Annotated in this window: 45 protein-coding genes and 1 other RNA gene (1 of these 46 only partly in view); 22 read left to right on the top strand and 24 right to left on the bottom strand. The window is 58.4% G+C overall.

Features of this window, described 5'->3' with window-relative positions:
* From BN1139_RS16075 to BN1139_RS16050, 8 genes are all read right to left on the bottom strand, one after another.
* The coding region (locus BN1139_RS16075) for an IS5 family transposase (protein ID WP_041980720.1) at window positions 1-776 on the bottom strand (776 nt) is incomplete at its 3' end.
* Window positions 777-869: 93 nt separating this feature from the next.
* On the bottom strand, window positions 870-1055 hold the full coding sequence (locus BN1139_RS21885; RefSeq protein WP_005353004.1) for a polysaccharide biosynthesis protein: 186 nt from the start codon (window positions 1053-1055) through the stop codon (window positions 870-872).
* On the bottom strand, window positions 1045-1356 hold the full coding sequence (locus BN1139_RS21880) for a Rossmann-fold NAD(P)-binding domain-containing protein (RefSeq protein ID WP_237700568.1): 312 nt from the start codon (window positions 1354-1356) through the stop codon (window positions 1045-1047). Before BN1139_RS21880 ends, BN1139_RS21885 begins: the two co-directional genes overlap by 11 nt.
* 225 nt (window positions 1357-1581) lie before the next feature.
* The gene (fliB, locus tag BN1139_RS21100; protein ID WP_005353000.1) at window positions 1582-2772 is read right to left on the bottom strand and encodes a flagellin lysine-N-methylase; all 1191 of its coding nucleotides are present in this window, start codon (window positions 2770-2772) and stop codon (window positions 1582-1584) included.
* A 121-nt stretch (window positions 2773-2893) separates the two neighbouring features.
* A complete protein-coding gene (locus BN1139_RS16065) occupies window positions 2894-3715 on the bottom strand; it encodes a cobalamin-binding protein (protein ID WP_005352999.1) in 822 nt (273 codons plus the stop codon).
* Window positions 3708-4670, bottom strand: a complete 963-nt coding sequence (locus BN1139_RS16060; RefSeq protein ID WP_005352997.1) for a cobalamin biosynthesis protein CobD/CbiB — start codon at window positions 4668-4670, stop codon at window positions 3708-3710. Before BN1139_RS16060 ends, BN1139_RS16065 begins: the two co-directional genes overlap by 8 nt.
* A complete protein-coding gene (gene mtnN / locus BN1139_RS16055) occupies window positions 4667-5359 on the bottom strand; it encodes a 5'-methylthioadenosine/S-adenosylhomocysteine nucleosidase (RefSeq protein WP_005352995.1) in 693 nt (230 codons plus the stop codon). Before mtnN ends, BN1139_RS16060 begins: the two co-directional genes overlap by 4 nt.
* Window positions 5360-5527: 168 nt before the next feature.
* On the bottom strand, window positions 5528-6460 hold the full coding sequence (locus BN1139_RS16050) for a ZIP family metal transporter (RefSeq protein WP_005352994.1): 933 nt from the start codon (window positions 6458-6460) through the stop codon (window positions 5528-5530).
* Window positions 6461-6474: 14 nt separating this feature from the next.
* On the opposite strand from BN1139_RS16050, the gene BN1139_RS21475 reads away from it, so the two are divergent.
* Both BN1139_RS21475 and BN1139_RS16045 read left to right on the top strand, forming a co-directional pair.
* Entirely contained in the window at window positions 6475-6642 is a 168-nt protein-coding gene (locus BN1139_RS21475) for a hypothetical protein (protein WP_155396134.1), read from the top strand.
* Between the two features lie 157 nt (window positions 6643-6799).
* Window positions 6800-8431 (top strand): methyl-accepting chemotaxis protein, encoded by a 1632-nt coding sequence (locus BN1139_RS16045; protein WP_005352993.1) that lies wholly within the window; start codon window positions 6800-6802, stop codon window positions 8429-8431.
* Between the two features lie 416 nt (window positions 8432-8847).
* Here the strand turns inward: BN1139_RS16045 and suhB are convergent, their stop codons facing one another.
* Complete coding sequence (gene suhB / locus BN1139_RS16040; RefSeq protein WP_005352992.1) at window positions 8848-9651, bottom strand: inositol-1-monophosphatase; 804 nt, start codon at window positions 9649-9651, stop codon at window positions 8848-8850.
* A 199-nt stretch (window positions 9652-9850) separates the two neighbouring features.
* Here suhB and BN1139_RS16035 point away from each other — a divergent pair, with 199 nt between their 5' ends.
* The 3 genes from BN1139_RS16035 to emrD all read left to right on the top strand — a co-directional run bounded on the left by BN1139_RS16035 (window position 9851) and on the right by emrD (window position 12596).
* Window positions 9851-10306 (top strand): hypothetical protein, encoded by a 456-nt coding sequence (locus tag BN1139_RS16035; protein ID WP_005352991.1) that lies wholly within the window; start codon window positions 9851-9853, stop codon window positions 10304-10306.
* Between the two features lie 168 nt (window positions 10307-10474).
* Window positions 10475-11137 carry a glutathione S-transferase family protein gene (locus tag BN1139_RS16030; RefSeq protein WP_005352990.1) on the top strand — a complete coding sequence of 221 codons (663 nt, stop codon included), beginning with the start codon at window positions 10475-10477 and terminating at the stop codon, window positions 11135-11137.
* 262 nt (window positions 11138-11399) lie between these two features.
* Entirely contained in the window at window positions 11400-12596 is a 1197-nt protein-coding gene (gene emrD, locus BN1139_RS16025; RefSeq protein WP_005352988.1) for a multidrug efflux MFS transporter EmrD, read from the top strand.
* Window positions 12597-12791: 195 nt separating this feature from the next.
* Here the strand turns inward: emrD and ssrS are convergent.
* Together ssrS and zapA are read right to left on the bottom strand one after the other, a co-directional pair.
* A non-coding RNA gene (ssrS, locus tag BN1139_RS21095) (6S RNA) lies at window positions 12792-12973 on the bottom strand.
* A gap of 16 nt (window positions 12974-12989) precedes the next feature.
* Complete coding sequence (gene zapA / locus BN1139_RS16020; RefSeq protein ID WP_005333910.1) at window positions 12990-13322, bottom strand: cell division protein ZapA; 333 nt, start codon at window positions 13320-13322, stop codon at window positions 12990-12992.
* Window positions 13323-13495: 173 nt separating this feature from the next.
* Here zapA and BN1139_RS16015 point away from each other — a divergent pair, with 173 nt between their 5' ends.
* The 3 genes from BN1139_RS16015 to BN1139_RS16005 all read left to right on the top strand — a co-directional run bounded on the left by BN1139_RS16015 (window position 13496) and on the right by BN1139_RS16005 (window position 16857).
* Complete coding sequence (locus BN1139_RS16015) at window positions 13496-14065, top strand: UPF0149 family protein (RefSeq protein WP_005352986.1); 570 nt, start codon at window positions 13496-13498, stop codon at window positions 14063-14065.
* Window positions 14066-14242: 177 nt separating this feature from the next.
* Entirely contained in the window at window positions 14243-15466 is a 1224-nt protein-coding gene (gene ubiH / locus BN1139_RS16010; protein ID WP_005352984.1) for a 2-octaprenyl-6-methoxyphenyl hydroxylase, read from the top strand.
* 122 nt (window positions 15467-15588) lie between these two features.
* Window positions 15589-16857 carry an FAD-dependent 2-octaprenylphenol hydroxylase gene (locus tag BN1139_RS16005; RefSeq protein ID WP_005352982.1) on the top strand — a complete coding sequence of 423 codons (1269 nt, stop codon included), beginning with the start codon at window positions 15589-15591 and terminating at the stop codon, window positions 16855-16857.
* Between the two features lie 212 nt (window positions 16858-17069).
* Here the strand turns inward: BN1139_RS16005 and BN1139_RS21470 are convergent, their stop codons facing one another.
* The gene (locus BN1139_RS21470; protein ID WP_041915404.1) at window positions 17070-17297 is read right to left on the bottom strand and encodes a hypothetical protein; all 228 of its coding nucleotides are present in this window, start codon (window positions 17295-17297) and stop codon (window positions 17070-17072) included.
* Here BN1139_RS21470 and gcvT point away from each other — a divergent pair.
* From gcvT to gcvP, 3 genes are all read left to right on the top strand, one after another.
* Complete coding sequence (gene gcvT / locus BN1139_RS16000) at window positions 17274-18371, top strand: glycine cleavage system aminomethyltransferase GcvT (RefSeq protein ID WP_005352980.1); 1098 nt, start codon at window positions 17274-17276, stop codon at window positions 18369-18371. The genes BN1139_RS21470 and gcvT overlap by 24 nt on opposite strands.
* 84 nt (window positions 18372-18455) lie before the next feature.
* Window positions 18456-18845, top strand: a complete 390-nt coding sequence (gene gcvH / locus BN1139_RS15995; protein ID WP_005333898.1) for a glycine cleavage system protein GcvH — start codon at window positions 18456-18458, stop codon at window positions 18843-18845.
* A 299-nt stretch (window positions 18846-19144) separates the two neighbouring features.
* Window positions 19145-22021, top strand: coding sequence for an aminomethyl-transferring glycine dehydrogenase (gcvP, locus tag BN1139_RS15990; protein WP_013723619.1), 2877 nt, complete (start codon window positions 19145-19147; stop codon window positions 22019-22021).
* A 91-nt stretch (window positions 22022-22112) separates the two neighbouring features.
* Here gcvP and BN1139_RS15985 read toward each other — a convergent pair whose 3' ends face one another.
* Together BN1139_RS15985 and BN1139_RS15980 are read right to left on the bottom strand one after the other, a co-directional pair.
* Window positions 22113-23666 carry a methyl-accepting chemotaxis protein gene (locus BN1139_RS15985; protein WP_013723620.1) on the bottom strand — a complete coding sequence of 518 codons (1554 nt, stop codon included), beginning with the start codon at window positions 23664-23666 and terminating at the stop codon, window positions 22113-22115.
* Between the two features lie 325 nt (window positions 23667-23991).
* A complete protein-coding gene (locus tag BN1139_RS15980; RefSeq protein ID WP_013723621.1) occupies window positions 23992-25062 on the bottom strand; it encodes a permease in 1071 nt (356 codons plus the stop codon).
* A 106-nt stretch (window positions 25063-25168) separates the two neighbouring features.
* Between BN1139_RS15980 and BN1139_RS15975 the strand changes: the two genes are divergently transcribed.
* Window positions 25169-25495, top strand: a complete 327-nt coding sequence (locus BN1139_RS15975) for an ArsR/SmtB family transcription factor (protein ID WP_005344826.1) — start codon at window positions 25169-25171, stop codon at window positions 25493-25495.
* Window positions 25496-25583: 88 nt separating this feature from the next.
* Here the strand turns inward: BN1139_RS15975 and BN1139_RS15970 are convergent, their stop codons facing one another.
* Window positions 25584-26966, bottom strand: a complete 1383-nt coding sequence (locus BN1139_RS15970; protein ID WP_041980716.1) for an amino acid permease — start codon at window positions 26964-26966, stop codon at window positions 25584-25586.
* A 43-nt stretch (window positions 26967-27009) separates the two neighbouring features.
* Complete coding sequence (locus BN1139_RS21465) at window positions 27010-27261, bottom strand: hypothetical protein (RefSeq protein WP_143231931.1); 252 nt, start codon at window positions 27259-27261, stop codon at window positions 27010-27012.
* 50 nt (window positions 27262-27311) lie between these two features.
* Between BN1139_RS21465 and BN1139_RS15965 the strand changes: the two genes are divergently transcribed.
* Window positions 27312-27650: a hypothetical protein gene (locus BN1139_RS15965; protein WP_237700562.1), complete on the top strand. Its 339-nt coding sequence runs from the start codon at window positions 27312-27314 to the stop codon at window positions 27648-27650.
* A gap of 228 nt (window positions 27651-27878) precedes the next feature.
* On the opposite strand, the gene ppsR is transcribed toward BN1139_RS15965, so the two are convergent.
* On the bottom strand, window positions 27879-28691 hold the full coding sequence (gene ppsR / locus BN1139_RS15960) for a posphoenolpyruvate synthetase regulatory kinase/phosphorylase PpsR (RefSeq protein WP_013723624.1): 813 nt from the start codon (window positions 28689-28691) through the stop codon (window positions 27879-27881).
* Between the two features lie 347 nt (window positions 28692-29038).
* On the opposite strand from ppsR, the gene ppsA reads away from it, so the two are divergent.
* Together ppsA and BN1139_RS15950 are read left to right on the top strand one after the other, a co-directional pair.
* On the top strand, window positions 29039-31411 hold the full coding sequence (ppsA, locus tag BN1139_RS15955; RefSeq protein WP_013723625.1) for a phosphoenolpyruvate synthase: 2373 nt from the start codon (window positions 29039-29041) through the stop codon (window positions 31409-31411).
* A 284-nt stretch (window positions 31412-31695) separates the two neighbouring features.
* The gene (locus tag BN1139_RS15950) at window positions 31696-32673 is read left to right on the top strand and encodes an AraC family transcriptional regulator (RefSeq protein WP_013723626.1); all 978 of its coding nucleotides are present in this window, start codon (window positions 31696-31698) and stop codon (window positions 32671-32673) included.
* A gap of 86 nt (window positions 32674-32759) precedes the next feature.
* On the opposite strand, the gene BN1139_RS15945 is transcribed toward BN1139_RS15950, so the two are convergent.
* The 3 genes from BN1139_RS15945 to asp form a co-directional block, all read right to left on the bottom strand.
* Entirely contained in the window at window positions 32760-35141 is a 2382-nt protein-coding gene (locus tag BN1139_RS15945; RefSeq protein WP_005352956.1) for a beta-glucosidase family protein, read from the bottom strand.
* 414 nt (window positions 35142-35555) lie between these two features.
* The gene (locus tag BN1139_RS15940; RefSeq protein ID WP_005352955.1) at window positions 35556-36014 is read right to left on the bottom strand and encodes a serine protease chaperone; all 459 of its coding nucleotides are present in this window, start codon (window positions 36012-36014) and stop codon (window positions 35556-35558) included.
* An 18-nt stretch (window positions 36015-36032) separates the two neighbouring features.
* A complete protein-coding gene (asp, locus tag BN1139_RS15935) occupies window positions 36033-37907 on the bottom strand; it encodes a serine protease Asp (RefSeq protein WP_005352954.1) in 1875 nt (624 codons plus the stop codon).
* A gap of 522 nt (window positions 37908-38429) precedes the next feature.
* Between asp and BN1139_RS15930 the strand changes: the two genes are divergently transcribed.
* Complete coding sequence (locus tag BN1139_RS15930) at window positions 38430-39296, top strand: MetQ/NlpA family ABC transporter substrate-binding protein (RefSeq protein WP_005352952.1); 867 nt, start codon at window positions 38430-38432, stop codon at window positions 39294-39296.
* Window positions 39297-39381: 85 nt separating this feature from the next.
* Here BN1139_RS15930 and BN1139_RS15925 read toward each other — a convergent pair whose 3' ends face one another.
* Both BN1139_RS15925 and BN1139_RS15920 read right to left on the bottom strand, forming a co-directional pair.
* Window positions 39382-41232 carry a DUF3413 domain-containing protein gene (locus BN1139_RS15925; protein WP_005352950.1) on the bottom strand — a complete coding sequence of 617 codons (1851 nt, stop codon included), beginning with the start codon at window positions 41230-41232 and terminating at the stop codon, window positions 39382-39384.
* Window positions 41233-41279: 47 nt separating this feature from the next.
* Window positions 41280-41507 carry a YejL family protein gene (locus tag BN1139_RS15920; RefSeq protein WP_005333874.1) on the bottom strand — a complete coding sequence of 76 codons (228 nt, stop codon included), beginning with the start codon at window positions 41505-41507 and terminating at the stop codon, window positions 41280-41282.
* A gap of 73 nt (window positions 41508-41580) precedes the next feature.
* Here BN1139_RS15920 and yejK point away from each other — a divergent pair, with 73 nt between their 5' ends.
* The 5 genes from yejK to BN1139_RS15895 all read left to right on the top strand — a co-directional run bounded on the left by yejK (window position 41581) and on the right by BN1139_RS15895 (window position 48056).
* Entirely contained in the window at window positions 41581-42630 is a 1050-nt protein-coding gene (gene yejK / locus BN1139_RS15915; RefSeq protein WP_005333872.1) for a nucleoid-associated protein YejK, read from the top strand.
* A 408-nt stretch (window positions 42631-43038) separates the two neighbouring features.
* Window positions 43039-44220 (top strand): maltose/maltodextrin ABC transporter substrate-binding protein MalE, encoded by a 1182-nt coding sequence (malE, locus tag BN1139_RS15910; protein WP_005333871.1) that lies wholly within the window; start codon window positions 43039-43041, stop codon window positions 44218-44220.
* A gap of 75 nt (window positions 44221-44295) precedes the next feature.
* Window positions 44296-45948: a maltose ABC transporter permease MalF gene (gene malF, locus BN1139_RS15905; protein WP_005333870.1), complete on the top strand. Its 1653-nt coding sequence runs from the start codon at window positions 44296-44298 to the stop codon at window positions 45946-45948.
* A gap of 12 nt (window positions 45949-45960) precedes the next feature.
* Complete coding sequence (malG, locus tag BN1139_RS15900) at window positions 45961-46851, top strand: maltose ABC transporter permease MalG (protein WP_005333868.1); 891 nt, start codon at window positions 45961-45963, stop codon at window positions 46849-46851.
* 68 nt (window positions 46852-46919) lie between these two features.
* Window positions 46920-48056: an ABC transporter ATP-binding protein gene (locus BN1139_RS15895; RefSeq protein ID WP_005352947.1), complete on the top strand. Its 1137-nt coding sequence runs from the start codon at window positions 46920-46922 to the stop codon at window positions 48054-48056.
* 112 nt (window positions 48057-48168) lie between these two features.
* On the opposite strand, the gene ppk2 is transcribed toward BN1139_RS15895, so the two are convergent.
* Complete coding sequence (ppk2, locus tag BN1139_RS15890) at window positions 48169-48984, bottom strand: polyphosphate kinase 2 (RefSeq protein ID WP_005352945.1); 816 nt, start codon at window positions 48982-48984, stop codon at window positions 48169-48171.
* A gap of 128 nt (window positions 48985-49112) precedes the next feature.
* On the opposite strand from ppk2, the gene BN1139_RS15885 reads away from it, so the two are divergent.
* Window positions 49113-49913 carry an alpha/beta fold hydrolase gene (locus tag BN1139_RS15885; protein WP_005352943.1) on the top strand — a complete coding sequence of 267 codons (801 nt, stop codon included), beginning with the start codon at window positions 49113-49115 and terminating at the stop codon, window positions 49911-49913.
* 111 nt (window positions 49914-50024) lie between these two features.
* On the opposite strand, the gene BN1139_RS15880 is transcribed toward BN1139_RS15885, so the two are convergent.
* Window positions 50025-50620, bottom strand: partial view of a MipA/OmpV family protein gene (locus BN1139_RS15880; RefSeq protein WP_005352937.1) — the 3' portion only. The gene runs 211 nt beyond the window's last position; the window shows 596 of its 807 coding nt (coding positions 212-807); its start codon lies off the right edge, out of view; it ends in the stop codon at window positions 50025-50027.

Raw genomic sequence — 50620 nt, 5'->3', positions numbered from 1 at the left:
GCCGTCTCGGCCAGTGAGCGGCGATGATACCCGGACTGCTGCTTCCAGTGAGTCAGTCCCTCCTTGCGCATCACCAGAACCGCTTCATTACGTGGATGCCCCTCTTCCCATAAACCGGCATTCTTGCGCGGCGGAATACAAGCCTTGGCTCCTTTGCGCTTTATCAGTTCATGGCAGGTCTTGGTGTCATATGCGCCATCGGCATACACGGTCCCAAGGGCTCGGCGTAGCGGATTGAACAGGGTCGGCAACACCTCGGCATCATGAACATTTTCCAACGAAGCCTCGGCTGCCACGATGTCGTAGGTCGCCGGGTCTACCGCCAGATGCAATTTGCGCCAGACCTGGCGCTTGTCATGGCCATGCTTTCTGACCTTCCATTCACCCTCGCCAAACACTTTCAAGCCGGTGGAATCGATAACCAAATCGGTAACCTTGCTCTTGGGTGGCTGGCGGTATGCCACCTTCACGGTACTGGCGCGCTTGCTGACACAGCTGTAGTCGGGGGCACACAACGGCACATTCATCAGCTTAAACAGCGAGTCGAGCAGGCCCTGTGTCGCCCGCAGGGAGAGGTTGAAAATGCCCTTGAGCATGAGAAAGGTACAGATAGTCTGGTCGGTGTAGAGGGCGCTTCGTCCCCGTCGGCCATGATGTTCTTGATGGAACCAGTTATAAACGACATTCTCATCAACCCAGAACGTTAGCGAATCGCGTTTGACCAGGGAACGGTTGTACTGTGACCAGTTGGATATGGCGTGAAGCGACTTGCCCATGATGCTGATTTGAAGAGGGATTTGGTGATCAGATCGCCGTCTCCACCATAAGTTCAATTCAGGTCACTCTGATTTGGGAAACAACGCCACACGCTAGTTGAAGCCATGCAGCAAGGACCCATCGGAGAAGGTCACGTTGGCAAAGCGCGCGGTTGAAATGGCAATCTGTTCACTGTGACGCATAAGGAACATCTCCATAATGCGCTTGGAAGCCCCCATCATGTTGACCGGATTGGCTGCTTTGTCAGTCGAGACACAGAAATACTTTTTAACCCCCATATCGATGGATATGCTGGATGGTTTTATCCGTGTTGAACACATTGACGTCAATCATACGCATCAACGTGAAGGGGTCTTTTTCGCTGCGTACATGCTTGAGCGCAGAAAGATTGAGCTCGTAGTCATAGACGCCGTCGGCTTTGATAAAAGCGTCATATTCAATAGAGCCAATATCCAGGGCGAAAGTCTGGAAATCACCATCGATATAACCAAACGAGCTGCGAATATCCCGCACCAGCTCGACCATGTTATTCTCGCTGATATCAACAACATGCAATTTGCGTGGATTTCTTTTGAAAATTTCCTTTGTTACTGCTTGGCCAATAGAACCTGCACTACCGAGTATTAAGAATCGTGAATTGGCAACAACATCATTTAAGATATGTTGACATCTGGTAACGTCTTACTCAAAAAATCGATGTTGAGCGACCTAGTAGTGCAAGAGAAGATATCATTTGACCTCCTGAGTAAATGCGTAGTCCGTTCCTGTCTGCGCTAGCATCAGTGTTTTCTTTATTGTTCTCCATCATTTTGGGGGAGATGTATTAAGTAATGCATAAAGAGATATATCGTTATTACAGCCATGCTGACTTAGACCTATAGCTATCGCTTTTTCAAATTCTTTGTTATGCATTCTGATACAGTGATAACTATAAAATAAATCTGTGACATCTTGTAACGTAAGTGGATTTGCCATTGCTATCAAACAGAGATAACTACGTAATAAAAAATAATCCGCAATCAACAATTGATAGCATTGTTGGGGCGTAATATCAGGATCAAATGGAAAATTGTGGTGGTAGACATAGTAAACAAGATAGTTTTGCATTATGTGTGGATGAGCATTCAAAAAAGGCTCAACCTTTTGATGCCAAACATCATGTATTTTCGCAAGAGGTGTAATATCACCATCATCAGAAAATAATTCTGTTATTTTCTGCAAACAGTAATTAATAATTACTCTACCTCGACGGTTTTTTCTCTGGCTACTTAGTGATTGCAATTGCGTTAATTGGTGCAAGGCCCACCATTGTAGTTTATCTAGGTAAGGGATTTGCAAGAATGCATTGTGCAATTCACCATTGTTTATCAAACTATTTATTTGTGCTAGAAATTGCTGATTTGATAGGCTGTCTTCGCTACGGTGTAACATTAACCCAATGATCCACAATTTTTCTTCAATACTTATTCCTTGTGTCAAAATAATTTCGATTGACAAAAGGTGGTTGTTTTCTACTTGCTCGGATATCAATTGTGTCTTGTAGAATCCCTTGAACGGTTGAGCCTCCATGACCATGGCATCAGGATTTAGCAACACTTGACGGCATACTTCTGGACAGGATAGTGTCAGGCTCAATTTCAGATTATCGCCAAAACGGGTTTCAACCCGTGGATAGCTACGGCAGGTATTGCTTAACGCATCGACGCCTGCCTCCTTATGAATTTGGCACCAGCCATCAGATAGAAACGGGCAATATCCTTCCTCATTTAAGATAATTTGACCCCAGTTATGATCATCTTTCTTCACTTTCTGAATATGCTTCATCGTTTCTGTACGAAGCCATAAGTCTGGATGACTTGAATAGGAGCGATAGGTTTTTTTATCAATACTTATATTCCACCCTCTACAACAAGTGTCTTCACACTTATCGCCAATACACTGGAAATTTTTAACAAAAACCGGAACAAATTGATGAGCAGGGGGGGATTTTATCATTTTATAAGTCCATTTTGAGCTAAGGTTACCCACTGTAACTTAGCAAGTTTAGTACCATGATGAATATGGAGTCTGTTTTTCCTATGGCTGTTACTGTGAAACAGTGGTACCTGATGTTGCGTCAGTAATGGATCATACGACACATCGATTCTACAGCGTTCAAGGTTCTGGAGGTAAACCGGTGCAGCTCATCCGAGTTGATCAAATCGAGTCGCTGATGCTGCACCGCGTCGAGATTAGGCCACTTCAGCCAGTGACGCAGGGCGTCAGGATCTTGACTCCCTGCCAGGATCAGCGATGGGTTGGCTCTGATCACCTGTTCCATGTCCACTTGAGGGTAAGGGGTCTTGGCATTCGCCATGATGTTGATCCCGCCGCAGAGTTCGATGGCCTGAGCCGGCCAGGCGTTGCCGCTCACGCTGGTGAGCGGCGGGTACCAGAGCTGGTAGAACACCTTGACGCCGGTTGGTTGGCCATAGCGCTGTTGCAGGGAATGCAGGCGTGCCAGATAGCGATCGGCGGCTTCGTTGGCACTCTTTTCCACTCCCAGCAATTTGCCGAGAGCCCGCATCTCGGTGGCTAGCGAGGCAAAATCGGTAGGCTCAGAGTAGAAAACCGGGATCCCGATCTGTGCCAGTGGGGCCAGCATCCGTGATTGAGCCGAGCGCCAGCCGAGGATGAGATCCGGCTTTTGCGCCAGCACTGCCTCGACGTTGATGCTGCGATAATTCGCTACCTTGGGCTTGGTTTTGACCTCGGGGGGATAGTCTGAGGCATCGTCGATGGCAACCAGCTTGTCGCCGGCGCCAATCTCGTAGAGCAATTCGGTCAGGTGAGGAACAACACTCACCACCCGGGTTGGCGTGGCGGCCTGTAGGACACCGGGCAACCAGGCAACCAGCACGCAGGGCAGCCAGACAGCCAAGCGCAACCATCTAACCATGAAATAACCCCGCCACAGTGACAAGCAGCGCCAGTATCAACCAGCCCCAGCTGCACCCTTGCAGAATGTTGAGCACCTTGCGCGGGATCTCGCTATCTGGTTCAGCACCCGTGCCGATGACTGGCCAGCGCTGGAGAGCCCCCTGATAGTAGCGAGGGCCACCAAGACGGATCCGGCACTTGTCTACCAGCAGAGTGAGCAGCATCCCCATGGCGGGATAGGGCCAGAGCGCGCCACTTCGCAGCAGCTGTGCGGCCTGTTTGAGACGGCTTGCCAGCAGTGGCAGCCCCAGCAGCAAAATGACGGAGGCATTGAGCCCCTGATAGAGCGCGCTGGCGGCGCGACCAAAGTGGTCGAAGGCGGGATCTTTGCGACTCCAGCTCTGATTCATCAGCTGCACCAGCCGCCAGAGCAGGGCGCCCTGTACGCCAGCCAGAGCAAATCCCAGCAGCGGGCCAGCCCATTGGCCGACCAGACGCAGGGCGCAGCTCTCCGTCACCGCTTTGGCGAGCCCCATGGCAGAGAGTTTACCGGTTTCGCGTTTGAGCCAGGGGGCAGACTGCAATCTTGCCAGCGGCAGGGTCTCCTGGGTGGCGAGCGAGCGGGTGGCATGGGCGAGTTCGCGCAGTGGACGGGATTCGAGCATCAACAGCAGAAACAGCAGGTCGAAGATCGGCTCGCTCAGGGCCAGATTGCGCAGCGACCAGAGCCCGGCGGCGCAGGGGAGCCAGACTACCAGCATCGCCAGCAGGCCGGCCTGCATTTGCTGGCCGGGTGAACCATCGGGTCTGTGTACCTTGTGCCCCAGCCGGGTCAGCAGGGGCGTGACGGCCGAAAGACGCAGATGGGATGGCCACGGGATCACCGCCTCCAGCAGGGCAGCCCCCACCAGAATGGCCGCCGTCGTCGAGAGAAGGGCGTCGGCCATCAAATCAAACGAGCCGTTCTCGATCACAGCTTGCCGAGCATCTTGATAATCACTTCGGCGGAGTGCTTGCCGGCCACTTCGATGAAGGCATCGAAGGATTCAACCTGTTCCTTGCCAGCGATATCGGACATGGCGCGTACCACCAGATAGGGCACCTTGAACATGTGGCACACCTGACCGATCGCGGCACCTTCCATCTCGACCGCCAGCATCTGCGGGAAGTCGGCGCGAGCCTTGGCGATGGCGTCCGGTTTGCACATGAACTGATCGCCGGTACAGATAAGGCCAACCTTGGTCTGGTGCTTGCCCTGCTCGGCGATGCAATCCTGAGCGACCGCGATGAGCTTCTCGTCGCAGGGAAAGGCGGCGGGTTGCTGCGCCATCTGGCCTATCTCGTAACCAAAGGCGGTCACGTCGACATCGTGGAAACGCATCTCGCTGGCGATCACCACATCACCGATGTGCAGGTCCTGGGCAAAGCCGCCCGCAGAGCCGGTATTGATGACGCAGTCGGGGGCAAATTTTTCCAGCAGCAGGCTGGTGGCCACGCTGGCGGCAACCTTACCGATACCGGAGCGGGTCAGGATCACCTCTTTGCCTGCCAGCATCCCTTGATAGAACTCGCAGCCGCCCAGTTGCAGGGTGGTGGGGTTGCTCATCTGGCTGCGCAGCAGGGCTACTTCTTGCTCCATGGCGCCGATAATACCTACTTCCATTGCTGACCTCGTCTTGATAGCCGTGTGGCTGAATTTAAGTTGCTGTAGATCATAACAAAAGATGTCGTCGGCGCCGAGAGGCACAAGCGAAAGGAGAGATGAAACGCGGCGCTCCACATGGAAGCGCCGCAGGTGACAAAAAGCATTGATGAGGCGGGGCGAGGGCCTTTAGCCGAGCGCGGTATCGAGGGTCATCATCAGGGCAAAGCCTGCCATCAGGCCAAGGGTGGCATAGGTCTGATGACCGTTGCGGTGAGTCTCAGGGATCACCTCGTGCGAGACCACAAACAGCATGGCGCCGGCGGCGAGCCCAAGTCCGATGGGGTAGGCGATGGCAAGGCCGCTGGAGAGTCCCACCCCGAGCAGGGCTCCAACCGGTTCGAGCAGGCCGCTGGCGATGGCAACCAGCACAGCCACCGAGGGGCGAAAACCGGCGGCGCACATGGCCAGCGCCACCGCCAGTCCTTCTGGAATATCCTGCAGTGCGATGGCGGTGGTGAGCGGCAGCCCCACCGACATATCCCCCTGCGAGAAGCTGACCCCGATGGCCATCCCCTCCGGCAGGTTGTGCAGGGCGATGGCAAAGACGAACAGCCAGACCCGGGAGCAGCTCTCGTGGCCGGGGCCGCAGGGGCCGGTTTTGTCATGTTCGTGCGGGGTGAACTGATCCAGTCCCAGCATCAACAGCACCCCGAGGGTCATGCCGACCACCACCACAGCTGCGGCGCTAAAGCCGTTGCCGGTGATCCCCTTGGCGGCCTCCAGCCCCGGCAACAGTAGGGAGAAGGCACTGGCCGCCAGCATCATGCCGGCGGCAAAGCCCAGCATGGTGTCCTCTACCTTTTGCGGCACCGAGCGCAGAAACAGGGCGGGCAGGGCGCCGATGGCGGTGGCGGCAAACCCGGCGGCACCACCGATCAGGCCATAGTGCACGCCGCTGGTCACCTCGCCGGTAGCGAGCATGATGAGACTCTGCAACAGCAGCAACAAGACGGCAGCCAGTGCGATAAAGAGGCCTATGGCGGTGAGCGGGCGGCTTTGTATCTGGCTGCGCAGTTGCTGTGACCAGGATAACGGGGGAAGAGCTGAGAGATGGTCCATGGCATGGCCTCAAGGTGAGCAAAGCGGATAATGGCATTACATCCACTTGGCCGCCCCTTGTCCATGCCTGCAAGGCGATTGCCACTATCGAGAAAATGGCGTCAGGTGAATATGAATATTTTTGTGATCCGGCTCGGATTGTTGGTTTTGTTAAGTTGCTTTTAATTTTTAAAGAAAAGTGAGGGTGTGGTCGCTTTGTGCTAGAGTGCGCGCCTTTGCGGAACCCTATCTTCCCGGTGTTCTGCATTCTTTCCCGTCAGGAAGGTCTGGGGATTTGCTCATAGGGACGTGATCGCCACACTCCATTCGCCTGTCAGCAGTAGAGGATAACCCACCACTATGTTTTACAAGAATCTCTCCATCGGCAAAAAGATTGCCGTGGTTTTTGCGGTCATTGCCGCAGTCAACGTTGTCTTCGGTGTTTTTCTCTCCAGCGAATTGCGCGGTGTGCGTGATCGGGTGCTGAACTTTACCGACTCTACGCTGCCGAGTGTCCTGTCGGTTGAAACCCTGCTCTATGATGTCTCCTATGTCCGTCGTGCCCAGTTCGCCTTGCTGATGGTGAAGGATGCCGCTGATCTGCAAGCTCGCCGCAGCCGGATCCAGCAGAATATCCAGAAAGTAGACAACGCATTTCACGCCTATGAGGCGACCGTCGGTGCTGATCATGAGCGTCAGGTGTTTAATCAGGCCAAACAACAGTGGCTCAGTTACCAACGTGCAGTGAACGAGTTTGATCAACTGCTGGTACAAGGACAACAAGAGCAAGCCAAGGCACAGTTATTTGCCTCGAATGCTGCTTTTGGTTCTTTGGAGCGGGCAGTTAATGCTCTGATCGATGTGAACCTCGGTTTTGTGAAGGAAAACCGCAGCAGCTTGCTTGGCAGCGTCAGCATGGTGACCACCTTCGCCATGGTGAGCATTGGTGCTCTGCTGGTGTTCATGGTGGTGATGAGCTGGTTCCTGACCCGCCAGATCTGCCTGCCGCTGCAAGCCGTAGTGGCTCAGGCCAACGCCATTGCTGCCGGCGATCTGACTCATCAGCTGGAGCGTCAGCATATCGGTCGCGACGAGCTGGGCATGCTGGCCAAAGCTTCCCTCAAGATGCAGGACAACCTGCGTGGTCTGATTGAAGAGGTAGTGGCTGCGGTTACCCAGCTGGGTGCAGCGATTGACGAAGTGAGTGCGGTTTCCGAACAGTCTGCCAAGGGTATTCAGAGCCAGCAGCAAGAGATTTCGCTGGTGGCGACGGCCATGACCCAGATGAAGGCGACCGTTGCTGATGTGGCGGGCAATACAGAGCATACCTCTGAGTCTGCCAGTGCAGCTAATACCTTGGCCCGCAAAGGCAACCAGGATGTGCAGCGTTCGCTGGTGGCGATCACCCGTGTGGCTGAAGAGATTGAGCAGGCTGGCACGCTGGTGGCCGAACTGGAGCGTGAATCCGCCCAGATCAACGTAGTGGTCGATGTCATTCGCAGCATTGCCGATCAGACCAATCTGCTGGCTCTCAATGCCGCCATCGAGGCTGCTCGTGCTGGTGAACAGGGCCGAGGTTTTGCGGTGGTTGCCGATGAGGTGCGCACTCTGGCGGGCCGCACCCAGGCCTCTACCGGCGAGATCGTCGCCATCATCGAAACCCTGCAGTCTCGCGCCAATCAGGCGAAAGAGGTGACCGGGCTGAGCTGTGACATGATCCGACAGTGCGTCACCCAAAGCGAGCAGACCGGCACCGGTATCCAGCAGATTGAAGAGGCGGTGGCGCAGATCGCCGATATGGCGATCCAGATTGCCAGCGCCTGCGGCGAGCAGGATGCGGTCTCTGACGAGCTGGGCCGCAACGTCGAGCGGATCAACGAGTCCGCCAACGAGGTGGCTCTGGGCGCCGATCATACTGCCCGCGCCTGTCTGGAGCTGAGCCAGCTGGCGGTGGGTCTGAAGCAGACCATCGGTCGCTTCCGCCTTGCCTGATAAAGGGGCTGGCGTACGCCGACTTCTTCATTCATAAAAGTCGGGGCGCTTTACATGCCCTCACGACACCCGGCCATGTGCCGGGTGTTTTTGTATCTGGCGATGGGTACGAGGCCAGATGGTTGGGGTTCTTCGCAAGGGGATGAAGGTCAGAGCAACAAACCGGGGGCAGATGATTATCCCGGCCTGTGCGCGGTGATATTCAAGAAGGTTGGTTAAGGCGTATTTGCTAACGAGAGAAGGGCGACGAACGGTTTTGGGGATGGGGAACGGGGCGAGCGGTTGGGGTGTGCGCTACGGGGAAGAAGAGCATAAGCAGTTGGTTGGAATGCCCGAACAGGGTATATCGCAGCAATAAAAAAACCGGCTTGCGCCGGTTTTTTTATCTTGGTGAATGCTGGGGATGGGGAGCTGGCTTATTTGGCCAGAGACTCCGGCAGCTCTTCACGGATCTTGCCCAGCATCTCTTTCAGGACGCGCGGGTTGGCAACCACGATGTTGCCGGAGTTTTCGTAGTTGTGACCACCTACGAAGTCGGTGACGATGGCACCAGCTTCTTTGGCCAGCAGTTCACCGGCAGCGGTGTCCCAGGGTTTCAGGCCGATTTCCCAGAAACCGTCTACGCGACCGGCAGCCACATAGGCCAGATCCAGTGCGGCAGAGCCGGAGCGACGGATGTCGGCACATTCGATGAACATGCTCTGGAACATCTTCAGGTAGGACTCGATGTGGTGCTTTTGTTTGTAGGGGAAACCGGTAGCCAGTACGGTGCCAGCCAGCTCTTTGGCTTTGCCGACACGGATACGGTAGCCGTTCAGCTGGGCGCCGCTACCACGGGTAGCAGTAAACAGCTCGTCACGGATGGGATCGTAAACAACGGCTTGTTCGGTTTTGCCTTTCACGCGCAGGGCGATGGAAACGGCAAAGTGCGGAATGCCTTTGACAAGGTTGGTCGTGCCATCCAGTGGGTCAATGATCCATTGGTAGTCCGGATTGGTACCGGCAATCTCACCAGACTCTTCAGCAACAATGCTGTGCTCAGGGTAAGATTTTTTGATGGTGTGAATGATGGCCGCTTCGGCTTCACGGTCAACGTTGGTCACGAAGTCATTGCTGCCTTTTTGGATAGCCTCAATGTTCTCAGGCTGGGAGAAGGCTTTTACTACAACTTGACCGGCGTTGCGCGCAGCGCGCACGGCGATATTCAGCATCGGATGCATAGGTTCACCACTGGATGTTAAAGAACGGGGGATAAAAGGACGCGGTATGATACCAGTATTTTGTGCGATGGCAACTGTTATCCCCCTACGACCAATTGATTACCACTGCCAGATTTGACGGCTCCAATATAGACCAGATCTGCGCTAGTCTTATCCCAGCAGCCGGATACAGGCTGTCATGAGCATAGGGATGTGAACCATGAATTTGTCATTAGTGAGTCAGAACGTGTCAGCGGCCAGCGAGGGACTGTTGGCCATCTTGCGGTCATCACCCGAGTATGGTGATCACTTTGCCCACATCACCGTGACCCCCCTGGCCCAGTGGCAACCGGCCAAGACGGAGGCGGCGATCCTGCTGATCGACGGCGATGCGCCCTGGCAGGATGCCGGATTTGCCCGGGGAGAGGATGAGACGATCGGTTTGCCGGTCTTGCCGCTGTTGATCCGCAAGGGAGACAAGGAGCTGACGGTCTGCGGGCCGGATGTGCGTGACCCCCGTTTCTATTTTGTCTCAAACGGCATCGTGCTGGATGAGTCGGAGCTGGCCGAGCCTGCCTGCAGCCGGGTGCTGTTGCGCAAGCTGGAGTCCTACTTCCCGCTGCTTTCCCGCCTGATCATGCTGCGCCAGCGCAAGCCGGTTGCCGTGATCAACTAATATCTACCATCGCCAGAGCGCACTAGCGGCGTACCGTGGCCTTGTTTGGCCTACGGTGCGCCGCTTTTTAATGGTCTGGAGCCGGTCACTTGTTGCAAGATGAGGCGGCTATGGTGTTGCACCCTGTTCCAACCGTGCAATCTGGCTATGACCAACAAGGAGTGAATCATGATCGACTTTTACACCGCCGCGACCCCCAATGGTTTCAAAGTGGCGATCGCCCTCGAAGAGCTGGGTTTGCCCTATCGGGTCATTCCTCTCGATCTTTCGGCGCTGGATCAGAAGAAGCCCGAGTTTCTCGCCATCAACCCAAATGGCCGTATTCCGGCTATCGTCGATCTGGATAACGACGATTTCGCCGTATTCGAGTCGGGGGCCATCCTCATCTATCTGGCGGAGAAAGCAGGCAAGTTGCTACCCGCTGATCCCAAACGCCGCTCTCAGGCCATCCAGTGGCTGATGTTCCAGATGGGCGGGGTAGGACCCATGATGGGGCAGGCCAACGTCTTCTACCGCTATTTCCCCGAGAAGATCCCCGCCGCCATCGAACGCTACCAGAAGGAGGGGCGCCGCCTGTTCGAGGTGCTCGACAGCCATCTGGCCCATCACGAATATCTGGCGGACGAGTACAGCATCGCCGACATTGCCACCTGGCCCTGGGTGCGTATTTATGACTGGAGCGGTATCTCCATCGAGGGATTGCCCCATCTGCAAGCCTGGATGGTGCGGATGGCCGAGAAGCCGGCCTGCCAGAAGGGGATCACCATACCGCCGCGCAAGGAGCAGCCGGATGAGCTGATCAAGCAGGCACAACAGATGGTAACACGTTGATTTTTAACTGCCGACGGGGCGTGCTGCCCCGTAATATTAGAAAAACTAAGGCAAGCCGATTATAAAGATTCGTTCGTTTTTTGTGAGCTGAATCACTATGATGCCCTCATACCACCAAGCGTCCTGTGCGGTGGCTTGGCGGGCTCCCCGCCTACTGTTTCCAACACTGTTTTTGATTGCATCACAGCCTCTGTGATCAGATTCCTCTGGGACATTTTGTGCCAGAGGGGCGGCAGCATTTTTTCGATTTTTTGGGACTGATATGGATCGGCACAGTTTTTATCCGTTGTTTTTACTGACCATTCTGATGGTCGCTGTGGGCCAGATGACCCAGACCCTTTATGTTCCCTCCATTCCCATGATGGCGGGGGACTTCAATGTGGCCTCGGGCCAGTTGCAGGCGGTGATGGCCTGTTACCTGATCCCCTATGGCCTCTCCCAGTTTGTCTATGGGCCGTTGTCGGATCGTATTGGCCGTCGCCCGGTGCTGATCGTCGGCATGATGGTGTTTCTGGTGGGCACCCTGATCATTCAGGTCATCCCCCATTTTGCCGCCCTGCTGGTGGGTAGCTTTATTCAGGGGCTGGGTACCGGTGCCGGTGGCGCCATGAGCCGTACCGTGATGCGCGATCGCTACAACGGCGCCGAGCTCAACCGCGCTAACAGTCTGGTGAGCATGGGGGTGATCTTCTCCCCGCTGCTGGCGCCGGTGTTGGGTGGCTGGTTGACCGAGCTGTTCAACTGGCGCGCCGGTTACTGGTTCCTGTTCGGTTTTGGTGCCCTAGCCACTCTGGCGATCATGGCTTGGTTTGGTGAGACTCTGCCTGTTGCAGCCCGTCAGCCGCTGCGCGTCGGTGCTGCCTATCGCCATGTGCTGGGCAACCCCAAGTTTCAGGGCAACCTGCTCTGCCTGATGGCGACCTTTGCGGGATTGGCGGTATTTGAAGCGGCGGCCGGTGTGCTGCTGGGCGATGTGCTGAAGCTGAGCGCCCGTACCGTGAGCGTGCTGTTCGTGTTGCCGCTGCCCGGCTATCTGTTCGGTGCCTGGCTCTCTGCCAAGCTGAGCTTCCGTTTGACTCAGGGCAAACTGATGCGTCTTGGCATCGCCTTTCTGGCGCTTGGCTCTCTCATCATTCTGGTACCGGGGCTGTTCGGGGTGGTGAGTGCCGCCTCGCTGGTTGGTGGTGCGGCCGTCTACTTCATCGGTAGCGGCATTCTCTACCCGACCGCAACCTCCTGTGCCATCGAGCCCTTCCCGGGGCAGGCCGGCACCGCGGGTGCCATTCTCGGCGGGATGCAGAATCTGGGGGCGGGCGTGGTGACCCTGCTGGCGGCCGGTTTCCCGATGACCGGTCAGGTGACGCTGGGGGCCATCATGACCCTGATGGTGCTGATCGTGGCGCTGAGTTTTGTCTGGCTGCGCCACCACGGCTCGCCGCACGAGCAGATGGCCATCTAAATTTGCTTGCCAGTTGCAAAACAAAGCCCGCCTGTTTGGCGGGCTTTGTCGTTATGGCAGTGTCCGTTTCACACCTTGTCCCATCGGGTTCTCCATTTATTGGGGGGAAAGGTGTAAACCATATTCAGGACGGGACAGTTCGTTGATCATCAGGCAAAGAAAAAGCCCGTCATGCTGGTGACGGGCTTTTGCTGTTGGTACCCCGAGATGCCGTTGCCGGTTTGGGCCCTTGAACCGTCGGTTCAAGGCGGGGATCGGATCTGACCGCAGGCTTCTCGGTCGTGCCGAGCATGCGCAATAGCCAGAAGGCAGATCCCCTGTTTGGTATGAATATCGGCTCGGGGACTTGAACCGGCTGACAAACATCCCAGGGAATTTTAAAACGGTTTGCGATTAGGGCTGTTGCCCCTCTTCGCTGGAATCACCATATTGTCCGTGCTCGATCAGGGCCGCTTCGATGGTGCGTTGCAGCATCTTGATCCGCTTGTCCATGGTCTCAGAGTATTGGTGGTTCTTCTCTTTTTCAAGGCAGAGCTCATGACAGAAATTGAGCGCCGCCATGATAGCCAATTGCTCGTTGCTGGAGACTTTGGAGCGTTGACGCAGGTCGATCAACTTGTCGGTCAGCTGCTCGGCGGCCTGGCGCAGGGCATCCTGCTGTCCCAAGGGACAGGATACCTTGTAGGGACGTCCCAAAATGACGATTTCTACGGCCTCTGTGCTCATGCCTTCCTCAATACGGCGGAGCTGATTTCCGCCTTTATCCACGTGGACAACTGGGCGGGACTATATAGCGCAGATGCATAAGTTTCAAGGCCTTGCTGGCTCTGCAAGAGGGAGAATGCTAGGATCCTGACCATTAATTCTGCAAATTTGACTGAACTTTGAGCGGATCCTCGATGAGCAAAACGAACCCCCTTAAATATGCGGCAGTGGCCGACATCATGGAACAACATGAGCTGATGGCCAGCGCAGTAGAGGCCCATGGTGTGATGTGCGGTCTGGTGTGCGGCGGTGTGGCACTGGACGACAAGAGTTGGCTGCCCCATTTCAACGATCTGGTGAACGACGGTTTCGGCCTGCCGGCCCCGGTGCGCCAGGTGATGACCGATCTTTATCACAATGTGGTCGAGAGCCTGATGGCCCAGAAGGGCGTCGAGCTGCTGCTGCCAAGTGATGATGCTCCCCTCGACGAGCGAATCGATTCGCTGGTGGACTGGTCACAGGCATTTCTGGCCGGTTTCGGCGTGGTGCAGCAGGAGTTGTCGCGCGCGTCGGAAGAGCTGCAGGAGATGATCCAGGATATCGCCAGCATCACTCAGGTCTCCGCCGAGTTCGATCAGGAAGATGACAAGAACGAAGCCTCTTTCCTGGTGCTCTACGAACACGTCAAACTGGGGGTCATGATGGCCTTCGAAGAGTTTGGCAAGCGCCCCGATACCCCGAGCGCGCCGCCGACCCTTCATTGAGGTGCGGGTCAACGAGACCCTTACTGAATCTGCAAGAGCGCCTGATGGCGCTCTTTTTTATTCCCTTGTGGTGGCTAACCCTGTGAGGCATAACCGGTTTTTTGCCGGTGACCTCGCATTCGGCCAGCGGCTTTGTGATAGCATGAGGCCACCTTTTTCACTTCTTCCTCTCTGCTTATGTCTCAATCTGATGTGCGACAGGTCGATGTCACCCTGGTCGGCGGTGGCATGAGCGGCGCCGTGCTGGCCCTCTCGCTGGCAGCCCTGCTTCGATCCGATGGCTCCCCCCTCGAGATCCTGCTGCTGGAGGCAAGCGTCCCCGAACAGCACACCCATTCAGGGTTCGACGCCCGCGCCATTGCGCTCTCGGCCGGTACCTGTGATGCGCTGTTGCGACGCGGACTCTGGCCGCTGTTTGCCCCCCATTGCGCCACCATTACCCAGATTCATGTCTCGGATCGGGGCCACTTCGGTCAGGCTCGCCTGTCGGCTGCCGAATACGGTCTGCCCGCGCTGGGCCAGGTGATCGAGCTTGCAGCTGCCGGTTATGAGCTGCAACGGGCGATGGCGGCTTCTCCCAATATCCGGGTCTGCTGTCCGGCTCGGGTGAGCGAGATTGTGCCCGATGAGGAGAAGGTGACCCTCACCCTCGAGAGCGGTGAACAGATTGAGACCCGCCTGCTGGTGGCGGCAGACGGCGGCAACTCCTTTGTGCGTCAGCACTTCAAGTTGCCGGTGACCCGCCACGACTTTGAGCAGCACGCCATCATCGCCACGGTCAAAACGGCGCAAGACCCTGAGGGACGCGCCTTCGAGCGTTTTACCGAAGGGGGGCCGCTGGCCCTGCTGCCGATGCAGGAGGGGCTCTCCTCGCTGGTGTGGAGCGTCGGGCAGCATGAGGTGGATGAGCTGATGGCCCTCGATGAGGCGGCGTTTCTTGCCCGCTTGCAGCAGGCCTTTGGCTGGCGGCTCGGCCGCTTCGAGCGATGCGGCGTGCGTCACGTCTATCCGCTCATTCTGACCGCCTGTGACTACCCGCTGGCCCAGCGCACCGTGCTGGTCGGTAATGCCGCCCACGCCCTGCACCCGATTGCCGGACAGGGCTTCAACCTCGGGATGCGGGATCTCGACCTGCTTACCGGCGCCGTAGCCAAGGCGTTGGCAGAGGGGGAGGATATCGGCAGCTTCAAGGTACTGAGTGGCTACTGGCAGCAGCGCAAGCGCGATCAGGAGCAGACCGTCTGGCTCACCTCTTCGCTGGCCCAGCTCTTCTCCAATGGTCACGATCCGCTGGTGGCGGGGCGCAATCTGGCGCTCACCCTGATGGGGCGATTCCCGTGCCTCAAGGCGCCGCTTGCCTCGCGCACCCTGGGCTTTGTCGCTGATGTGTGCGGCAACTAGCCAGCACTTGTTGAGTGGAACCTGTTGACCGCCATTCGTTGATCAAAACCTATTGAATAAAGAGGTGATGCCTGCGGGCGTCCCCTCGCTGGCAAGCCGGTCAGCCCTGAAAGGATGAGATGATGCAGATGCAAAATGTGGATGTGGTGATTGTCGGTGGCGGCATGGTGGGGCTGGGGCTCGCTGCGGCCTTGAAACATAGCGCCCTCAAGGTGCTGGTGGTGGAGGGGCAACTGCCCGATCCGCAGCTGGGGGAGGTGGCCGATAACCGGGTCAGCGCCCTGAGTCTGGCCAGCCAGCAGATCCTGCGCCATGTTGGCGCCTGGGACGGCATTGAAGCGCGCCGCCTGCAGGCCTACGAGAAGATGGCGGTGTGGGAGCAGGACAGTTTTGGCCATATCGACTTCGATGCCGCCAGCCTGCGTCAGGCCAACCTCGGCCACATCGTCGAGAATCGGGTGATCCAGCTGGCGCTGCTTGAGGCGATTGAAGGTGCCAGCAATATCCAGTTGCTGACCCCCGCCAGAGCCAAGAGCCTGCAGAGCGGCCCGGCGGGCGCCCTGCTGCTCCTTGAAGATGGTCAGGCCATCTCGGCCAAACTGGTGGTGGCTGCCGATGGCGCCCACTCCTGGGTGCGCCGTCAGGCTGATATCCCGCTCACCAGCTGGGATTACGGTCACCACGCGCTGGTGGCGACGGTGCGCTGCGCCGAACCCCATGAAGCTGTTGCTCGCCAGATCTTCACCCCGGATGGCCCGCTCGCCTTTTTGCCGCTGTGGCAAGAGAACCTCTGTTCCATCGTCTGGTCGCTGCCTGCGGCCCGCGCCGAGGCGCTCTGCACCTGCGATGACGAGCAGTTCAATCGCCAGCTTACCGCCGCCTTCGATGCCCGGCTCGGTCTGTGCAAGGTGGAGGGGCCGCGCAGCGCGATTCCTCTTACCGCCCGCTATGCCCGCGACTTTGCTCGCGAGCGGCTGGTGCTGGTGGGAGATGCCGCCCACACCATCCACCCGCTGGCGGGGCAGGGGGTCAACCTTGGCCTGCTGGATGCTGCTGCGCTGGCGGAGCAGATCTTGCAAAATCATGCCGCGGGCGAGGATATCGGCCTGCTCGCCAACCTGCGCAGCTACGAGCGCTGGCGCAAGAGCGAGGCGGCTCGCATGCTGGCGGCGATGGAAGGGCTCAAGCGGCTGTTCAGCGGGGCCAACCCGCTCAAGAAGCTGGTGCGGGGCGTGGGATTGCGGGCGGCCAATCTGCTGACGCCCTTCAAGGAGGGGGTGATCCGCGCCGCCATGGGGCTGGAGGGAGAGTTGCCCGCATTGGCCCGTCCTGACTGGGCTGTTGCTGCGACCAAGGGCAGTGCCATGCAGGCAAAGGGTGAAAAAAACTAATATTACTCGCGTTTTTTGACAACAAAAGTAATCCGACAAGGCTGATGACCCGTTTTGGGTGTCAGCCTTTAATTTTGCTCTGGAGCGAAACGTTTTTCTGCAAATTGTGACGAAACGGTAAAAATCAAAATTTAATCTCGCCTGAGTCGGCTTATGGCTGTTTTTATCACTGCATTTATCTTAGTGTCTGGAGTCAGTTTTACGGGAGGGGATTAGTTTTTTTTGAGCGGCACGCTCGCCTGCTTGTCATATAATCCGCTCCGTTCAAGGAATCCCTCTTGCCTGGCAAGGGCAGGAGCGAGCACACACTTTTGGATCCGGTCGCTTTTTGTTGCACGCAGTGCAGTCAGAGCGGTGGCGCGGGTCGCAAGGGTGGTCGCCAAAGCGAAAAGGCTTTTTGCTAAGGAAAGAATGCGATGATCCAGACTACTGTACTGCATCCCAAACACCTGGAAGCCGGCGCCAAGATGGTGGACTTCCACGGTTGGGAAATGCCCATCAACTATGGCTCCCAGCTGGAAGAGCACCACGCGGTGCGCAGCGATGCCGGTATGTTCGATGTCTCCCACATGACCATCGTCGATTTGACCGGCGAACGGGTCAAAGCCTTTCTGCAACACCTGCTGGCCAACGACGTGGCCAAACTCACTGCCCCCGGCAAGGCCCTCTACAGCGGCATGCTCAATCCGGAAGGCGGCGTGATCGATGACCTCATCACCTATTATCTTGGCGATACGTTTTACCGACTGGTGGTCAACTCCGCTACCCGCGAGAAGGATCTGGCCTGGATCCGCCATCACGCCATCGATTTCGATATCACAGTGACCGAGCGTCCCGAGCTTGCGATGATCGCGGTGCAGGGCCCCAACGCCAAGGTCAAGGCTGCTGCTGTGCTGAGCGCCGCTCAGCGTACCGCCGTGGTGGGGATGAAACCCTTCTTCGGCGTGCAGGCTGGCGATCTCTTTATCGCCACTACCGGCTACACCGGCGAAGATGGTTATGAAATCGTGGTGCCGCAAGAGAAAGCCTGCGAGCTGTGGCAAGCGCTGCTGGATAACGGCGTGGCCCCGTGTGGTCTCGGTGCTCGCGATACCCTGCGCCTCGAAGCGGGCATGAACCTCTATGGTCAGGATATGGACGAGTCAATCTCTCCGCTCGCCGCCAACATGGCCTGGACCATCGCCTGGGAGCCGAGCGATCGCAACTTCATCGGCCGCGACGTGCTGGAAGCACAGAAAGCGGCGGGCAATCAGCCCAAGCTGGTGGGTCTGGTGATGGAAGAGAAAGGGGTGCTGCGTGCCGGTATGCCCGTTACCTTCACCGCGGCAAACGGTGAGAAGCGGGAAGGTGTGATCACCTCCGGCTCTTTCTCCCCCACCCTGGGCTACAGTATTGCCCTGGCGCGGGTGCCCCGCGATATCGGTGAATTGGCCGAGGTGGAGATCCGCAAGAAGCTGGTCACCGTGAAGGTCACCAAGCCCGCTTTCGTCCGTAACGGCCAGAAGCTGGTTTAATACCGTTTTGGGGGAGGGCTGTGCCTCCCCCATCCCTTTTCATATTCGTTTTTAAACGCGACTCAAAGATCAAAGGAAGCACAAATGAGCCATATCCCGAGCGAACTGAAATATGCCACTTCCCACGAGTGGATCCGTGTTGAAGCCAACGGCGAGGCCGTGGTCGGTATCACCGAGCACGCCCAGGAGCTGCTGGGTGACATGGTGTTTGTCGAGCTGCCGGAAGTGGGCAAGCAGGTCAGTGCCGGTGACGACTGCGCCGTGGCCGAGTCGGTCAAGGCGGCCTCCGACATCTACAGCCCGGTGAGCGGCGAGATCATCGCCGTCAACGAAGAGCTGGAAGGGAGCCCCGAGCTGGTCAACTCCGACCCCTACAGCGCTGGCTGGCTGTTCCGCATCAAGCTCGATGACGAGAGCGAGTTGGCCAACCTGCTGGATGCCGAAGGCTACCAGAACGTGGTGGACGAAGAGTAATGCCCCCGGGCCCTGCCAATACAGCAGGGCCCCTTTGTATGACCGCCAGCCGGGCAAGCACCGGCCGGTGGAAGGGTGAAGTCGCCCGCGCCTGCCGTTTGCCAGCCTGGGAGCCTAGGGGGCAAACGGGCCGGTTCGCAACAAGGCGATCCCCTCTCGATGCTGCCGCAGCATCCGGTGCCGCACCCTGTCTGCGGGATCCAGAACATGAGTGGAGTCGGTATCAGCCGACGATCAGGAACATCAGGTCTTGGTTATCAGGATGTCATGCCAGGACTTATTTATCAGGAAATAGGGAAATGACCCAGTCACTGTTTGAACTCGAACAAAAACACGATTTTGTCCGCCGCCATATCGGCCCGGGCGAGGAAGAGCTGCGCCAGCTGCTGGCGACCGTCGGGGCCGAGAGTCTGGACGATCTGATTGCCCAGACCGTGCCCGCCGCCATTCGCCTGCCGGGCCCACTCGGCATCGGTGCCGGCATGACCGAGGTTGAGGCGCTGGCCAAGCTCAGGGGCTATGCCGCCCAGAACAAGATCGCCAAGAGCTATATCGGCATGGGTTATCACGATACCCATGTGCCCCACGTCATTTTGCGCAACGTGCTGGAAAACCCGGGCTGGTATACCGCCTACACCCCCTACCAGCCCGAGCTGGCGCAGGGCCGTCTCGAAGCCCTGCTCAACTTCCAGCAGCTGACGCTGGATCTGACCGGCATGGATCTGGCCAGTGCCTCCCTGCTGGATGAAGCGACCGCCGCCGCCGAGGCGATGGCGCTGGCCAAGCGGATGGCCAAGTCCAAATCCAACCTCTTCTTCGTGGCCGATGACGTGCACCCGCAGGTGATCGACGTGGTCAAGGAGCGCGCGGTTCACTTTGGTTTTGACGTGGCGGTTGGCGCCGCGAGTGATGCGGTGAGCGAAGAGGTGTTTGGTGCCCTGTTCCAGTACCCCACCACCACAGGTGAGGTGAAAGATCTGCGAGCCCTCATCGCCGCCGTACAGGCCCAGAAGGGGCTGGCCTGCGTCAGCGCCGATCTGCTCTCTCTGCTGCTGCTCAAATCCCCGGGCGAGCTGGGCGCCGACGTGGTGTTGGGCTCCGCCCAGCGCTTTGGCGTGCCCATGGGTTACGGTGGTCCCCATGCCGCCTTCTTCGCCACCCGCGATGCCTACAAGCGCTCCATGCCGGGCCGCATCATCGGTGTCTCCAAGGATGCCCGCGGCAAGGCCGCGCTGCGTATGGCGATGCAGACTCGCGAGCAGCATATCCGCCGCGAGAAAGCCAACTCCAACATCTGTACCGCTCAGGTGTTGCTGGCCAACATGGCGAGCTTCTATGCCGTCTACCACGGCCCGGTAGGGCTGAAAACCATCGCCTCCCGCGTGCACCGTCTCACTACCATTCTGGCGCTTGGCCTCAAGGCCAAGGGTGTGGCCCTCAAGCATGCCAGCTGGTTCGATACCCTGACCGTGCAAACTGCTGACAAGGCGGCGCTGATTGCCAAAGCCGAGGGGCTGGGCATCAACCTGCGCGCCGATCTGGATGGCGCGGTAGGGGTGTCCCTCTCTGAAACCACCACCCGCGCTGATGTGGCCGAGCTGTTCGATCTCTTCCTCGGTCAAGGTCACGGGCTTGATATCGAGGCACTCGACAAGGCGGCCCAGGCCCATCACGCCATTCCGCAGGATCTGCTGCGCACCGACGCCGTGTTGACCCACGAGGTGTTCAACAAGTACCACTCCGAAACCGAGATGCTGCGTTATATCCACCGTCTCGAAGCCAAGGATCTGGCGCTCAACTACGCCATGATCTCCTTGGGCTCCTGCACCATGAAGCTCAACGCCACCGCCGAGATGATCCCTGTGACCTGGCCCGAGTTCGGCAAACTGCACCCGTTTGCCCCGCTGGCGCAGGCCAAAGGCTATCAGCTGCTGCTGGCCGACCTCGAAAACTGGCTGGTGAAGGTGACCGGTTACGATGCGGTCTGCATGCAGCCCAACTCCGGGGCGCAGGGTGAGTACGCAGGTCTGCTCGCCATCAAGAAGTACCACGAATCCCGCGGCGAGGGGCATCGCGACATCTGTCTCATTCCGGCTTCTGCCCACGGGACCAACCCGGCTTCTGCCCAGATGGCGGGGCTCAAGGTAATCGTCACTGCCTGTGACAAGTCCGGCAACGTGGATCTCGATGATCTGCGCGCCAAGGCGGCCGAGGCGGGGGATCAACTCTCCTGTCTGATGGTGACCTACCCCTCTACCCACGGGGTGTATGAGGAGACCATCAAGGAGGTGTGCGACATCGTTCACCAGCACGGTGGTCAGGTCTATCTGGACGGCGCCAACATGAACGCGCAAGTCGGTTTGACGGCGCCGGGCTTTATCGGGGCGGACGTCTCTCACCTCAACCTGCACAAGACCTTCGCCATTCCTCACGGCGGTGGCGGCCCGGGCATGGGCCCCATCGGCGTGAAGAAACATCTGGCACCGTTCGTAGCCGGTCACGCCGTGGTCAAGACCGACAAGGAGAGCCGTGACAACGGCGCCGTGTCGGCGGCACCGTTTGGCTCAGCCAGCATCCTGCCCATCAGCTGGATGTATATCGCCATGCTGGGTGACGAGGGGCTGAAGAGATCCACTCAGGTGGCCATCCTCAACGCCAACTATCTGGCCAAGAAGCTGGGTGACTCCTTCCCGGTGCTCTATTCCGGGCGCAATGGTCGGGTAGCTCACGAGTGCATTCTGGATATCCGTCCGCTCAAGGAGGCTTCCGGCATCAGCGAGATGGACGTGGCCAAGCGGCTGATGGACTACGGCTTCCACGCGCCTACCATGAGCTTCCCGGTAGCGGGCACCCTGATGGTCGAGCCGACCGAGTCTGAATCCAAGCGCGAGCTGGATCGCTTCGTCGAGGCGATGACTTCCATCCGCGCCGAGATTGCCAAGGTGCAGGAGGGGCAGTGGAGCCTCGCCGACAACCCGCTGGTCCATGCGCCGCACACCCAGGATGACGTGATGGATGCAGAGTGGTCCCGTGGTTACAGCCGCGCCGAGGCGGTGTTCCCGTCCGACGCCGTGCGCGCCGCCAAGTTGTGGCCCTCTGTGAACCGCATCGACGACGTCTACGGCGATCGCAACCTGTTCTGCTCCTGTATCCCGACTGAGGATTACGCCAAGTAAGTGGCGTTTAGGTGCAACAGTTAAGCCTTATAAACAACAGGGCCACCCAGACGGGTGGCCCTTCGTTTACATGGACTTTATCTGCATGTTGCTATCCGAATGTCCGGCTTAAGTCCTTGAGTTGGCTCGCTTTGCTCTGCAAGTTGGCACTGGTTTCACTCACCTGATCGATTTTGAGACTGTTATCGTGAGAGAGCGAGGATATCTGGTTGATATTACGACTGATCTCCTCGATGACCGCTTGTTGCTCGGTGGCAGCGGCGGTGATCTGGTTTGAAAAATCAGAGACCTTGTCTATCTCGATCACAACCTGATTCAGGTTGCCGGTACTTGCCCGGGTGGTGGCGAGGCAGGCGTTGGTTCTGGTCACATTGAGATGCATCATCTCTTTCCATCCCCCCAGGGTTTGCTGGATATGGCCAATGCTGTTCTGGATCTGCTCTGTCGCCTTGTGGGTTCTGGTCGACAGGCTGCGAACCTCGTCCGCCACCACTGCAAAGCCGCGCCCCTGATCGCCTGCCCGTGCGGCTTCGATGGAGGCATTAAGCGCCAGCAGGTTGGTTTGATCTGCAATGCCGCGAATTTCGCTCATGATGGTGCCGATCCGCTCGGATTCGCTCGCCAGTTCGACGGCTGACTGAAAGGCTTGCTCCGCTTGAGTAGCAAGCGCCGACATCTCTTCTCCTGCTTCCGAAAGCTGGGTGCTGGTGGTGATGCAGTGGCTACGGGCTTCTTCAATCTGGCTGTTGCTGTCTTGAATATTGCGGTTGATCTCCTCGGCGGCCGAAGCCATCTGGGTGACGGCGGTGGCAATCTGCTGGATCTGCGTGTCTTGCGAAGAGATATCCTGGCTGGCCAGCGAGGCGGAGCCGCGCAGGTCATTGGCCATGGCATTGAGCGACGCGGTGGTGTCATCCACCCGGCCGAGTACGGTACGGATCTTCGCTTGCCCGAGCTTGATATGGAAATCGGCAATGCTGTGGGGGGCATCCCCCGAGAAGATAAGGCGGCTGATGCTGTCGTAATCCTGCTCGAGCTGCTGCAAGAATCGCGGTGTGAGGAAGAGAGGGTGGCGATTGAACCAGATGGCTGCCAAGAGAGGAATGATGACCCAGAGCGCCTGCAGCGGTGAGAGCAGCCAGAGCGCGCTGATCACGCTGACGAGCAGCAGAGGTATGGTCATCATGGCCGGTGTGAGTTGACGCAGGCCCATGTGAATGGCAGAGCCGGTTTCACGGGCTTTAAGGGTTTTGTACATCTTGCTGGCACGCGCTTTGTGCTCTGCGGCGGGACGGCAGCGGACGGATTGGTAACCGACCATCTTGCCATCTTCATAGATCGGGGTGACATAGGCATCAACCCAATAATAGCGACCATCTTTGCAGCGATTTTTTACCATGCCTCGCCATGGTTTGCCTGCCTGCAGGTGGGCCCAGAGATCGGCAAACGCTGCCTTGGGCATGTCGGGGTGGCGCACCAGATTGTGATGCTGCCCCAACATCTCTTCCAAGCGATAGCCTGCCACCTGACAAAACGCCGGATTGGCGTAGGTGATGTCCCCTTTGAGGTCGGTCGTCGATACCAACTGGATATCGTCGGCAAATTCAACCTCGGTATCTGTGGTGTGAAGCGAGCTGGTTACCATGATCAGGCTCCGGTTTCGGCGTAACGGAATACTTCGTTTGAGTATGGCAGAGGATGTTCATTTATTGTGTTGTTGCACATTAACTCTTGTGCTACTGCGTGGGGACGGGATGGGTCTCACATTTTTACACCATGGTTTGGCGAGGGGTGGCAGGCCAAGTCACATGGCCCGGAGAGCAGCAAACCCCTCATCCTTTGGCGGTCTCAAATTGATTGCCGTACGGAATAGACAAACGCCGATCAGTTGATCGGCGTTTTGTCTATGAGGTGCCGGATGGTTTCACACTCGGCTGGCTTAAAACTCTGTCTGTTTAAAGATGGGCGACTTAAAACAGCAGTTGCGTCAGGTAGCCCATCAGGATCGCCATGCCGAGTATCACGGTAAGGAAGGCCGCAATCATCGGGGTTCTGAACATCGATTTGAGCAGGATCACCTCGGTCAGGCTGGCACCGGCACTGCCGATGATCAGCGCCATGACGGCGCCCATCCCCATCCCTTTGCCCAGCAGCACCGACGCCAGCGGGATCACGGCCTCGGCGCGGATGTAGAGCGGGATCCCGACGATAGCGCTGAATGGAATGGCCAGCGGGTTGTCGGCGCCGGCATGGGCGGCGATCCACTCGGCCGGAATAAAGCCGTAGATAAATGAGCCGATAAGCACCCCCAGCAGCAGGAAGGGCAATACCGCTTTGAACTGCTGCCAGGCATCGATGCGAGCTTTGACCCAGGCGGTGGGGAGCTGTGGCGCTCTGGTCAGGGCAGCCGTGCCATAGCCGCAGCAGGGGAGGGTGGCCTGTTCTGCCATCTCTGGTTGCGGAGCCGGGCAGCATGCTGCCCCGTTGAGGGGTTTGATTGCGCGAATGGCACTGCGTTGGTTGTCACTGCAATTTGTTTGAGTTGTGGCGCGGGTCGCCGGGCCACAGTTGCTACCGCAAGAGGGGGTGGCCTCTTTGGGGTCGATGACATGGCGCTCGAATCCCAATCTGTCGAGCAACATGCTCGCCATGACGGAGACGCTGGCGGCGATCACGGCGTAGAGCAGGGTCACTTTCCAGCCAAAGGTGGCCCACATCAAGCCGACGATGATGGGGTTCAGCAGTGGCGAAATAAACAGGAAGGTGAGGGTGGGGCCAAAGCCAGCCTTGGCCGAGAGCAGCCCTCTCAGCATGGGGATGGTGGAGCAGCTGCAAAACGGGGTGACAGCACCGAGCAGGGCCGAGAGCAGATAGCCCTTGCCATGTCTCGCTCCCAGCATCCGCTGGATCTTCTCGTCGGGGATCTTCTGACGGATCAGGCTGACCCCGGCGCTAATGACCAGAAACAGCACCGACAGCTCGACAGCCAGAAACAGGAACATCTGGGCTGCATCGGTCAGCATGGTTAACCACTCATTCATTGTCGTATCCTCACTTGGTTTCTATATTTCCAAAATAATCGAAATGAATGTTCGGTCAAGATATTTCTGGTATTATCGAAATATCAAATTTGTGGAGGGCGCAGAGATGCAACTGGAAGAGGTCGCCAAGGCATTGAAAGAGCTGGGTCATCCGACCCGGCTGTTTATCTTCAAGCATCTGGTCAAGGCGGGAGAGCAGGGACTGCCGGTGGGGGAGCTGCAAAAGCAGCTGGCGATCCCCGCTTCCACCCTCAGCCACCATATCGCGGCGCTGGTCTCGGTGGGGCTGGTGAAGCAAAACCGGGAGAGTCGCACCCTGCTTTGCGTCTCTCAATACGCGGTGCTGGAGGAGATCATCGCCTTTTTCCGCGATGAGTGTTGCGTCAACAGCCCGGAGCATCGGCAAGATCAAAGGCAAGAGCTGCCTTCCTGAGGGCTATGGCTGCTAGTAGTGCTGCGCGCAATAAAAAAACGCCGATCATCCGATCGGCGTTTTGCATTGTTTTTCTCAGCTGCGGGCATTAACCCAGATTGGCTGCGACCTTGCTTTGGGCTTGTCCTTTGCGCTTGATGACAAAGCCAATGCCCAGTACCACCAGCCAGGCGGGGATCAGTTCGACCGAGATGCGGAAATCGGGGGTCATATACATGATCACCAGAATACCGGCCATGAACGCGAGGCAGAGATAGTTGCCGAAGGGGTACCAGAACGCCTTGAACTTGGGCTGGACACCCTCTGCGACCATGGCCTTGCGGAACTTGAGGTGCGCGAGGCTGATCATCGCCCAGTTGATCACCAGTGCGGAGACCACCAGCGCCATCAGCAGACCGAACGCCTTGCCCGGCATCAGGTAGTTGATCAGCACGCAGAGCAGGGTGGCGATGGCCGAGACCGAGAGGGCAACCAGCGGCACGCCGCTCTTGTTGGTCTTGAGCAGGGCTTTCGGGCCGTTGCCCTGCTTGGCCAGCCCGAACAGCATCCGGCTGTTGCAGTAGACGCAGCTGTTGTAGACCGACAGTGCCGCCGTCAGCACCACGATGTTGAGCACGGTGGCGACCAGATTGCTGTCCAGTGCGTGGAAGATCATCACGAACGGGCTGCCGCCTTCCACCACTTTACCCCAGGGGTAGAGGGACATCAGGATAGCCAGAGCGCCGATATAGAAGATGAGGATGCGGTAGATCACCTGATTGGTGGCCTTGGGAATGCTCTTCTCGGGGTTGTCTGCTTCGGCGGCGGTAATGCCCACCAGCTCCAGACCGCCGAAGGAGAACATGATCACCGCCATCGCCATCACCAGACCGCTGATGCCGTTGGGGAAGAAGCCCCCTTGCGCCCATAGGTTGGTGACGCTCGCCTCGGGGCCGCCGGTGCCGGAGATGAGCAGATAGCCACCGAAGCCAATCATGCCGATGATGGCGACCACCTTGATGATGGCGAACCAGAACTCCATCTCGCCAAACGCTTTGACGTTGGAGAGGTTGATGGCGTTGATCAGCACGAAGAAGAAGGCTGCCGACATCCAGGTCGGGATCTCTGGCCACCAGTACTGGACATAGATGCCCACCGCGGTCAGCTCGGCCATGCTCACCAGCACGTAGAGCACCCAGTAGTTCCAGCCGGACGCAAAACCGGCAAACTCGCCCCAGTATTTGTAGGCAAAGTGGCTGAAGGAGCCGGCTACCGGCTCTTCCACCACCATTTCACCGAGCTGGCGCATGATCAGGAAGGCGATAAAGCCGCCGATGGCGTAGCCCAGCAGGACCGAGGGGCCTGCCATCTTGATGGTCTGGGCAATGCCCAGAAAGAGGCCGGTGCCGATGGCGCCGCCCAAAGCAATCAACTGAATGTGGCGGTTTTTAAGGCCGCGCTTCAGCTCCTCACCGTCTTGTTTCAAATCCATGGATCTGTCCTTACGTCTCTGTTGTCTCTTGCCGGTATTGGGCTCATCCTGAGCAGGCCGCAGTGCGTAGCCAAAACCTGACGAAAGCTGTATTTATTTCGTTACGCCATGCCGTTTTCAATTTTTGCTGTTGGCTGGCAACCGAAGCAGAATAGTGATAATCCGCCATGAATGCACCTGTTTTCCATGCTGAATGGCCGTGTTTTGTACCAAAGGCAGCGTTTTTATGATCTTGAGAGGCTGGGTGGTGGTGTTTGGTTGATATTTGCGCAATCGAATTATGTTTTGTTGACATTTTGCTCTGTCTGTGGGCTTTTTTTGGTGCTGAGTTATGGATGGATTCAAATGATGCCATGCAAGCGAGAGTGCAGGGAAGAGTGCGGGGAGTTGGAGCACAGGGAGAGTGAAAGCGTGCTGCAACAAGGGGTGGCCCGGGGGCTGCTGGTGGCGCTCTGGCTGGCAATTGCCGCCAGTCCGCAGCTGTTGCTGGTGGTCGCGACCATGCTGCTGGGCTGGCTGTTGCTCGGTGATCAGGGATTGCTGCACTACTGGCAGCCGCTGCTGCTGGTTGGCGGGGTAACGGGTGCTGTTGCTGGCGGCTGGCTGGCAGAGCGGGTTCGCCTGCGCCACGGCTTGCTGGCCTTCTATGCCCGATTGATGAACAACCCCGAGCTCAATCGCTAGTCAAGTCTGGCTGTTTGCAGAACACAGTAGAGCGGAACAAAACGGCGGCAGGTGACAAGCGCGCAATGACAAGGTCGGCAAGCAGAGGGATAAGCATTTGTGGTGCTTATCCCTTTTTCATCCACGCTTTTCACTGTCATCTACTCAAACCACAGCTCACAGCGCCTGACTTTTACAGTGTACGTGTGATTTTTATCTGCTGTTGATGCCAGTAGCTGTCAAGCTGACTTAACAGAGCTGGCGGCGCAGACCGGTCGCCTCGAGGACCTTGGCGCTGATCTCCTCCACCGAGTGGGAGCTGGTATCGAGAAAGCGGATCGCCTCCTGGCGAAACAGTCGCTCCACGCAGGCCAGCTCCTGCTCGCACTGCTCGATGGAGGAGTAGCGGCTGTTGGCACGGCGCTGGTTGCGGATCTCGTGCAGCCGCTGCGGCGCTATGGTGAGGCCAAACAGCTTGTGGCGGTTGGCCTTGAGGGGAGCTGGCAGCTCCAGCATGCCCATATCCTGTTCGATAAAGGGGTAGTTGGCGGCACGAATGCCGAACTGCAGCGCCAGATAGAGGCTGGTGGGGGTCTTGCCGCAGCGGGAGACCCCGATCAGGATGATGTCCGCCTCATCGTACTCCTTGGTGGTAATGCCATCGTCGTTGGCCAGTGCGAAGTTGACCGCCTCGATGCGATCGTCATAGAGCTTGCGATTCTCCATGCCGTGGGTGCGGTGGAGGCGGGGCTCGGCCTTTACCCCCAGCTCCTGCTCCAGCGGGCTGACGAAGGTATTGAGAAAGTCGTGGCCGCATGCCTCCGATTTGAGCACCTCTTCCCGTACCAGCGGGTCGACGATGGTGTGAAACAGAATGGGGCGTACCCCGGTCTGGCGGAACTGCTCGTCGATCCGCATCCGTACCTGACGGGCTTTCTCCAGTGTCTCCACAAAGGGGATAGTGATCTGCTCGAAGGCCAGAGGAAACTGGCTCAGTACCGCGTGACCGAACACTTCGGCGGTGATGGCGGTGCCGTCTGAAATATAAAATACGGTGTGCACGTAGGGCTCCTGTGATACCGCGGGTGGGGTTGCATGGGGTAAGGGGTGAGAAGTATCTCCCGAAACCATACCAGTTTTGTCAACCGGTCTGCTGTGCCCAAGTTGTGAAGTGGCTTGCAAACCTGAATCGTTATCTTTTTGTGTCGCCATTGTAGAATGTTCCGGTCATTCGGCCATCCCCAACGCTTGCTCGGGGATTTTTTTGAAAACCAGCGGAAAACGTTTTCATGGTCGTTGGCAACAAAAGAAACAGACAATAACGCACCTGACTTACCCATAACCTCATCGATTAAATCGGGCGCACGAGGTGCTATGGCATCGGTGCCCACCAACCTGGAGACATCCAAGTGCAACAGTACGTGCTCTGGTACGAACAACTCGGAATGCAGGACGTAGAACGAGTTGGCGGCAAGAACGCATCCCTTGGCGAGATGATCAGCAACCTCTCTGGCGCCGGCGTATCCGTGCCGGGGGGCTTTGCCACCACCGCCTTTGCGTTTAACGAGTTTCTGGAGTCAAGCGGCCTCAACGGCAAGATCCACCATCTGCTCGACAATCTCGACGTGGACGATATCGCCGCCCTCAACCGGGCCGGTCAGCAGATCCGCGACTGGGTGATCGAAGCCCCGTTCCAGCCCGAGCTGGAGCAGGCGATCCGGGTTGCCTATGAAAAGTTGAGTGCCGGTGTCGAGGCCTCGTTTGCGGTGCGCTCCTCCGCCACCGCCGAGGATATGCCGGACGCCTCCTTTGCCGGTCAGCAGGAGACCTTCCTCAACGTACGTGGCATCGATGCCGTCATGACGGCGGTCAAGCATGTGTTTGCTTCTCTGTTCAACGATCGCGCCATCTCCTATCGGGTGCATCAGGGCTACGACCACAAGGGTGTTGCCCTCTCGGCCGGGGTGCAGCGGATGGTGCGCTCGGATCTCGCCGCCTCCGGCGTCATGTTTACTCTGGATACCGAGTCCGGTTTCAACGACGTGGTCTTTATCACCGGGGCCCATGGTCTTGGCGAGATGGTGGTGCAGGGCGCGGTCAACCCGGACGAGTTCTATGTGCACAAGCCGACCCTCAGGGGTGGCCGTCCAGCGGTGGTGCGCAAGACCCTCGGCTCCAAGCTCATCAAGATGACCTATTCGGACGATGCCGGTCACGGCCGTCAGGTGAAGATTGTCGACACCGATGAGGCCGAGCGCAGCCGCTTCTGCATCACCGATGAGGAGGTGATGGCGCTGGCGAAACAGGCCCTCATCATCGAGCAGCACTATGGCCGCCCGATGGATATCGAGTGGGCCAAGGATGGGCAGGATGGCCAGCTCTATATCGTGCAGGCGCGCCCGGAAACTGTGCGCAGTCGGCAGGAGGCCAATACCCTCGAGCGTTTTGCCCTCAAGCAAGCGGGCAAGGTGCTGATCGAAGGGCGCGCCATCGGCCACAAGATTGGCGCAGGCCCGGCGCGGGTTATCTCGTCCATCAGCCAGATGGACGAGGTGCAGCCCGGCGATGTGCTGGTGACCGACATGACCGACCCGGACTGGGAGCCCATCATGAAGCGGGCCTCTGCCATCGTCACCAATCGGGGCGGCCGCACCTGTCACGCTGCCATCATCGCCCGCGAGCTGGGTATTCCGGCGGTGGTGGGCTGTGGCAACGCCACCGACCATATTCAGCCGGGTCAGCGGATTACCGTCTCCTGCGCGGAAGGGGATACCGGTTTTATCTATGACGGCGAGCTGGACTTCGATGTGGCGGTGACCGAGGTAGGCAACATGCCGCGCTTGCCCATCAAGATCATGATGAACGTCGGCAACCCTGATCGGGCCTTCGACTTTGCCCAGTTGCCCAATGCTGGCGTAGGGCTGGCGCGCCTCGAATTCATTATCAACCGGATGATCGGGGTTCACCCCAAGGCGCTGCTGGAGTTTGACCAGCAAACCCCAGAGCTGCAGGCCACCATCGGCAAGATGATCGCCGGTTACGACAGCCCGCGGGAATATTATGTCGCCAAGCTGACCGAGGGGATCGCCACTCTGGGGGCGGCGTTCTGGCCGGAGCGGGTGATCGTGCGGATGTCGGACTTCAAGTCCAACGAGTACGCCAATCTGGTGGGCGGTCGTGGCTACGAGCCCCACGAGGAGAACCCGATGATCGGTTTTCGTGGCGCATCCCGCTACATCGCCGACAGCTTCCGACCCTGTTTTGCCCTCGAGTGCGAGGCGATCAAGCGGGTGCGCGATGTGATGGGGTTGACCAACGTCGAGGTGATGATCCCCTTCGTGCGTACCGTGGGCGAGGCGGAGCAGGTGATCGACATCCTGGCCGAGAACGGTCTGCGCCGCGGCGAGCGGGGGCTCAAGGTGATCATGATGTGCGAGATCCCGAGCAACGCCCTGTTGGCGGACAAGTTCCTGGAGCACGTGGACGGCTTCTCCATCGGCTCCAATGACATGACCCAGCTCACCCTTGGGCTGGATCGGGATTCCGGGCTGATTGCCCATCTGTTCGACGAGCGCAACGAGGCGGTCAAGACACTGCTGGCGATGGCTATTCAGGCTGCGCGCAAGGCGGGCAAGTACGTGGGGATCTGTGGCCAAGGCCCATCCGATCATCCGGACTTCGCCGCCTGGCTGGTGGAGCAGGGGATCGACTCGGTGTCGCTCAACCCCGATACCGTGGTCGATACTTGGCTCTATCTGGCGGAGCAACACAAGGCGCGCTAAGCCGGGCTGCACTGCTACTCATCAAAATGGCGCTCGCGGGCGCCATTTTTTATGGCCGAGATGCTACAACAGGTCTGACGTGGGGGCTAAATGTGCCCAAATAGGCGCGCTGGCGCGTGGTTTTACACTCCGTTACATCTGCCTGCCTTGCAACCGTCCCATAATGGCTCGGCAATCCGGCGGTGCGGGCCTGTCCCGTCCGGGGAGTACACGCAGTTTCCTGTCAGCACGGAGGTCAGGGTAGGCAGATGTCACAGAGCGTATCAAACCGGGTGATCAGAAACATGCTGGGAGCCTGCCAGCAGCAGGGGGGCGATCCTGATGCCATCCTCATGGCGGGCGGACTCACGCCGTTCGACATCGAGCGGGAACAGGGCCGGATCCCGGCACACAGCCACTACCGGATGCTGCAGCTGATGCAGCCCTATCTGGCGGGATTTCACGAGACCATCCTCTCCTACGACATCGGCCAGCTCTACCAGCACTATCCGCCGCTCATCAGCCTGTGCCTGAACCAGCCATCGCCGCGGGCGGCGCTCGAGGTGCTGCTGGCCTATCGCCCCATCATCGGCAGTTGTGACGAGCTGCGGGTGCGGCGGGGGGCGCAGGTCAGCCAATATCAGTATGTCAATCAGGGGCCCGCCAGCCTGGGGGCGAGTCAGGCCATCCCCAACTTCATCATTCTCTACCGGATCCTGCGGGTCTATCTGGCGGATGCCCAGGTCTCGGTGGGGTTCACGGGACGGCCACCGCTGCGCCATCAGCTGCTGGACCACTTCTTCGCAACCCGCTGCCGCTGGGAGCAGGGGGAGAATACCCTGATCATCAGCAATGCCCAGCTCGACCGTCCCAGCCACTGCTACAACGAGCCTCTTGGCCGTTTGCAACTGGCCCAGCTGGCGCAGATCTGCGCCGACATCACCGAACGGGCCCCCTTTGCTTATCTGGTGGGGGAACGGATCCGCCACAAAATCCGGGAAGGGGCGCTGGAGAGCGACGAGAGCCTGCTCAAGGAGGTGTGTGCGGCCATGAACGTCAGCCGCTGGACCCTGAATCGCAGATTGCAGGGGGAGGGGAGCAGCTTCTCCTCCATCCTCAGGGAGGTGAGGGTGAGCGAGGCCTGCCGCTTGCTGGAAGAGGGGGCGCAACCCCTGCAGAACATCAGCGATCGGGTCGGCTTCTCCTCCCAGAGCGCCTTCAACCGCTTCTTCAAGGCCAACACCAGGATGACGCCGCTGGCCTATCGCAATGCCCGCCAATGAAAACGGGACCGATGCAAGTACGGTCCCGTCCCGAGTGAAGGCCGGGATGGACGCCCTGCGGCGCCTCCCGGCCGGAGCTTCCCGACCTAGCGGGTGACGGTGGTGACGGTGGCGGGGTCGATCCCCTCCGGCAGTGCCAGCGCCCCCGGCGTGGTGTTGCTCACCACTATCTCCTTGCTCACCGTGAAGCTGACCGGCGTACTGCTGGAGACATCTGACGAGGGGCTGATGTAAGCACGGTAGCTGCCCGGCTCGACGATCCACTGGTTGCTGGCCTCATCGAAGCTGGCGAGGATGCTGGCCGGAATGGTGAAGCTCAGTTGCTCGCTGGCCCCCGGTGCAAGCTGCGCCGTCTTGGCAAAAGCCTTGAGCTCGATGAGCGGTTTCTTCAGCTTGACCTCGGGGGCGGTCACATAGACCTGAGCCGCCTCCTTGCCTGCTACGGTGCCGGTGTTGGTGATGGTGGCGGTCAGCACCAGGCTGCCGGCGGCACCATCGGCCAGGGTATTGTTGGCAATGGCGGGGCTGGTGTAGCCGAAGCTGGTATAGGAGAGGCCGAAGCCGAACGGGTAGGAGACCGCCTGCTCGAAGGTGCTGTAGTAGCGATAGCCCACGTAGATCCCCTCGTTGTAGTAGAGATCATCCGGTTCACCGTCCCCGTTGGTATCCACGCCCGGGAAGGTGCCAGCGGAGGGAACGCTGGCGTAGCTTTGCGGGAAGCTCTGGGCCAGCTTGCCGCTCGGGTTGACCGCGCCGGAGAGCACGTCCGCCACCGCATGGCCGGTCTCCTGACCGGCCATATAGGCCAGCAGGATGGCATCCACCTTGTCACTCCACTGAGCGGTGTCGATGACGCCGTTGACGTTGAGTACCACCACCACCTTCTTGCCCTTGGCATGGAAGGCGCTGCTCACCGCCTCGATGAGGGCGCGCTCGTCATCGCCGAGCAGGTAATCCCCCTTGCCGCTGCTGCGATCCGCCCCCTCTCCGGCCTGACGGCCGATGCTGATGACAGCGGCTTCCTGGGTGGTGGCCGCGTTGGCGATCAGGGCTGCCAGATCACCGCTGACGGGGGCCTCGGCGCAGGTGTAGTAGCCCTTGGCGCCAAACTGCCCCTCGTGATAGACCTTGTTGTTCTCGTAAAAATCGCGGTAGTAGCTCTGCAGTGCCTCATTGACCGGGAAGCGCGCGGCCAGCCCCTGGGCGATGGTGGTGGTGCTGGCGGCGTTCACATCCCCGCTGCCGGTGCCCCCCTTGTAGGTGTTGATCTGGTTGATACCAAAACTGGCCAGCGTGCTGTTTGTCGCCAGCGGCAGGGCGGTGGCCTCGTTGCGCAGCAGTACCATGCTCTCGGCGCCAGCCTGACGAGCCAGTTTGGCGTGGGCGGCCAGATCCGGGCTGTTGCTGACGGCCAGCCGATTGTAGGAGGGGCTCTTCATCACCTGGGTCAGGATGTGGACGGCCGCCTCGTTCACCTTGGCCTCGTCAAGGTCGCCCTGTTCGATGGATTGCTGCAACTGCTCTTTTACGTTGCCAGGCTCTATCAAATCCTGCCCTGCCAAGACCTGCTTGAAGGCACTGTTTTCGACATCGCCAGCGAACCAGTCAGACATCACCAGACCGTCGAACTTCCACTCACCGCGCAGCAGGTCAGTCACCGCATCCCTGCGCTCGTTGACATAGGTGCCGTTGAACTTGTTGTAGGAGGTCATCACCGCCCAGGGCTGGGCCTCGTCCACCGCGATCTGGAAGCCGCGCAGATAGATCTCGCGGAAGGTTCTCGGTTCGCCGATGTCGTTGATCTGGTTGCGGTTGGTCTCGGAGTTATTGCCGAAGTAGTGCTTGATGGTGGTGCCCACCTCGTTGCTCTCCACGCCGTTGACCATGGCGGCGCCTATCTTGCCGGTCAGCAGGGGATCTTCCGAGTAGTACTCGAAATTGCGCCCGTTGAGCGGGTTGCGCTGGATGTTCATGCCCGGTGCCAGCAGGATGTCGATCCCGTACTGGCGCACTTCATCCCCCATAGCTTCGCCGATGGCCTTGACCAGCTTGACGTCCCAGCTGGAGGCGAGCAGTGAGCCGATAGGCCAGGCGGTGGCATGGTAGCTGGTGCTGTCACCGTCGCGGTTGGCGTCGATCCGCAGACCCGCCGGCCCGTCGGCCAATTTGAGGGCGGGAATGTCGATGCCATCGCTTGTACGCATGACACCGTTGATGTAACCCGCGACCCCGGGCACGTCCTGCTTGAGGTTGATGGCGCCGTTGGCGCTGCCGTAGCCGGGACCGGAGAGCAGATCCAGCTTCTCGCTCAGGGTCAGCTTGGCCACCATGGCTTCGGCCTGGCCGCGATAGTAGGCATCGTCCTTGACCTGGGGGGCTGAGTCATTCTGGTTGCAACCGGCCAGCAGGCCGGCCAGCGCCAGGCTGACGCCCAGCGAAACCGCTTTCAATTTTGTGGTGATAGGCATGAATAGGTCCTCGTCACTGTCTGAATAGAAACAAAAAGGAGATATCGACACCGAGCGAAAGGATCTCGCTCGGGTTGGGCCGCTCTGCTGGCGGCTGTCATTGGATCTCGCAAGGGCGCCGGACGCCCATGGGCAGGCATTCGGCTCGCAGGCAGGTTAGCAAGTCCTGTGATGGCTGCCTTGTCCAGGGGGAGCGAGAAATGTGCCGGCGGGAGCAAGGACGCCAAGTTGTGAGCAAGGTCGCATCGAAGGAAGGTGCCAAGCCCAAGCGGCAAAAGTTGGCAAGTGCAGAGGAAAAAGGGAGGGGAAAGCGGTGAAGTGATGGTGGACGATCGGGGCTCAGCCCATCGAGCGAGGGGGCCAGCGGCCCCCTCGAAGATAAACTGAGGCGCTCGGGCAATGGCCCGGGGCGGCTCACTTGGGCTGTTTGAGTGCCCCGGCGAGTTCGATCTGCACATTCACCCCTTCGCTCTTGAGCTTGGTGGCGATGGCGTTGAGATCGGTGCCCGGTTTGGCCTCTAGCAGGGCGATACCACCGCTGCTCTGCTTGAAGTTCAAGCCGTGGCGAGTCGCCAGCGCCTTGGCGCTGGCATCGTCAGCTTCCACCAGCAGGGTGCCGCTTACAGTCAGCTCGGGGCTGGCGGCCCCTTGCATCAACACGTCACCGCGGCGCAGGGTCTGTTGCGGGACCTTGCTGTCAAGGCTGCGGGCGACCCGCTTCTTGCTGCCGTTGTCAGGAATGAGGTAGGTCTGGCCGTTCACCTCTATGGTGCTGTACTGCTTGCCATCCATGGTGACGGACTCCTCGGCGCAGAGCTGTCCCGAGAGGGGGGCCAGCAGGGTTGCCAGAAGCAAGGTAACAGGTTTGTTCATGGTAATACTCCTAGCGTGTTAGCTGCGGTTGGCATCGTGACCCAGGACCCGCAGGGACCATGAGATCAGCTTGCCCGGTTGGCGATTGTTGCGCTCGGTCAGGGTGGTGCGCTCACGGGTCTCGCGATTGAGCAGAGAGACCTGACGGGTACCGTTGGCAACGTCGGTTACTTCCAGTCGCCATGTGCCTTGTGCCGATTCGCCGTAGAACTTGTTGGATAGCATCCGCATGTCGCGCAATCCCTTGGTTCGCACAAAGCCCAGCTGCTGCTGGTCGAGAGATTGGCCGACCAGGCTGTTGAAGGGGCTCAGCAGGATGCTGCGGGTGCCAGCGGGGGAGACCAGTTCGATCAGCAGATCGGGCAGGCGCTGATGATCCAGACTCACCATCACCTGAACCGCTTCTATCGTCAATGGTGTCGCGATGCGGGTTGTCGAGCTGGTTGGGCTGTTGCCCACATCCGGGATGGCAGCGGCACTGCCGCTGACATTGATCTTCTGCCACGGCAGTTGCACCAGCGGGGGCAGGGGCTGGTGATTGGCTGCCAGCTCAAGGGCCTTGTTGACGTCAATCAGACCAAAACCGTAAGTCGGGTTGAACCACATGCCGGCGGCATTGCGCTCCCACCCTTCCAGCCCTTTCACATCACGCACCTTACCGGTGCTGCTGGTGTAGCTGACCATCACAGGTTTCTGTGTGGCATCGACCCGGGTTGCGCTGCGCGCCAGCAGATCCCGCAGGTCACGTACCGACAGATCCGGGTAGGCGGACATCAGCAGCGCCATGGCGCCGGAGGTGCTGGGGGTGGCGGAGGAGGTGCCGTTCATCACGCCGTTGTAGTCGCAGCTGGCATCCAGTTGCGGGTTGCCGTGCAGCCGGTTGGTGCTGGGATCGTCGGTGCGGTTGTAACCCATGTCGCAGCCGGGCAGATCCGTGGTCACCATCGCCGGAGAGTCGGTACCGTACTCGCCGCCGGTCGCGCTCAGGAAGATGTTGCTGCCGACGCTGGAGTAGGAGGCTCTGACGCCATCGGCGTTGAGCGCGCTTACCACCAGGTTCCAGAAGTTGCTGTTGGAGGGATCGAGGTTGCTGTTTTCAAACGGCAATTTGGGGCCATTACCGGTGCGGTTAAGCACATAGCCGCCCGCCGCTATCTTGTTGAAGCCGTTGCCGGCGGCCTTGATATAGGCCGCACCCTGCGCCTTGAGGGTCTGCTGTTCAAACAGGCGATCAAGCTGGGATTGATCCAGAGAGTTGGCAGAGCGGGGATCAACCACACTCATGCCGTAGCTCTGGTTGAACACCCGGTTGTCGCGGCTGGCATCGCTGTCCCCAAGGGCGTAGAGCCAATCCTTCTGCAACTGCTGGCTGTTGTCATCCAGCAGGTTGAACCCCTGCAACTGGGCTCGCGGGGCAATCCCCTTGGTACCGATGGCGTTGTCTACCGCCGCAATGATGCCGGAGACCGAAGTGCCGTGGGCCGTATCCGGATCGGTCGGTGTCGGGTCATCGCTGCCGGTTACCACGTTTTTCGAACCCGGACGCACGTTGTCCGCCAGATCCGGGTGGGCGATGGCCAGACCATCATCCACCACGGCCACATTGACTCCCTGGCCCAGCACGCCGGTGCGATGAGCCCACCAAAGGTTGAGATCATTGCCCGCTATGCCGCTACGGGCGCTGAATCCATCCTGGCCGCTGTTGAGCAGATACCACTGCTGATCCTGCAGGGGATTGGTACCTGGCAGGCAGCGCTCGGTGCTGCTGCGTCCGATATCCATGCCGCTCTCCTTGCCGGTGAGCGGCGCACAACCTTCATTTGCCTGAACGAGCGCACTGGGCAGGGTCGACAGCAGTGCTGTGATCGCCAGTGCTAACGATGTTTGCTTCATTATTTTTTTAACTCCATCTTGGATCGCACCATCCTGAGTGCGACGGAAATCTATACACGGGTGGTAGGGGTTCAAAAAGAGCCATTTTCAAAAAACGCAATGAGGTTCAAAGAAATCCGATCTGGTTTATGGTAGGTATTCCAATGACGCTGGTTATGTGTTCTATTGAGAATGTTTCTCACCGCTCACTACTGATCTTTTTATCTGTAATTCACTCCTCTCGCGACTCTCCTTCGCCGCAGCCATCTCGATTCGGGGCAATCCCGAGGGGAGCTCGTGCGCTCTTGAACGTGAGCGGCATGGTTGTGTGTGCCAACGTGAGTGCAGCTATGCATTCGGGGGTGACAGCAAGGGTGATGAGGTGGAACCAGCGGTTTATTGCTTGGCGGCAGTGGATGGCTCTGTTATGGTAACCAAAATAGCCGTTTGGATGGCTAGATTGCTGCGGTTTGAGGGGCCTAATCTCTGAGAGACCCCCCGCCGCAGTCCCATAGCTTGATGCGTACCTGACAGGGAGTCCCTATGCCGTTTCGTTCCTTCTTATCTTCTCCTTTGACTGCTTCCTTGCGCGCCACTGCTGGCGCCAGCACCTTTATTGCCGCGATAGCGGTCGGGAGCCTCTCTTTTTCCGCGGTTGCCGCCGATGCGTCCTTGCCGACCAAACAGGAGATTGTGATTGGTACCACGGTGGGGGATTTTGCCGACATGGTGACCGACTCCATCAAGCCGCAGCTGGAGGCCAAGGGGTATAAGGTCAAGCTGGTGGAGTTCACCGACTATGTGACTCCCAATATTGCTCTGGCTGACGGATCACTGGATGTGAACTGTTTCCAGCACAAACCTTATCTGGAGAGTTTTGCCAAAGATCGCGGCTTGTCGCTGGCGCCCATTACCCAGGTGCCAACCGGTCCGATGGGACTCTATTCCGGCAAGTTGGCAGCACTCGACAAGATGAAAGAGGGGAGCACGGTGGCCATCCCCAACGATCCCACCAATCAGGCGCGGGCGCTGCTGATGCTGCAGGATCTTGGTTGGCTCACTCTCAAGGAGGGGATAAACCCGCTAAAAGCGAGCGAGTTTGATGTGGTGAACAATCCGCACAATCTCAAGCTGGTACTGCTGGAAGCCGCGCAGTTGCCCCGCTCGCGGGAGGATGTGGACTTCTCGGTGATCAACGGTAATTATGCCGCCTCCAGCGGAATCCCGTTCAGTGAAGGACTGTTTCTGGAGCGCAGCTACGATTTTATCAACTGGGTGGTGGTGAAAAGCGCAGATGCGGAGCAGCCGTTTGCCAAAGATGTGGCGGCGGCCTACAACTCGGCGGCTTTCAAAGCCTATGCAGCCAAGCGTTTCGTCGGCTACAAGTACCCGCAAGGGTGGGGTGGCTAACAGTCGTGAATGTGGCACGGCTATACAACGAAAAACGCCCCGAATTCGGGGCGTTTTTTATGGTAGCAAGCCATCAACGGGCGCTTCACTGGTTGCGATAGAAGCGGTTGAGCTCGTTCATCACCTGGATCATGGCGCCCATATCCGGGGTGCCGTGCTTGATCGGGCGATAGCTGTTGCGTTCCAGCAGTTCGAAGTCACCCTGCTTGTTGAAGTGGGTGATGGTGTCCCCTTCATAGATGGCAAAGTCGTTCTGATCCCCGGCCAGCAGCCAGTTGCGCGGGCTGGTATCAAACAGCGAGCGGCCAACGCTGTAATCGCGCGCCGGATTGCGCACGCCCAGCATCCCCTGCATCAGGGTCGGCGCCAGATCGAAATGGCTGCTTGGTTGTTCCCGAACGTCACTGCCACGCCCCGGCCAGGCCAGTACCAGCGGTACCTGCACCTGATAGGGTGAGTAGTTGCTGCCTGCGCCCCAGCTGTTGCTGCGGGTGTCGTTGAACTCCTGGCCGTGGTTGGAGGTGATGACAACGATGGTGTTGCTGTCCATCCCCTGCGACTGCAATTTGGTCAGCATCTGCTCAAGCAACTGGTCGGTATAGAAGACCGAGTTCTTGTAGCGGTTCTCCAGTTTTTGCAGGTTCTCCGCCCGATAGGCGGTCGCCGGATTGAAGTTGGCGAGCTCCGGCTGGAACGGCCCCTTCATGGTAGCGGGCAACTGGTAGTCGCCGGGGCTCGAGAGATAGACCAGCGAGAACCAGGGACGCTCGGGAGAGCGCTTCTCCAGCCATTGCTGCCAGTCGGTTAGCAGCTTGCCATCGTCACTCTGTTCGGAGACAAACACCTGTTTGCGCAGACCGGCGAGGATGCTCTTGCGATACTTCTGGGCATCTTCCATCGCGCCGAACAGCCCGAACTGGTAATCCTGGCGCAGCATCTCGTCGAACAGCACCGGCGGACGCTTGTCGCTGCTGATGTCCTTGTAGTAGTGACCGGGCAACCCGTAGAAGAGGCTGAACATGCCCATCAGGTCGTCGTTGCCGCCACTCAGGTGATTGCGGAACGTCAGATGCTGATCCGCATAGCGCTGCAGATTGGGCATGTTGATGTTGTTGAGCATGTCAAAGCGCAGCGAATCGACCACCACAATCAGCAGATTGTTGTGAGTCAGGGGGGCGTTGACGTTGAGCGGGCGCAGCGGATAGTGCATCCGGCTGTCGCTGTTATCACCCTGGGAGGCCGCCTGCTTCTCGTACTGATCCAGATCCAGCCAGCCATGTTTGGCCAGGAAGGAGCGGGCCGTCATGGGGTAGGAGAGGGGGAAATTGGCTCTCTGCATGGTGATCGGCTGATAGAGGGTCGCATCCGCCCAGCTGTTGACCACGTGGGTCAGAATAAAGCAGATCAGCAGGGCCAGCCCCACCTGATTGCCGTACTGGCGGCGCTTGCGCTTGTTGATCTTGCGCCAGACATAGGCCGACAGCAGCAGTTGCAGCAGGAAGATGGTGGGCACGGCAACGAAGATGATGCTCCAGATTGAGCCCTCTTCGGTTTGCGCCTGATCCAGCAGCAACTGCCATACCTGACTGTTGAGGTGGAACTTGAACAGCCGGAATACCTGGGTGTCGATCAGCAGCAGCACCAGCGCCAGGGTAGCGATGATGGCCGAGATGAACCGCAACGACTTCTCCTTGGGCAGCACGAAGCTGAGCGGGAAGATCGTCAACAGGTAGGTGACAAAACTCAGAAACGAGAAGTGGCCAATCCAGCTTACAACGAGATAGATCACGCCAAGCGTGGTCGATGGCCAGCTGATGGCACCCAGATAACGGGTGGCGATGAGCATGGCCAGAATAATGTTGAAGAAGGAGAACCAATGCCCCCAGGTGATCAGGCGAGAGACATTATCACGATAGGGGTTACCGGTTTCGACCATAGTGATCCATCTGCGTTGAGAAACGTCAAATCAACAGAGTCGGGGACTCAGTGTGCGTCGTGGCGATTATCGACCGATGCGGTCAGGGCCTGGACAAACTTTTCAGTGATGGCCTGGCGCTGGGCCGGTGCCATACCGTTGATGATATTGGTGGTCAGATTGCCAAGCACCATAAGGCTGAGATCCACCGGCGCTTTATGCTTTTCCAGCGCGGTGATCAGGTCGTTCATCAGGGCGTCAAATTGCTCGTTATTGTACTTTGATACGATAGGCATAATCTTCAGTTCATCTCGGTTCAAAGCGCCTTATAATACTTCACCCTTTCGGCTAACACTATGGCTTTGTGACATGAGTCTCGATATCGACAAGATCATTCTTCACTCCTTGCGCCAGGGCGGCGATGGTCAACCCCACGCCGATACCCGCAGCCAGACCCTGCCCCCTGATGAGGCGGTACAGGGACTGATGGCGGAACTGCATCGGATCTACAACGGCAAGGGCGGCAAGGGCTTTGGCTTCTTTGCCGACCCCGAGGCCGCCGTCGCCGAGCTGGCCGACGGTGAAGAGGCTCCCAAGCAGCCTTCACCCGCGTTTCGTATCGCCCTCGAACAACTGCTCGACGAGCAGACCGAATTCGTCCCCTTCTCGGTCACCGTGACCCAGATGCTGGTCAAGCAGCTGGTGGAGCACGCCCTCGATGAGCAGGGGGTGCTGCTGTTTGCCAAATATAACTACGTCGGGGTCGATTATCTGCTGATTGCCCTGCTGGAGGGCAAGGAGAGCGTCACCGTCAGCGAAGCGCTGGAATTGCGCCATATCCAGTATCTGGATATCGGCAAACTCAATCTGGTGGCCCGCATTGATTTGACCGAATGGAAAACCCAACCGGATTCGCGCCGCTATATCACCTTCAGCAAGGGGCGTATTGGTCGCAAACTGGGCGACTTCTTTATGGATCTGCTGGGTGCCCGCGAGGGTATGGATGCCAAGGTACAAAATAAAGGCTTGCTACAGGCGGTAGAAGATTATTGCGACAGTCGTCAGCTTGAACCGACCGAGCGCAATGACTATAAAAAGCAGGTCTTCAAATATTGCACCGAACAGGCGAGCGCCGGTGAAGAGATCGAAATCAAGGAGTTGTCTGCAGAATTGCCCGGCGACGGTGACCTCGATTTTTACAGCTTTATCGGTCAGGAGTATGAGCTGGAAGAGCGTTTCCCGGCGGATCGCTCTACCTTGCGTGGTTTGACCAAGTTTGTCGGCTCCGGCGGCGGTCTGACTCTGAGCTTTGAGCAGAAGCTGTTGAACAGCCGGATCTTTTACGACCCTCAGACCGACACCCTGACCATCAAGGGTGTGCCGCCCAATCTCAAGGATCAGCTGCTGCGCCAGTCGTAGTCATGCTCCCGAGTGTGATCAACTCGTCATTTCTGGCAAAAAGAGACTCCGCCCCGGCGGGGTCTCTTTTTTTATTGCGCCCGGGCAGACCTCGAAACTGGCGCGGTACTTTGTTAACAAATCAAACAAAATAAACCACCTGAAAGGGTTTTCATTGAGGTGAAAACCCTTTCACTCATGAAATTTTATTTCATTTTGGTAATTATTATTCTGTGGTTGTCTGGAATTAAGCCGATAAATGGCCGTAATTCCCTGAAATAAGAAAATGTTTTCAAAACTTTCTGGAAGGAAATACGTAATTGCATTTCAAAAATGCGAGTTGCGTCATGTGAGCCGTTTGCCGCTTGGGATAATATTCATCTCGCACACAATGCTCTTACAGCGCGGAACTAATACAAGGAAAGGCTCATGAAAAAGAAATTGCTGTCATCCCTGATCGGTCTGGCCACTCTTGGCGTCGCTTGCTCTGCTACTGCTGCCATCGATGAAGGCCAGCTGACCATCTGGATCAACGGTGACAAGGGATACAACGGTCTGGCTGAAGTGGGTAAGAAGTTTGAAGCAGAAACCGGCATCAAGGTTACTGTGGCTCACCCGGATCAGGTTGAAGTGAAATTCCAGCAAGCCGCCGCCACTGGCAACGGCCCGGACATCTTCTTCTGGGCTCACGACCGTTACGGTGAGTGGGTCAAAGCCGGTTTGCTGGTTCCGGTAACGCCGAACGCTGCCACCAAAGGCAAATTTGAACAGCTGGCATGGGATGCCATGACTGTTGATGGCAAAACCTATGGCTACCCGGTTGCCATGGAAGCTGTCAGCCTGATCTATAACAAAGACCTGCTGCCCGAGCCGCCGAAAACCTTCGAAGAGATCGCCAAGATTGACGAGACTCTGAAGAAAAACGGCAAGCGCGCCATCATGTGGGCTTATGACACCCCGTACTTCAGCTATCCGCTGGTGGCTGCCAACGGTGGTTACGCCTTCAAGAAAACCGCTACCGGTTATGACGTCAAAGATACCGGCGTGAACAACGCAGGTGCCAAGATGGGCGTGGGCTACATCTCCGAGATGATCAAGTCCGGTCACCTGGAAAAAGGCATCGACTACGGTGTGATGGACGCCAAGTTCAACAAGGGCGAAGTGGCCATGATGATCAACGGTCCCTGGGCCTGGAGCAACCTGGACAAGAGCGGCATCAAGTACGGCGTAGCGCCGCTGCCGACCCTGAACGGCAAGCCGGCCAAAGCCTTCGTTGGCGTACTGGGTGCCACCATCAACGCCGCCAGCCCGAACAAGGATCTGGCTATCGAGTTCTTGGAAAACTACCTGCTGACCGATGCCGGTCTGGCGCCGGTTAACGCCGACAAGCCGCTGGGTGCCGTTGCGCTGAAATCCTTCCAGAAGACCCTGGAATCCGATCCGCACATCAAGGCCACCATGCTGAACGCCCAGGCTGGCGAGCCGATGCCATCCGTTCCCGAGATGAGCCGTTTCTGGTCTTCCTTCGAAACTGCCCTCAAGAACGTGACCTCCGGTCGTCAGGGTGTTGACGAAGCTCTGGATACCGCTGCCAAGCGTATCGTTCAGTAAGCACGCACTACCCGGGAGGCCGTCACGGCCTCCCACTCTCTCAAATCTCTCTTGGCGTTATAAAGGTTAATTGGCATGGAAGTAGTACCTTCTGTTGAGTCCTATGCCGGTCCGAAGGATAAGCACACCTGGCTTAAGTGGACCATAGCGGCCCTGGTTGCCATCCTCAACGGCTACGCAGCCGTGATGATGTACGCCAGTGGCGAGTGGGTATTCGCGCTGCTGGATCTGGTGGTGGTTTCCGTCGGTCTGTATGTCTTCATGAACAAGAAGACCTATGCCCATCGCTACATCTTTCCGGGTGTTGCGGGCATGGTTGTGTTTATCATCTTCCCTCTTGCCTACACCATTGGCATTGCCTTCACCAACTATTCGGGGTCCAACTTGCTCTCCGTGGAGCAGGCGCGGGACTACCACCTGAAGAAAACCTACAAGGTGGCGGGCGGTGAATTCGATTTTACCCTGCTGGGTGGCGACAACGGCCAGTTCCAGCTGCTGCTGACACAGGATGATCAATCCTTTATCAGCCAACCTGTTTCCCTGATGACCAACAAGGCCCGTGAGCTGGCGTCCCGCGAGGGCCGTGTGCAGAACACCCAGCAAGTGGTCGAGCTGCAGCCCTTCACTGGCGAAGCGGCCAGCAAGGCCGCACCGATCCGCGCCATTGTTGAGCATCGTACTCACCTGAGTGACCTTGATCTGGTGCTGCCGGATGGCGGTACCCACCTGACCCTGAGCAGTCTGCGCAAGTTTGCCGCCCAGAAGCAGCACTACACCCGTCTGATGGATGGTGCCGTGCTCAAGTCCGGCGTGGTGATCAAAGACAGCAACTTGCTGCGTGATACCCAGAATGGCGAACTGATGCTGCCCAATGGCGAGACCGGCTTCTATCAGTACATCGACGAACAGGGTCAGTTTGTCGGCAAGGGCATTGCTCCGGGCTTTGTGGTGAGCGTCGGTTGGAAGAACTTCGCGCGCATCGTCACCGATCCGGGCATCCAGTCACCCTTCCTGCAGATCTTCATCTGGACCGTGATCTTCTCAACCTGCTCCGTCGCTTTCACCTTGGCTATCGGCATGGTGCTGGCCTGTCTGGTGCAGTGGGAAGAGCTCAAGGGGCGCGGTTTCTATCGGGTCATGTTGATCCTGCCCTATGCGATCCCGGCGTTTATCTCCATCCTGGTGTTCAAGGGGTTGTTCAACCAGAACTTCGGTGAGATCAACATGTTCCTGGAAGCGGCGTTTGGCATCAAACCGGACTGGTATACCAACCCCTTCCTGGCCAAGGTGATGATCCTGATTGTCAACACCTGGCTCGGCTACCCCTACATGATGATCCTCTGCATGGGCCTGCTCAAAGCCATTCCGGAAGATCTCTATGAAGCGTCCGCCATGGACGGTGCCGGCCCGGTACAGAACTTCTTCAAGATCACCGTGCCGCTGCTGATGAAGCCGCTGACACCGCTGTTGATTGCCTCGTTCGCCTTCAACTTCAACAACTTCGTGCTTATCCAGTTGTTGACCAACGGTGCGCCGGACATCATCGGCGCCAGCACCCCGGCTGGTACCACCGACTTGCTGGTGAGTTATACCTACCGGATTGCGTTCCAGGGATCGGGTGGTCAGGACTACGGTCTGGCCAGTGCCATCGCCACAGCTATCTTCCTCATCGTAGGTGCGCTGGCGCTGCTCAACCTGAAATTGTCCAAAGCCGACAAGCAGCTGTAAGGAGGCTTCAACATGGCAATCGTACAACCCAAATCAGTCAAATACCGGGTGTGGGCAACCCACCTGGTCATGTGGGGCTTCCTGGCGCTGATCATCTTCCCGTTGATCATGGTTATCGCCATCTCGTTCCGTAACGGTAACTTCGCGGTAGGGGAGATCATCCCCTCCAATCCGACGCTGGATCACTGGAAGCTGGCGCTGGGCATGTCCATCACCAACGCCGACGGCAGCATCACGCCGCCGCCGTTCCCGGTGCTGACCTGGTTGTGGAACTCCATCAAGATCGCCGGCATCACTGCCCTGATGATCGTGACGCTCTCCACCACTTGTGCTTACGCCTTTGCCCGCCTGCGTTTTCGTGGCAAGTCCACCATCCTGCAGGGCATGCTGATTTTCCAGATGTTCCCGGCGGTGTTGGCGCTGGTAGCCATCTACGCGCTCTTTAACAAGATTGGTGACTACATCCCCTGGCTGGGTCTCAACACCCACGGTGGCCTGATCCTGGCGTACATGGGGGGGATTGCCCTCCACGTCTGGACCATCAAGGGCTACTTCGAGACCATCGACTCCTCCCTGGAGGAGGCGGCGGCCATCGACGGTGCGACCCCGTGGCAGGCATTCCGTCTGATCCTGTTGCCCCTGTCGGTACCCATCCTGGCGGTAGTGTTTATTCTGGCCTTTATCGGCTCCATTACCGAGGTGCCCATGGCCTCCATCCTGCTGCAGGATGTGAACAATCTGACCCTGGCGGTCGGGGCCCAGCAGTACCTCTATCCGCAGAACTATCTGTGGGGTGATTTCGCGGCGGCCGCAGTGCTCTCCGGTTTCCCCATCACAGTGGTGTTCCTGCTGGCGCAGCGCTGGTTGGTTGGCGGTCTGACTGCTGGTGGTGTGAAAGGTTAAGTTTATGGCCGGGGGAGCTGACTCCCCCCGCTATCACGATTTGCAAAGATTCAAGAGCGGAGCTCGTCATGGCTGAAGTAGTACTCAACAACGTTCGCAAAAATTACGATCCGGCTGTTCACAAGGACACCCTGCGCAACATCAACCTCTCCATCAAGGAAGGGGAGTTCATTGTCTTCGTCGGCCCGTCAGGCTGCGGTAAATCCACCCTGCTGCGGATGATCGCGGGTCTGGAAGACATCACCAGCGGTGAGCTGACCATCGGCGGTCGCTACATGAACGACGTGCCGCCGGTAGAGCGCAACGTCGGAATGGTGTTCCAGTCCTACGCCCTCTATCCGCACATGAACATCTACGAGAACATGGCCTTTGGTCTGAAGCTCAAGAAGATGGACAAGGAGAACATCCACAAGCGGGTGATGCGCGCCGCCGAGATCCTGGGTCTCGAGCCGCTGCTGGACAGAAAGCCCAAGGCGCTCTCCGGTGGTCAGCGTCAGCGGGTCGCCATCGGTCGCTCCATCGTGCAGCAGCCGCAGGTGTTCCTGTTTGACGAGCCGCTCTCCAACCTGGATGCCGCGCTGCGGGTCAAGATGCGGATCGAGATCGCCAAGCTGCACAAGGAGCTCAACTCCACCATCATCTACGTGACCCACGATCAGGTGGAAGCGATGACTCTGGCCGACAAGATTGTGGTGCTGAGCCCGCTCAAGGCCGAAGCTGCCACCAACCTGGAACAGTTCGGTTCACCGCTGGATCTCTACCACAACCCGGACAACAAGTTCGTGGCGGGCTTTATCGGCTCTCCCAAGATGAACTTCCTGGCGGGCGAGTTGTTGGAGATTGGCGAGCAGGAGTGCCTAGTCAAGTTGACCTCTGGCGATACCGTGCGTGCCCGGGTCGATGCCCGCACTGGCGCTGTGGGTGACAAGGTGGAGCTGGGTATTCGCCCCGAACATCTGATGCCGCTGGATCACCCCCATGCGCACAGCAAGGTGAGCGGGATCGTGCAGGTGGCCGAGCACCTGGGGGCCGAGTCCTTCGTTTATATGGATGTGGATGGTCACGACTTTACCGTCAAGGCCACCTCGGATGTGGATGTGGCGACCGGTCAGACCTACAGCGTGGGTATCCCGGCCGAAGCCTGCTACCTGTTCGATGCCAAGGAGCAGGCGTTCCCCCGTACCGCCAAATATATCCGTACCTGATTTTTTGTTGTGCCGGTTTTCCTTTCTTAATAATCAATGCCTTTTTGCCGGTCGTCAGACCGGCTTTTTATTGCCTGCGATTTGAACATGCAGATAGGCAAGGTAACCCAGTTCAAGCCTCGAGTTCGGCGGTAATATCGGGCACAAAGGTCTGGCTGGCCAGCGGCGGGCGCTCATACCCTTCGGTCTTGATGGGGGGGAGCTTGATGGGCTCGTAGTGGATCGCCTCGTAGGGCACCTTGCTCAGCAGATGGGCGATGCAGTTGAGGCGGGCACGGCGTTTATCATCTGCCTCCACCACGAACCAGGGGCAATCCTCGGTGTCGGTGTAGGTGAACATGTCATCCTTGGCGCGGGAGTACTCCACCCAGCGCGAGCGGGATTGCAAATCCATCGGGCTGAACTTCCAGCGCTTGATGGGGGTGTTGATCCGCTCTTTAAAGCGCTTCTCCTGCTCCTCGTCGCTGACCGAGAACCAGTATTTGATCAAGGTGATGCCGGAGCGGATCAGCATCCGCTCAAACTCGGGGCAGGCGCGCAGAAACTCGCGATACTCGGCGTCGCTGCAAAATCCCATCACCCGCTCGACTCCGGCCCGGTTGTACCAGGAGCGGTCAAACAGCACCATCTCGCCAGCGGCGGGCAGGTGGGCCACATAACGCTGAAAGTACCACTGGGAGCGCTCTCGATCGGAGGGGGCGGGCAGCGCCGTGACCCGGCAGACCCGGGGGTTGAGCGGCTCGGTGATCGCCTTGATGACGCCCCCTTTACCGGCGGCGTCGCGTCCCTCGAACAGTACCACTACCTTTAACCCCTCCTGCTTGACCCACTCCTGCAGCTTGACCAGCTCCTCCTGCAGATGGGCAAGGTGGTGCTCGTAGCACTTCTTGTCCAGACGTGGCCGCTTCTTGCTCTTCTCCTTCTCCATGGGCTTCTCCTTTTGGCATCCTTTCATGGGTGACTTCTTTGAGTCACTGTCAGCTTGCACCAGGGAGGCGTCACCTGCCAAGGGGGACGTGATACACTGCCCGCCCATCGCTGGCAACAGGAGATAACATGAAGCATTTTATGGAGATAGCGGGCCGCCGGATGGCCTATCTGGACGAAGGGCAAGGGCCGGTACTGCTGTTTGGCCACAGCTATCTGTGGGACAGCGCCATGTGGGCGCCGCAAATCGAGGCGCTCAAGGCCAGCTATCGCTGCATCGTTCCCGAGCTGTGGGGCCACGGTGATTCCGACCTGCTCCCCGAAGGTGGCAGCACCCTGGCGACTCTGGCGCGGGATCACCTGGCGCTGCTCGATGCCCTCGGGGTTGACGAGTTCGTACTGGTGGGCCTCTCCATCGGTGGCATGTGGGGGGTGGAGCTGGCGCGCATGGTGCCAAACCGCCTCAAGGGACTGGTGCTGATGGACAGTTTTGTCGGCCTGGAACCGCAGATCACCTGCGAGCGCTACCTTGGCATGCTCGCTGCGATCGAGCAGCTTGGTTCAATTCCTGCACCCATCATCGAACAGGTGGCGCCTATCTTCTTTGCGAACCAGCCCGATGCCAACTTGCTGGCCGATTTCAAGGCGCGTCTGGCCGCCTGGCCAAACGAGAAGATTGCCGCCATGGTGGCGGTGGGCCGCAGCTTTGTGACCCGCGAAGATCGTATCGAGTGGCTGGAGGAGATCACCACTCCCGCACTGGTGATGACCGGCTGCGAGGACAAGGCCCGTCCGGTGCTGGAGGGCTATCTGATGGCCGAGGTGCTGGGTTGCCCGTTCAGGGAGATCCCGATGGCTGGCCACATCTCGTCGTTGGAAAATCCGGCCTTCGTCAATCAGCAGCTGGCCGGGTTTCTGGCGGCGCTGTAAGCCTGAATAGGCAGCTTGAGCAGGCGGTACTACCAGCCTGATGGTCGTGAAAAAGGGAGCCGAGGGCTCCCTTTTGTTTGGTCGTGTCTCACGGTTCAAGACTCATAACCGTTACCAGATATAGCCCAGCGCAAAACCCGCATAGAGCTCGCCATCGTGCTGGACGATGGGGCTGTTTTTGATGTCCCGATCATACCATTCGTAGTTCATGGCAAACATGCCAATCCAGTTGGGGCTGAAGCGGTAGCTGGTGATGAGGGCCGCCATCGGGGATAGGGTGGTACCGGTATCCCAAGCGGGCCGCTGGGCGGTTTCCTCGCTCTCGGAGATGCCGCCGAAGTAGTAGTTGGCCATCTTGTCGCTGCGCAGCATCAGCCCCATCCCCGGCATGATCAGCAGGTTGTCGCGCAGGATGGGGAAATCGGCCCACAGCAGCAGCTCCTGCCCCTTGCTGCGGCCGGTGACATCGCTGTTGGCCCGCACGGTCAGCAGGGCATAGGGTGTGATGATGTTGCCGCCGATTCCGCCTTCCAGCTGCCATTTTCGCTGCTCCATGCCAGTAAAGGCCGGAGAGTCCTCGGGATCCAGATTGCCAAAACGGACCCGGCCATAGCCGTATAGGGCCACGTTCTCATCCTTGTGGAAGTAGTAGCGGGCTCGATCCCCCAGAAACATGAACTGGTCGCCAAAATAGATAAAGCCGGGGA

It is taken from the genome of Aeromonas veronii bv. veronii (assembly GCF_000820225.1).
Classification (GTDB): Bacteria; Pseudomonadota; Gammaproteobacteria; order Enterobacterales; family Aeromonadaceae; genus Aeromonas; species Aeromonas veronii.
This window is presented reverse-complemented; position numbering and strand designations above follow the sequence as displayed.

Bases quoted from the DNA above. Each gene is read 5' to 3' on its own strand.
- BN1139_RS21470 (WP_041915404.1), bottom strand. From the start codon at position 17,297: ATGCAGTACAGTAGTCTGGATCATCGCATTCTTTCCTTAGCAAAAAGC.
- BN1139_RS16005 (WP_005352982.1), top strand. From the start codon at position 15,589: ATGCAGATGCAAAATGTGGATGTGGTGATTGTCGGTGGCGGCATGGTG.
- BN1139_RS21885 (WP_005353004.1), bottom strand. From the start codon at position 1,055: ATGGGGGTTAAAAAGTATTTCTGTGTCTCGACTGACAAAGCAGCCAAT.
- BN1139_RS15975 (WP_005344826.1), top strand. From the start codon at position 25,169: ATGCAACTGGAAGAGGTCGCCAAGGCATTGAAAGAGCTGGGTCATCCG.
- ubiH (WP_005352984.1), top strand. From the start codon at position 14,243: ATGTCTCAATCTGATGTGCGACAGGTCGATGTCACCCTGGTCGGCGGT.
- yejK (WP_005333872.1), top strand. From the start codon at position 41,581: ATGAGTCTCGATATCGACAAGATCATTCTTCACTCCTTGCGCCAGGGC.
- BN1139_RS15940 (WP_005352955.1), bottom strand. From the start codon at position 36,014: ATGAACAAACCTGTTACCTTGCTTCTGGCAACCCTGCTGGCCCCCCTC.
- BN1139_RS15920 (WP_005333874.1), bottom strand. From the start codon at position 41,507: ATGCCTATCGTATCAAAGTACAATAACGAGCAATTTGACGCCCTGATG.
- malE (WP_005333871.1), top strand. From the start codon at position 43,039: ATGAAAAAGAAATTGCTGTCATCCCTGATCGGTCTGGCCACTCTTGGC.
- BN1139_RS15950 (WP_013723626.1), top strand. From the start codon at position 31,696: ATGCTGGGAGCCTGCCAGCAGCAGGGGGGCGATCCTGATGCCATCCTC.
- BN1139_RS15925 (WP_005352950.1), bottom strand. From the start codon at position 41,232: ATGGTCGAAACCGGTAACCCCTATCGTGATAATGTCTCTCGCCTGATC.
- BN1139_RS15970 (WP_041980716.1), bottom strand. From the start codon at position 26,966: ATGGATTTGAAACAAGACGGTGAGGAGCTGAAGCGCGGCCTTAAAAAC.
- suhB (WP_005352992.1), bottom strand. From the start codon at position 9,651: ATGCATCCGATGCTGAATATCGCCGTGCGCGCTGCGCGCAACGCCGGT.
- gcvP (WP_013723619.1), top strand. From the start codon at position 19,145: ATGACCCAGTCACTGTTTGAACTCGAACAAAAACACGATTTTGTCCGC.
- BN1139_RS15930 (WP_005352952.1), top strand. From the start codon at position 38,430: ATGCCGTTTCGTTCCTTCTTATCTTCTCCTTTGACTGCTTCCTTGCGC.
- malG (WP_005333868.1), top strand. From the start codon at position 45,961: ATGGCAATCGTACAACCCAAATCAGTCAAATACCGGGTGTGGGCAACC.
- gcvH (WP_005333898.1), top strand. From the start codon at position 18,456: ATGAGCCATATCCCGAGCGAACTGAAATATGCCACTTCCCACGAGTGG.
- BN1139_RS16045 (WP_005352993.1), top strand. From the start codon at position 6,800: ATGTTTTACAAGAATCTCTCCATCGGCAAAAAGATTGCCGTGGTTTTT.
- asp (WP_005352954.1), bottom strand. From the start codon at position 37,907: ATGAAGCAAACATCGTTAGCACTGGCGATCACAGCACTGCTGTCGACC.
- mtnN (WP_005352995.1), bottom strand. From the start codon at position 5,359: ATGGAAGTAGGTATTATCGGCGCCATGGAGCAAGAAGTAGCCCTGCTG.
- BN1139_RS15945 (WP_005352956.1), bottom strand. From the start codon at position 35,141: ATGCCTATCACCACAAAATTGAAAGCGGTTTCGCTGGGCGTCAGCCTG.
- BN1139_RS15885 (WP_005352943.1), top strand. From the start codon at position 49,113: ATGAAGCATTTTATGGAGATAGCGGGCCGCCGGATGGCCTATCTGGAC.
- zapA (WP_005333910.1), bottom strand. From the start codon at position 13,322: ATGAGCACAGAGGCCGTAGAAATCGTCATTTTGGGACGTCCCTACAAG.
- BN1139_RS15980 (WP_013723621.1), bottom strand. From the start codon at position 25,062: ATGAATGAGTGGTTAACCATGCTGACCGATGCAGCCCAGATGTTCCTG.
- gcvT (WP_005352980.1), top strand. From the start codon at position 17,274: ATGATCCAGACTACTGTACTGCATCCCAAACACCTGGAAGCCGGCGCC.
- BN1139_RS15985 (WP_013723620.1), bottom strand. From the start codon at position 23,666: ATGGTAACCAGCTCGCTTCACACCACAGATACCGAGGTTGAATTTGCC.
- emrD (WP_005352988.1), top strand. From the start codon at position 11,400: ATGGATCGGCACAGTTTTTATCCGTTGTTTTTACTGACCATTCTGATG.
- BN1139_RS21465 (WP_143231931.1), bottom strand. From the start codon at position 27,261: ATGTCAACAAAACATAATTCGATTGCGCAAATATCAACCAAACACCAC.
- BN1139_RS16050 (WP_005352994.1), bottom strand. From the start codon at position 6,460: ATGGACCATCTCTCAGCTCTTCCCCCGTTATCCTGGTCACAGCAACTG.
- BN1139_RS15895 (WP_005352947.1), top strand. From the start codon at position 46,920: ATGGCTGAAGTAGTACTCAACAACGTTCGCAAAAATTACGATCCGGCT.
- fliB (WP_005353000.1), bottom strand. From the start codon at position 2,772: ATGATAAAATCCCCCCCTGCTCATCAATTTGTTCCGGTTTTTGTTAAA.
- BN1139_RS15965 (WP_237700562.1), top strand. From the start codon at position 27,312: ATGATGCCATGCAAGCGAGAGTGCAGGGAAGAGTGCGGGGAGTTGGAG.
- BN1139_RS16015 (WP_005352986.1), top strand. From the start codon at position 13,496: ATGAGCAAAACGAACCCCCTTAAATATGCGGCAGTGGCCGACATCATG.
- ppk2 (WP_005352945.1), bottom strand. From the start codon at position 48,984: ATGGAGAAGGAGAAGAGCAAGAAGCGGCCACGTCTGGACAAGAAGTGC.
- BN1139_RS16065 (WP_005352999.1), bottom strand. From the start codon at position 3,715: ATGGTTAGATGGTTGCGCTTGGCTGTCTGGCTGCCCTGCGTGCTGGTT.
- malF (WP_005333870.1), top strand. From the start codon at position 44,296: ATGGAAGTAGTACCTTCTGTTGAGTCCTATGCCGGTCCGAAGGATAAG.
- BN1139_RS16030 (WP_005352990.1), top strand. From the start codon at position 10,475: ATGATCGACTTTTACACCGCCGCGACCCCCAATGGTTTCAAAGTGGCG.
- BN1139_RS16035 (WP_005352991.1), top strand. From the start codon at position 9,851: ATGAATTTGTCATTAGTGAGTCAGAACGTGTCAGCGGCCAGCGAGGGA.